The following is a 46,914-nucleotide window of genomic DNA, read 5'->3' on the forward strand; positions in this document are numbered from 1 at the left end:
TCGGCCTTCACCGTGACCGTGCCGATCGCATGGCCTTCGTTCAGATAGGAGAAGCGCGCGGTGCCGCCCAAGCCATCGCCCGCTGCCGCGCCCGGCCCGTCGCTGCCGTTATTGCCGCCCGCCCCGCCAAGGCCCTCCGCCGAGATCAGAAGCGAAGGCGCGGTCAGCATGCCGCCTGCCAGCGTGACATCCGCGACGCCGCCTGTTCCACTGCCGCCGGAACCGGCGCGATAATTGCCGGGACCGTCGGAGCCCGTCTCCGCTCCATCGCCGCCCTGGCCCGATGCGCGGACGACGGCCGCGCCGCTGATCGTGACCTGCCCGCCGCTCCCGGCGGTCATCAGCAGACCCGCAGTACCGCCCGTGCCGGTTCCGCCATCCGCGCCGTCGGCCTGAAAGACCGGATAGCCCAGACCGCCCGTGCCGCTGGCATCGATGCCGAGCGTCGCCAGTTCCAGCGTGCCGCCCCGCGATTCGAGCAGTGCATTGCCGCCCAGGCCGGCACCGGCAATGGCTGCCGCCGACGACGGACCGTTCGCGCCGTCCGCTTCGCCGCCGGTGCCGTGAGCGCCCAGCGTCAGCGTGCCGATGGCCGCCGCGCCGCCGGAGATCAGGAAGCCGGCCGAGCCGCCCTGCCCGCTGCCCGCAAGGAACGCCGTAGTGCCCCCGCCTTCGCAGCTAAGGCAGTTCTCGCCCGCCGCACCGCCGAAGCCGCTCGCCTGCGCATCCAGGAGATCGGCGGTCAGGCTGCCGCCCGATATGTTGATATTGACCGTTCCGCCCGTGCCGTTGCCGGCATCGCCGCCATTGAAAGACATGCCGTCGCTGGAGGGCGCCGAGGCACCCTCCGCCGACAGGAACAGACTGCCGAAGCTGAGGTCGCCGGTGCCGGCAAGACCGAGGCGGCTTTCCACGAGGATGCCGCCGCCCAGCCCATCGCCCCCGCGACCGGCAACGCCGTCGGACGCCGCGCCGCCGCCCACGCCTTGGGCTTGCAGCGTCAGTTCGCCAGGCACCGAGAAATCGGCATCGCTGGCATGGAGCAGGATGGAACCGCCCGTTCCGTTCGATCCGTCGGCGCCCGCCGCGCCCCAGCCATCGGCCGAGACGCGGCAAAAATAGCTGGCGCAGTCGCTGAGCGAAAAACTGCCGCGCTGCCCGCCGGAAGCACTGGCGAACAGGGTCACGCCGCCGCCGGTGCCGCTCCCCGCCACGCCCGGCGCATCGCCTGCAAAGCCTCCGGCGCTGGCATAAAGCCCCGCCGCACCGAAGCTGCCGCCCGCCGCGCCGATGCTGATGGTCCCGCCAAAGGCGTCGGCCGTTCGGGGCGTCAGGAAGGTCGATCCCGGAAAAGCGGGGAAGCTGGACGCATTGGCGGTGGCGAACAGATCCTCCGCAATCGCGAAGCTGCCCCCGTCATGCGCGGAGATGTTGATCCGCCCGGCCCGCAGCGTGCCGCCAGACGCACCCCCGCCAAAGGCCCGCGCATCCGCATAGAGCGAAACGGATGTCAGGATATTGAGGTTGCCCGTGCCGCCGACGTCGATGTCGATCCCTGTGGCGCCAGGGATGGCCGCGCCATAGCTGCCGCCCTCCGTCGCATAGCCCGGCGCGGTGCTGGTGTCGGCGTTCAGGCTGGTCCATTCATGCGTGCCGCTGGAAATGGCGACACGGATGTCGCCGCCGGTCGCGTTGCCCGCCGCGCCCGTGCTGGCGATGCCGCCGGTCGCCTGCGCCTTGGCGCTGACGGTCCCGAGATCGAGGCCGCCTGTTATGAAGCTGCCGGACGTGCCGTTGAGCGCAACGCTGCCGCCAATGGCGCTGCCGCCAACGACCGGCGGCACCGAAACCTGGAAAGCCGTGCCCGCAGAGGCGTCAAGCGCCGTGCTGCCGAAGCGCAGGCTCCCTCCCTCGGCGCCGGAGGGACCGGCGGCGGTCAGCGCGGAGAGGGTGATCGCCCCACCCGTGGCATTGCCGGACCTGTCGCTGCCATAGCCCGCATAGCCCACGGCATTGGCGATCAGGCTGGCCGCCGCGATCGATCCGCCCGTGGCGATCAGGTCGATCGTCCCGCCAATCGCGTCCCCGCCGATCAGCGGCGGCGCGCTGACGCCCGCCTCGCCATCGCCGCTGGCGTTCAGCGTCAGGCTGCCGGTGACGTCGATCTGTCCGTTGGTCAGGGCCGCGCCGCTGCCGCCGAAGGCGAGCAGGTCGATGCGACCGCCCGTAGCGCCGCTTCCGGCGGTGAGGATCATGTCCCTGTCCGCGGCGATCGCGCCGGACTGATCGGCCCGCAGGGTGATGCCGCGTTCGGCGGACAGCGCGACATTTCCCAGGAAATGCGTTGTCGCGGCGGGACGTATGACGATGTCGCCGGTCGCCGTGCCGGTCAGGTCGTTCCGCCAGTCGCCCGATCCGATGCTGAAACCCGCCTCCACCGTCGCCGTGGCGTTGCGCGTGGTGATGAGGTTCCCGTCTACGTCATGGGCGATGTCGGAACCCGCCGAGAGCACAAGGGCGCTCCCGTCCGGGGTGACCGCCGTCGCTGGCGTGTAGCCGACATTGCCCGACAGCAGCATGGTGAGTGCGTTGTTCTTCGGCACCGCGACCATGAAGATGCGCTGCGGGTCGGTGCTGCCCGCCGATTCAGGGCCGTTCGTCGTGCCGCTGTGCACCACGCCATTGGCGTCCGTGGTGCCGGCCGTGATGGCGATGTCGAACAGGCCGTTGTTGATCCGGATGTCGGCCGCTTCGGCCCCGACATAGGCCGTCGATCCGCTGACCGTGACCGTGCCGCCCTGCACCACGCGCGGCGCGACCAGAGCGACATAGCTGCCGGCCGAAAGCGCGTTGATCTGCGCGCCCGGAAGCAGTTCGACGGACGATGTGCTGCCCGCCGGGCCTGCGAAGCGGATATTGTTCCTGTCGAGGCCGTTGCTGATGTCGATGGCGTTGGTGGTCAGCACCAGCGATCCGACGTTGAAGACGCTGTTCGCGCCCGCGATGATGCCGCCGGGCGAATAGAACCACACCGCTCCGCCGGTGCTTGGCGGGCTGCCGCTGACCTGGCTCTGCACCGTGCCGTTGAACGCGATCGCACGCGATACGGGCAGTCCGTTGCCGTCCAGCGGAAGGATGCGATTCAGCACCGTGAAGTCGCTGAACGAGCTGAACGTGACCGTGTTGCCCTGGGGCAGGAAGTCGATCGTGCCGGCACTGGCCGGTCCGCGATCGTCGGGCGTCCAGTCGATCACCGCCTGGGTCGAGTTCAGCGAGACGCTGTCCGTGCTCGGCGGGATATAGGCGTCGCCCGAAACTATGGATGGCGTGCCCTGAAAAGCCTTCTGGCCAATGGCGGCGCCGGCCCCGAGCCCGACCGCCAGCGCCACGGCGCTTGTGCGGCCCAGCAGGGTCCAGAGCGAGAATGTGCCATGCTTCGTGGTCATCAACGCCTCCACGGCAAGATTTGCGTGGTCAGGGAAAGGAGCAGCCGCGTGTCGCCCTTTTCGGTCTGGAAACCGGCCTTGCGCAGGGGGGTCGCCAGTGTCAGGTCGAGCCGGGCATGATTGTCCCACGTGGTGCGTAGGCCGCCGCCCGCCGAATAGAGCTTCTGCGGGTCGAGCCCGGCGAAATTGGCGCTGTGATGCCACATCCAGGCCGCGTCGAAGAAGATGAAGGGCTGGAACGCGATGGCGCCCGGCGCCCGCGGCGTGATCCGTCCGTAACGCAGCTCCGCCCCTATGCCGACGCCGCTGTCGCCGGTGATGATGCCGGGATCGTAGCCGCGTCCGACAGTGTAGTTGCCCGCGCTCATCTGCTCGTAGGAAAGGAGCACGTCCGGGCTATATTGCGCCCTTGGCGACAGGGTGAAGCTCAGTTTCGGGGTCGGCCGATATTCCGCCTGCACACTCGCCCGCAGCACGAATGCGGAAGGATCGCCGTCCAACTGGCTGATCGGCGTCCTTGGGAAAGCGCAGTTGACGAGAGCCGCGCCGCACGCATCGCTCGCGCCCAGCCCTTTCAGGCCCTGGCGCGCCTCCATCATGCCGCCCAGCCGCCATTTCGGCTCTATTCCCGAATAGCCGAGGGTGCTGACGATGCTGTCGGGATCGATCAGCTCGCCTTCCAGCCGCAGGAACAGCACGCGCAGCCGGTCGCGCGACAGCGGCACCTTGGGCGTGGCGGTGCCGAAGCGCAGGTCCTGGTTGACGATGTCCAGCCCGCCCGTCGCCAGCAGCGTATGCACCTGCCGCCGCGCCAGCGGATAGGCGAGCGCCGCCGTCGCGATCATCGTTTCGGACGATAGCGGTATGCCGTCGATCCCCGGCTTGCTCCAGGCATAGGTGAGGTCGCCCGACAGGCGCAGCCCGTCGTTGCCCAGCGCCATGCTGTGGCCGACCTGAAGCACCGTCTGCTCGCTCGGCTGGGCGGTGTTGAAGATGCTGAACAGCGTGCTGTCGCCCAGGCCGGTCATGTCGTTGAACCGCACGCGCGCCAGCCCGCCGAAGCGGCCGACCGCGTTGCTGCCGTAATTCTGGATGTTGACGTCCAGTTCGACGCGCTGGCGCACCACCTGCACCTCGCCCACCACTTCGCCGGGCGCCGTTCCCGCCGGGCGCAGCGCCAGCCGCACGTCATAGCCCGGCAGGTCGCGCGCCAGCAGCAGATGCCGTTCCGCATCGCGCACGTTGAACACCGGCTGGCCCTTCAGCGCCTCCATATGCGCGGCGATCAGCCTTTCGCCATTGCCGGCGTCGCCCCGCACCTCGATCGCCACCAGCCGCGCCATGAAGATGTCGAAGCGGACCGTGCCGCCCTTCTCGATACGCTGGGGCGGAACCTGCACCGCCGCCAGATAGCCCATTTGCCGCAGCATGGTCGCGGCCCGGTCGCGCACTTCGCAAAGGGTGGCGATGGGCACCTCGCGCCCCGCATATTCGCGCCAGCTATCCTCCAGCGCCGCCGGATCGACGACACGCAGCCCTTCGAAACGCACATCGGTAAAATCGACCGCCACGCCGGCGTAGCGCGGATCGGCGAGCGGACAGGGTGCGCGCTCGACGCCGCCCACGACCGTCAGGCGGCTGCCCTGCGCGGACGCCTCCCCTGTCAGTTGCCCGCGCGTCAATTCCTCGCGCGTCGGTGCGCGCGGCGCGACCTGCGCCGTCGCCGCCACGGGCAGCAGCATCGCCAGCGCCATGGCCGCCGAACCTCCCAAAGCGGAAGCCCGCATGTGCCCCTTCTTCCCCATAGACGTCCCCAAAGCGTCAAAGGCAGCCCTTTCCCTCATGGCTGCCCCACCCCTGTTTTCAGGCGCAGGCTTTTTGCCCGTCACCCCTTTCCCGCGACCAGCGCGTTTCCCAGGCAGGCGAAACCTGCCGACCCGGAAAACGCTGCGAAGCTAATCTGGAGCAGCCGAACCGATGCCACCGGACCGGACTGCGCTCCAGCCGCCGGTTAACAGCGGCCGCGCCCCGCGACAATCAATTCCGCGCAGCGCCGTCCGACAGCGCCGCCGTCTCCACCAGCAGGTCGAGCTGCGCCGTGCATTGATGCGCGATCAGGCCCGATGCCATGCCGTCCAGCCCCGAAGATGCAGGATCGAGCAGTGCGAAGCGGACATCGGCGGCGCGGGAACCGTCGATCAGGCGATAGGCCGCGCCGTCCCGCACCGGCGCGGCGACCGGCCAGGGGGCGACCGATTCGCCCGCCCCGAAACTCGCCGTCGCCTGCACGCCCTCGCCGCTGATGCGCACGGTCGCGGGCCTTGCCGCATCCACGCGCCACAGGCGCACGGCGGCGGGATCGGCGATGCAGAGCGTTCCGGACTGCGCGATGTCCACCATCCAGAGATTGGGCCGACGGGGCGGCGTGGCCGGCGCTTCACCGAGGCCGCCGCGCACCGCCCCGGTTCGCGCCCGCCGCACCCGCTTCGTATCCAGCAGGGCGGAGAGCATCACGCCATTGGCCGGCGCTGCGCTGGCGGCGGCGGCCGCATGGAAGCTTCCCGGCCCGCGCAGCGTCCGCGTGCCCCTTGCGTCCAGCAGCGTCACCACATCGCCCGCCTTCAGCACCAGCGACCCGCCATCGGCCAGCTTGCTTCCCGGCCTGTAGGTCGCGGCCGATGGACCGGTAGCGCGGACCACCATGGTCTCCGCCGCGGCCTGCGCACCCAGCCCGGCGGCGACACATCCGGCCAATGCGCATTGTACGGCAAGCTTACCCCAGACCATAGCTTCCTCCTTCCCCGACATATTCATAACGATATAGCAGATTGGCGATGGCCGCATCATCCGGATGATGGTTAACCATCGCCTTGAGACGTTCTCGCGCGGCGCTTTGCGCTACGGCATCCTCGCCGTCCAACGCCGCCAGTATCTCGGCCAACGCCGCCCGGTCCTCCACCGGAAATTCAGGCGCGGGCTCGAACAGGTCGACGGGGGTCGAGCGTCCGCGCAGCCGCACCCGTCCCATCGGCCGCCACCAGTCCAGCCCCGACAGCAGCATCGCGTCCCGGCTTACCAGCACAGTGGTTTCCAGCGCCTTGTTCGCCGCTTCCAGCCGGGACGCCGTGTTCATGCTGTCGCCCAGCGCAGTATATTGGATGCGCCCCTCACCCCCGAAATTGCCGACGATCGCTTCGCCATGGTGCAGCCCGACGCGGGTTCGCCCGATCGGCGGCACGCCCGGCGGCAGATCGCGGCGAAAAGCCTCCCCCGCCTGCCACATCGCATAGGCGGCGAGCGCGGCGTTGCGCCCGTCGTCGGGCCGCGCGATGGGCGCGCCCCAAAAGGCCACCACCGCGTCGCCGACGAATTTGTCTATGGTCCCGCCATGGGCCAGCACCACGTCGCTCAGCATGTCGAGATAGCGGTTCAGCAATTGGGCGACCATTTCCGGCGCGATGGCGTGGCTAAGCTTGGTGAAGCCCTCCAGATCGGTGAACAGGGTGAAAATCTGCCGCTTTTCACCATGCAGCGCCAGCTTCTCCGGCTCCGCCAATATCTGCGCGGCGATGTCGCGGGGCAGATATTTGCCGAGCGCAGCCTGGGCGAAGCGCCGCTGTTGCGAGGTGACGGCCCGCGCCGCCACTCCGATGGCGGTGAAGGCCAGCACCCATCCCAGCACCCAGCCGACGGCCGGCAGTCCCTTGGTGTCCCACCCCCGCGCCTGCAACCAGAGCGGCACACCCGCAATCGCTCCCGCCTGCACCCCCAGCGCGGGAACCAGCGCGAACCAGCGCAATTCCGCCAGGCTGGTGAGCCCCGCCGCACAGATCACCAGCAGCGCGGCCGCCCAGCGCCACCCCTCCGGCACCGCGACCAAGCGCGCGCCATCCAGCAATTGCGCCAACATCGTCGCATGCACTTCCAGCCCGATCATGGTCGACCGGGCTTGCCGCCCCGACAATGGCGTCTCGAACTGGTCGATGTCGACGATGTCGCCGCCGATCAGCACATGCCGTCCACGCACCATGGCGGCGAGCGCCGGGGCCATGGCGGGATCGGCCAGGGTGTCGATCTGGAGGCTGGGGATCACCGGCTCCTCCGATCCGTCCGCCTGCCTGACCGGCAAACGGAATCGGATCGCGCCGCGATAGTCGCGAAAGGATGGCGAGGGCTGCATCGCCAGCGTCAGCAGGGGCGGTTGGCCCGGCGTGGGAACGGGCCAGCTTCGCGCCACATTGTCGGCATCGGTCTCCAGCCGGATGCTGGCCGGGCGGACTTTCGCCGTCCGCGCCGCCCGCACGAAGCGATCCAGAAATTGCTGTTGCTCGAAGATGATCTGTTCCTGATTGTCGCCCAGATTGGCGTAGCCCAGCCAGACAGGCGTGTGCATAGACCGCAGGACGGAAAGCAGTTCGCCATCCTCGTCCTGCGGCTGGTCGAACAGGATGTCGATGCCGATCGATTTGGCCCCCATGGCATCCATGTTGCGGAGCGCCCGCGCCAGCAGACCCCGGTCCAGCGGCGACCGCTTGCGCGTGGCGATCAGCGTCTGGTCGTCATAGACCACCATCAGGATGCGCTGGTCCTGCGCGACCCGCGGTGCGAAGGTGGCGGCTCGCCAGTCGTAAAGGCCCCTTTCCGCGTCGGCGGTCGGTATTTCCCGCGCCGCGCCGCTGCCGAGCGGCCTGTTCCAGTCCCAACCGGCCAGGAACAGCGCCAGCAGCAGCAGCGCGCCGGTCGCCACCAACCGCCAGCGGCCCGTGTCCCGCACCAGTCGCGCACCGCGGCGCAGCAGGCCCCGCGTCGGCATGGCGATCAGCGGCGCGCGATCAGCGGACGCGCGCCGTCACCGATGATGGCAAAGCCGGACCAGTAGAAAGGATGCGACGTCTCCGGATCGTCCATCAGCCTGATCTGCGCCGCCCGCAGCGCGTCGGCCACAGGCTGGTCCGCCCCGGCCGCGAACAGGCCGCCCATCAGCCTTTCGGTCGCGCGATAATCCTCTGGCGCCGGCCAGTGGCTGGCGATGACGGCGCGGCTCCCCGCGCCGATGAAGGCGCGCACCAGCCCGTCCAGCGCCCCGCCGCCGCCGGAAAGTCCGGCCGCCCGCGTCGTTTCCACCCCCGCCGCGCCCGCCGTGTCGCAAGCGGACAGGACGACCAGATCGGCATTCAGCCGCAGGTCGAAAATTTCGCTGAACTGCAACAGCCCGTCCGATTTGCCGTCCGGCGCGAAACTGGTGAGCAGGGCGGGCCGGGCCGGGCATCCCGGATGGGGCGGCGTCACCAGCCCATGGGTCGCGAAGTGCAGGATGCGAAAGCGGTCGAGATCGTCGCGCGCCATCACCGCTTCGTCAGTGAAGGCCGCGCCGGTGATCAGTTCGCTGCCCTGCCCGCCAATGGCCTGCGCCGCTTCCCGCAGCTCGGTGGCCGGAATCGGCCGGTTCCACTGCTGTGGCGACCAACCGCAATCGTCGCCCGTCCCGTTGGACAGGCTCCCGCGGCTGGAGGCGGCCAGCACCGGCCCTGCCAGCGGCGCATTGTCGCCAAAGCCGATATAGTTCCGCGCCGCGCCGGAGGGCGCAGCCGCCCGCGCATCGCGAAAGGCGCGGGCCGACAGGGCCGTGCTCACCGCATGGTCGCGCCCCAGCCAGTCGACGCCGCGAAAGTCGAACTCGTCGCCCCCCTGGGCCACCCGCGCTTCATAGGCATCGACCCCCGCCTGCCCCGCGACCAGCAGATTGACCGGCAGTTGCAGCATCGCTCCGTCCGGTTCGAAGATCAGGTGCCGCGCCGCCGCCAGCCGCTGCTCCACCGGCCCGAACAGGTCGAGATAGAGGCTGCGCGCCACCGGCAGGTCCAGCGCATAGGTGGTCTGTGCGCCGTTCACGTCGATGGAGATCGTCTCGCGCAGCGCCGCCACCTTGCGAGCCACGTCCGTCGCGCTTGCCGTGAGCCGGTATCCGGTTGCCCCCGCGCCGTCGATCCACAGTGCGTAGAGCGCGTCGCCCAGTTGCGCCAGCTTGTAATAGCCCTCCCCAGGCTTCAGCGTCGCCTGCATTTCGGCCAGCGTCAGCCCCTGCGGGCTGAGGGCGCGATATTGGGGATAAGCCGCCAGCGCGGACAGCGTATTGGCCTGATCGGCCGCGAGTTGGTCGATGTCGGCCTGCGCCCGCGCCATGTCGGGCAGCAGCGCCTCCTGCCGCTCCGCCGCCTGCCGCAATTGCGCAAGCGCGATCCGTCCGCGCTCTATGTCGCGCGAGAGGGAGACCGACTGCCGGAACAGCCGCGCCGCCTCTCCATCCCCGGCGGACAGCTCGCGGCTCAATTGCTCCAGCGTATCGGCAGCGCCGGGCCGCAGCAGCATCTGCGACGCCGCGAACAGATCGGCGGTCAGTTCCGGTCGCGTGGGAATTTCCCGCGTCAACAGGTTGAAATAAGGCTGCAGCTGGTTCGCCATGCCGGTCAGCGTGGCGCGATTCTCCATGGTGGAGGCGACGATGCCGCGATAGATTGTCAGCGCATCCTCATTGCGGCCACGCCGGATGAGGAACGCCCCCAGCCGCGCCCTTGCGCCGTTCAGCGCCACCGTTTCGGGATATTGCGCGCCCAGCAGGGTCAGCGCCTGATTCAGCTGACGCTCAGCCTGCCCATAATCCCCCTGCGCTTCGTAGGTCAGTGCGATCTCGCCCAGAAGCTGGGCGCGCAGGCGCGTGATCGACGTGACCCGCCCGTCGCGGATCGCAACCGCGCGCTCCATCGCCTTCGACAGCACGTCCCGAGCCGGTCCCGGCTGGCCCGACAGGCGCAGGATCGTGCCGCGCAACTGCTGCGCCTGCGCGTCGATGATCGCCGCCCGCTCGACCGGGGTCAGCCTATTGTCCTGCCGCACGCCCAGCGCGCGGGCCTGCGTCGCCCCGCTGCTCATTTCGGCGGCTACCTCGGCCGGCACGGAAACCCCGCCGTCTCCGTCTGCCGCCACGGTCGCAACGCTGCCAGCCAGGGGACGGTCCAGTATCGCCAACGCGCCGGCCGTATCCTGCCGGTTAATATGGTGCATGGCCTCGAAATTGCGGCGCAGGCGGACTTGCACCGCATCGGCGGTCGTGATCCCGCGGGCTTCCGCGAAGGCCGCGTCGGCCTGATCGAACAGCCCCAGATTGGACAATTGCAGGCCGCGATTGACCAGATATTCATGCGCCCGGTTCGCCCGCTCCGCCGGCGTCAGCTTCGCCGCATCGGGATCGCGCGCCAGCCGGTCGGTCAGGCTGTCGAAAAACTCCGCCGCTTCGGCATAATTGCCCGAGGCATTGCGCCGGTAGCCCTCGGCCAGCACGGTCTGCGGGTCCAGCGTCGCGGCCTGCAAGCGGGCGTAACCCGCATCGTTCGTTCCCACCGTCGCAATGTCGACCTTGCCGGGCACGATCCGCCCTGCCATGACGGAGCGCAGCCCCAGGTCCAGGGCGCTTGCATAGGCCGCATAACCCTGGGCGACATAGACTGTCTTGCCGCGCTCGACAGTCAATATGCGATAGGTGCCGACCGCGCCCGTGCAGTTGCGCATGAGCGCCCCCCCCATGCCGGGCAGGCTGACGCCGCCGGGCGCATTGCACTCGACCGCCATCTTGCGCGACGACGCCAGCCGGTCCAGCAAGCTTGCGTCCCCATCGCCCGCACCCCGCCGCAGCGCATATATCTGTCCCACCGGGCGCGCAGCATCCCGGCACACCAGCGTCCATACGCGATCGAACATGGTTCGCGCCGCGGGATCGCCGGTGGCGCTCTGCGCCTGGCACAGCGCGCCGCCCTCGCTGCCGATGCGGAAGCTGTCCCTCAACAGCGGACGGTCGCCCGCTGCCTGGGCATGTGCCGCCACAGACAGACTCAAGGCGGCCCACATGGCAGGCCCGCGAACCAACTTCCCCAAAGCGCTCAAAGGCTTGTCCCCCAAACCCCGCCGGATATGTCCATGCAAGGCCCCCCTTAGCATGATCGGGCCGTCATAACGCCGCCCGATGGTGCGCCGCAAGGCGAAAGGCACCGGGCAAGGCCCTGTTCGCCGCCTCGTTCGAAGGAGTGTGGCAGGGATGTGACAGTTGAGCAAGAATCAATCTTTCCAGCGCAATTTTCATTGCATCATGGGAAAGGCCTGATCTAGATTGTCTCAACCCAATATTCATGGATGATCGAAGTTGAACGGCCGGCGTCCACAATAACCATAATTGCATGTTCACTACAGGGAGGATGATATGACAAGATTTCCCCGCCATGAATCCGTATTGCGTTTGTCCGCATCATGCCTTGTTCTGGCACTGTCAGGCCTTTCTACTGCTGCGCTTGCGCAAGCGACCGACAGTTCGTCCGACTGGTCAGGCAATGAGATCATCGTCACTGCGACCAAACGCAATGAATCGATCCAGAATGTTCCCTTTTCCATCAACGCGCAGACCGCCGAAGCCATGCAGCGCATGGGCGCTACCTCGATCGAGGATGTGTCGCGGAGCGTCGCGGGGTTGACCGTCCAGAATCTCGGGCCCGGCCAGAGCCAGGTGTCGGTGCGCGGCGTATCGGCGGGCCAGGTGGTCCGCGACCAGCCGGGCGTCAAGGAACAGGTCGGCGTCTATCTGGACGAATCCGTGATCTCCATGTCGCTGTTCACGCCTGATTTCGACCTGTTCGACCTCGATCGCGTGGAAACGCTGCGCGGACCGCAGGGCACGCTGTTCGGATCGGGCTCGGAGGGCGGCACCGTCCGCTACATCACCAAGCAGCCGAAACTCGGCCAGACCGAAGGGACGGTGGAGGGCGGCGTCAATGTCCTGAAGGGCGGCGATGTCGGCTATTCGGGCAAGGGCGCGATCAATCTGCCCCTGGGGGAGACGGCGGCGATCCGCGCGGTTGGCTATGCGGAACATTATGCGGGCTTCATCGACGCCATCGGCCCGGCCGCGGGCAAGAACGTCAATGACGGGCGCCGTTATGGCGGGCGCCTCAGCCTGCTCTGGGAACCCGCGCCGGGCATCAAGCTGACGCCGCGCATCATATATCAGGACATCAAGACCAGCGGCTTCAACCGGGAGGACAGCTATCATCTCTATTATAACGAGCTGATCAGTCCGCTCGACATCCTGCCCGAGCGCACCCAATATCTGAAGCTGCGCGAGGAGTTCCGCGACAAGACCACGCTGGCGGACCTGACGGCGAACATCGATATGGGATCGGACATCGCGCTGACCTCTATCACCACCTATATCCATCGCGACATCCTCGTCAGCCGCGATGCGTCGGCGCTGACCGGATCGGTGTCCATCACGCCCTTCGTTGACAGATTCGGCGCCGATCCCGCCATCGCCAATCTGCCCTCAAACCTGCGCGACACGACCAAGCTTGAACAATGGACGCAGGAACTGCGCCTCGCCTCGACCGGGGCGGGCCCGTTCCAATGGGTGATTGGCGGGTTTTACAGCCATGTAGACCGCGACTATGCCCAGCGGCTCCCGACCCCCGGCTACGACGCGTTCATCGACGCGGCGCTCGGTGCAGGGACTTCGGCAGGGGCAGCCAATGGCTTCCCGCTCAACTCGCCCTATAATGCCGATATACCCTACATCATCAAACAATATGCTGCCTTCGGCGAGGCGAGCTACAAGCTGGGCCAGTTCAAGCTGACCGCGGGCGGGCGCTATTATGACTTTAGCGAAAAGCGCGATTTCAAGACCGGCGGCGTCTTCCCCAATGGCGATAACCGCGTGGGCGACAAGACCGGTTCCACCGGCTTCTCCCCCCGCTTCATCGCCAGTTATGAGGCCAATCGCGACCTGACCTTCAACGTCCAGGCGTCCAAGGGCTTTCGCCTCGGCGGCGTCAACGATCCGCTGAACCTGCCACTTTGCGATGGCGGCGCGACCGGGCCGGATGCGGCCACCTATGGCAACCGGCCGACCTTCGACGACGAAACACTGTGGAACTATGAAGCCGGGGTGAAGGCGTCGGGCGGCGGCGTCACCTTCAACGCGGCGGTGTTCTACAACGACATCAAGAACCTTCAGGTCACGGCGGATGCGGGAAGCTGCTCCTCGCGCATCCTCTTCAACGTGCCGAAGGCGCATACGGCAGGCCTGGAAGCGGAACTGAGCGCCCGCGTCTCCCCCAATCTCGACCTGTCGCTGAGCGGCAGCTACATCGACTCGGAAATCGACAGCAACGTCACCGACGCGGGCGGCGCGATCATCGCCGGCATCCGCAAGGGCAACCGCCTGCCCACCGTGCCGAAGTTCCAGATGGCGGCGGCGGCAACCTATACGGCGGAAGTCGCGCCGGAAACCGACTGGTCCTTCACCGCCAGCTTCCAGCATGTGGGCGACCGCTATACCCAGCTTGCCGATCAGGAACCGGGCGCGGGCAGCTTCCCCAATTCCATCTATTATGATCCGGCCACGGGCGCCTATGGCACCGGCGCCTTCGACTTCGGCTCCTACAGGCTCGGCGCCTATAATCTGGTCAACCTGTCGACCGGCATTAGCTGGAACAGCGGCCTGTCGGTCACGCTCTACGTCAACAATCTGTTCGACGAGAATGCGCTTTACTCGCTGGACCGCGAGCGCGGCGGCCGGGGACGGCTGGGCTATAATATCGGCACCCCGCGCAAGATCGGCGTGACTGTCCGCAAGGACTTCTAGAACCGCCTCCGCCCGGGACGCCGGAAGCAAAGCCGCTTCCGGCGTCCTTTTTTGGGCGATACAGCCGGCCGATCCGCCGCTATGGTCGCCGGGTGATCGAGACCGGGACTGTCGTTGCGCAGGGAATGCGCTTTATCGAGGGCGGCGCCTTCGCCATGGGCTCGGACCGTTTCTATCCGGAGGAAGCGCCGGTCCGGCAGGTCCGCGTGGACGGCTTCTGGATCGACGAGACGCCCGTCACCAACCGGCAGTTCGCGCAGTTTGTGGAAGCCACCGGCTATCGCACCGTTGCGGAGACCGCGCCGGACCCCAAGGATTATCCCGGCATGACGCCTGAAATGGCGCGCGCCGGATCGCTGCTGTTCCAGCGCACGGCGACGCCGGTGGACCTTGGCGACTTCAGCCAATGGTGGCAGTTCAGCTTCGGCACCGACTGGCGTCACCCCCATGGCCCTGACAGCAATCTGGACGAGCTTTGGGATCATCCGGTCGTTCACATCGTCTTCCAGGATGCGGAGGCCTATGCCCGCTGGGCCGGCAAGGCGCTGCCGACCGAGGCGGAATGGGAATTCGCGGCGCGCGGCGGACTGGACGGCGCGGACTATGGCTGGGGCGACGAGCTTGCACCGGGCGGAGCGATGCTGGCCAATTACTGGCAGGGCATGTTCCCCTACAGCAATCTGCTGGAGGACGGCTATGAACGGACCTCCCCGGTCCGGACCTATGCGCCCAATGGCTATGGGCTCTACGACATGATCGGCAATGTCTGGGAATGGACCGCCGACTGGTATGCCCCACCCAGGGTCGAGCGCAAGGCGAAGGGAAGTTGTTGCGTTCCGGCGAACCCGCGCGGCGGCACGAAGCGGGAAAGCCTGGACCCCGCCAATCCGCATGTGCCGATCCCGCGAAAAGTGCTGAAGGGCGGTTCCCATCTCTGCGCGCCCAGCTATTGCCAGCGCTATCGCCCCGCCGCCCGACACCCTCAGGCGGTGGACAGTTCCACCAGCCATATCGGCTTTCGCTGCATCGTCCGCGAGCCGCGGCCCTGATTATCCAAGAACGGAAAAGACGTCATGCTCAACATGCCCTGGGACCAGCCCGCCACCATGATCGACCTGGACGGCAAGGCGCCGATCATCGGCACGATCCGCGATTGCGCCCAGCATTTCGCGATCTTCAAACCCCATGCGAAGGAACAGGCGCGCATCCTGCTGACCCAGCCCGTCCATCGCGAAGGCCGCAAGACGCGGACCTGGGTGCTGGAACCCTGGGAGATCGAAAAGCTGGTCGAGCGGATGAAGGCGGAGGTGCATTGAATTTGCGCCGGATTTGATAAGGACCATGCTCCTGCGCAGGCAGGAGCATCCAGCGTTTCCGGGATTTCAGACCGCGCCGCCCAATGCCTTGACCAACGCAACGCTCGCCCGCATCCGCTGCGTCTCCACCGACAGCAGCGCGCGTTGCGCCTCCAGCGCGTCCGTCTGCGCCGTCACCACCTCCAGATAGTCCGACGCCCCATCCCGATAGCGGGTCAGCGCCAGTTCACTCGTCCGCCCTGCCGCCGCGGCCGCGCTGCGCTGGTTCACCGCCTGATCGGCCAGATGCCGGTTCGCGGCGATCGCATCCTCTACCTGCCGGAACGCCCCCAGCACCGTCTCCCGATAGCCCGCGCTCACCTCTTCATATTCCGCGCGGGACATCTTCACCTCAGCCCTCCGCCGACCGCCGTCGAACAGCGCCAGCACCGCCGAAGCCGGTCCCAACCCCCAGAAACTGCTGGGCTTGCTGAACAACTCGCCATGCGTCGTTTGATACCCGCCGGACAGCCCCAGGGTCAGCGTCGGGAAAAAGGCCGCCCTCGCCACGCCGATCCGCGCATTGGCCGCAAACATCCGCCGCTCCGCCGCCGCAATATCCGGCCGCCGCTGCAACAGCTCCGAAGGCGCGCCCGCCGGCAATGAAGGCGCGCCGAGAGGCTGCACCCGGACCGGGACGGAGAAGTCGGACGCCACCGCCCCGACCAGCGCAGCGATCTCATGCTCGGTCGCCGCTCGCTCGTTGGCGACGGCGGAAATCTGCGCCTGCGCATTATCCAGCACGGTCTTGGCGCGATTGACGTCGATCCCGGAGGCGATGCCGCCATCATGCCGCGTGGCCGTCAGTCGATAGGCCCTGCCGAATGCCTCCACCGTCTGGCGCAGCAATTCCGCCTCTGCGTCCAGCCCGCGCAACCGCGCATAGGCGTCCGCCACCGCCGCCTGAAGGCTGAGCCGCGCGGAGGCCAGATCGGCCTCGCTGGCCTGCGCATCCGCCCGCGCCGCCCTCACGCCGTTGCGGATGCGGCCCCAGAGGTCGAGTTCATAGTCCAGCGTGGCCCCCACGGAAAAATCATCATAGGTCGGCGCCGTTCCATTGCCGCCGAAACGCCTTCCGGACAGCCTCTGACGGCTGGCATCGCCCCCTGCATTCACCTGCGGGAACAGGTCCGCCCTCTCGATCCGCGCCACCGCCCGCGCCTGGTCATAGCGCGCAAGGGCGGCCGCCAGCGTCGGACTGGCCTGCTCCGCCCGCGCCTCCAGATCGTTCAGCACGGGATCGCCAAAGGCCTCCCACCATTTGCCGCGCGACGCCTGGTCCATCGGCGTCGCCGCCGTCCAACCCTCAGCCTCCTTGAACGCCTGCGGCACTGCGGTGGCAGGCGGCCGGTAGGCTGGCGCCATCGAGCATCCCGCCAGCCCTGCCAGCAACAGGGCCGCCGCCCGGCGATCAACCCCCATGGGCAGCACCCTTGGCGGCGGCCTGGACATGCACCTTGTCGCCGCTGCGGATCGCATCGGGCGGCGTGTCGATGACCCGGTCGGTCGGCAGGACGCCACCCGACAGCAGCACGACATTGCCTTCGTCCCGCGCGATCGTGACGGGCTTGACGGTCACGCGGTCGTCCCGGCCCACCACCGCCACGGTCGGCCCGTCATTGCCGTAGAGGATCGCACTGCCCGGCAGGGTCGCGCCATTGCCCGATCCCGCCGGCACCTTGAAGCGGACCTGCGCATAGGCGCCCGGCTTCAGCGCCCCGTCGCGATTGTCCGCCTGCAATTGCACCAGCACCGCGCCCGACTGGGCATCGACGGCGCCCGAACTGCTGGTCAGGGTCGCGTCGAAGCTGCGCCCGGGATATTCCGGCAGGGTCAGCGTCGCCGCCATTCCCGGCCTGATGGCCGCCGAATAGCCTTGCGGCACCCGCACATAGATACGCATGCGATGCGTGTCGGACACGGTGAACAAGGGCTGGGCCGCCGCATTGCCCGCCACCACCAGCGCGCCGATCTGCGCCGACCGGCTCGTCACGACACCGCTGAACGGCGCGGACAGACGGGTGAAGCCCTGCAAGGCCTGCAAGCGCTTCACATTGGCGAGCGCCGCATTGGACAGGGTCCTGCGCGCGGCAAGATCGCCGGCCTTCTCATCCGCCTCCTGCCGAGAGACGGCGTCCTGCGCGAGCATGGAGGCCCAGCGCTTCGACGTGGTGGCGGCCAGCCGTTCATTGGCGAGCGCGGTCTGATAATCGGCCTGCGCCTGTGCGAGCTGCTGGTCCACCTCCGGCGCGTCCAATATGGCGAGCGGCTGCCCGGCCCCGACATGATCGCCTATATCGGCCAGCCACCGCCGCACATAGCCATTGGTCCGGGCAAAGATCGCCGCGCTGTTATAGGCCTGGACATTGCCCGGCAGCACCAATGCGTCGCCTTCGCCACCGGCGGACGGCGTCACCACCGAGACGGTGGGAATGGATGCGTCGGCAGCGACCTGCCTCAGTTCATTGGTCGCGCTGATCCGCGACGCCATGCCGATGCCGACGATGGCGACCGCGACGACCGCCGCGCCGATCCCTATCCGCTTCAACGTGCGGCTATCGGGTCCTTGCGCCTCGGGATTTTCGATGGGGTTGTGCTCAGACATGGCTCGGCTGCATTTCCAGGGAAGGCGCCTTTTGCCCATGCTTGCGATGGACGAAGGCGAATATGGTGGGAACGAAGAACAGGGTGGCGACCGTCGCGCAGATCAGGCCGCCGATGACCGCCCGGCCCAGCGGCGCATTCTGCTCGCCGCCGTCGCCCAGCCCCAGCGCCATCGGCCCCATGCCGATGATCATCGCAAGGGCGGTCATCAGCACCGGGCGGAACCGGACCATCCCCGCCTCCAGCGCGGCCTTGCCGGCGTCGCCCAGTTCGGCAAGCTTCTCCCGCGCGAAGCTGACGACCAGGATGGAGTTGGCGGTCGCCACGCCCATGCACATGATCGCGCCCGTCAGCGCGGGCACGGACAGCGTCGTACCGGTGGTGAACAGCATCCAAACGATTCCCGCCAGCGCCGCCGGCAGGGCCGTGATGATCACGAAGGGATCGACCCAGCTCTGGAAGTTGACGACGATCAGCAGGTAGATCAGCACGATGGCCCCGGCCAGCCCCCATCCCAGCCCGGAAAAGGCCGTGTTCATCGTCGCATATTGGCCGCGGATGGTGACGGTCGTCCCCTTGGGCAGTTCCTTCTCCAGCGACTGGATCGCCCGCTGCACATCCCGGGCGACCGCACCCAGGTCACGCCCCTGCGTCGTCGCGAAGATGTCCAGCACGGGCGCAATGTCATAGTGACTGACGATGGGCACGGTGTTGGACCGCTTGATCGTGGCCAGCCCGCCCAGCGGCTGAACCGAGGCGCTTGCCGCGCTGCCCGACACCGGCACATTGCTAAGGTCGCTCATGGAGCCCACCAGATATTCCGGCGCCTGCGCCACGACCGGATATTGCACGCCGTTTTCCGGGTTCACGAAGAAGACGGGCGCGGTCTGCGACGTGCCTGCAAGCTGGCTTGCCAGGCTGGTCGTCACGTCCCGCTCCGACAGGCCATATTGCCCGACGCGCGAGCGGTCGACCTCGACATCGAGCTGCGGCGAGCGCGCCGGCTGCTGGATGCGGGCGTCGGCCAGTCCCGAAATGGTGGCCATCTTCGCCAGCAGCTTCTGCGCATAGGCGCGATTGCCGGCGGCGTTCTTGCCCGCGATCTGCACGTCGATGGGCGCGGGCGCGCCGAAGTTCAGGATCTGGCTGGTGATGTCGGCCGGCAGGAAGGCGAAGCCGGTGCCGGGGAAGCGGCGCGGCAGCTCCCGCCGCAGGGTGGCGACGATCTCGTCCGTCGGCCGATGATCTTTGGTCAGCGCGATCAGCATGTCGCCATCCTGCGGGCCGATGGTGCCGCTATTATTGTAGATGGCGTTGATGCCGCTGACCGGCAGGCCGATATTGTCCGTGATGGAGGCGAGTTCCTCCGCCGGGATCAGTGAGCGGACTACCCGCGCGATGCGGTCGAAGCGGGCGGCGCTGTCTTCGATCCGGGCGCCCACCGGCACGCGCACATGCATCGCGATCTGCCCTGAATCGACCGAGGGGAAGAAGTTGCTGCCCAGCATCGGCAACAGCCCGAAGGACAGCAGAACGACGGCCATGAAGCCGAGCAGGAAGGGCTTGCGCGCATTCAGCGCCCGGTGCAGCAGCCCGACATAGCCGCGCCTTATCCTTTCGAAGCGCCGTTCGAACCCACGCTGGAAGCGTACCAGCGGATTGCGCGAGGCAGGCGCCCCGGCCACATGCGCGTCGCCCTGTTCGACATGGGGCCGCAGCAGATACATGGCCATGGTCGGCACCAGCGTCCGCGACAGGATGAAGGATGCGATCATCGCGAACACGACGGAAAGCGCCATCGGCACGAACAGGAATCCGGCGACCCCCGGCAGGAAGAACATCGGCACGAACACGATGCAGATGCACAGCAGCGACACGAAGGCGGGCGTCACGATCTGCGCCGCGCCGTCCAGTATCGCCTCGATCACGCCCTTGCCCTGCTCCAGATGCCAGTTGATATTCTCTATGGTCACGGTGGCGTCGTCGACCAATATGCCGACCGCCAGCGCCAGCCCGCCCAGCGTCATGACGTTCAGCGTCTGGCCGAAGGCTGCAAGCGCCGCAACCGCCGCCAGGATCGCAAGCGGGATCGACAGCGCGATGATCACCGTCGAGCGCCAGGAGCCCAGGAACAGCAGGATCATCAGGGACGTCAGCGCCGCCGCGATGGCGCCTTCGTGAATGACGCCTTCCACCGCCGCCTTCACGAACAGCGACTGGTCCCCGATGGGCAATATCTTCAGGCTGTCCGGCAGGCCCGCCGCGATCTGGGGCAGCTTTTCCTTGACGCCGTCCACGATCGCCAGGGTGGAGGTGGCGCCGTTCTTGAGGATGGTCAGCAGCACGGACCGGCTGCCCTCGACATGCACGATATTCTGCTGCGGCCCGCTGCCGTCGCGGACATGCGCGACATCGCGCATCGTGATGGTCGCGCCGTTGACCACCTTGACGGGCAGGTCGTTCAGCGCCTCTATGGAGGACGGCGCATTGTTCAGCTTCACGCTATACTGGGTTTCCCCGATCTTGACGAAACCGGCCGGATTGATCTGGTTCTGCGCGGCGATCGCCGCACCCACATCCTGCGCCGACAGCCCCTTGGACTGAAGCGCCAGCGGATTGAGGTCGATCTGCACCTGCCGCTGCTTGCCGCCCGAGGGGAAAGGCATGGCAAGGCCGGGGACCGTGATCAGCGGCGGGCGGACCTGGTTCATCCCCATGTCGAACAGCTGCTGTTCCGACAGCCCCTTGCCCGACAGGGCGAGCTGGAGGATCGGCACGGTCGACGCGCTGTAATTCAGGACAAGCGGCGGCGTGATCCCCGGCGGCATCTGGCGCAACACGGTCTGCGACACCGACGTCACCTGCGCGGTCGCGGTGCGGATGTCGGCGCCCGGCTGGAAATAGATTTTGATGATGCCGATGCCCTGAAGCGACTGGCTCTCGATATGTTCGATGTCGTTGACCGTGGTGGTCAGCACGCGCTCATAGGGATTGACGATGCGGTTGGCCATGTCCTCCGGCGACAGGCCCGCATATTGCCAGGCGACCGCCACCACGGGAATGCGGATATTGGGAAAGATGTCGACCGGCGTTCGCGCCGCCGCCAGCACCCCCGCGATCGCGATCAGGATCGCCATCACGATGAAGGTGAGCGGACGATGCAGGGCAACCTTGACGATACCGATCATTCACGACTCCACGGATGCGCCGCCGGATGATCCCCGCCGCACATGACGATACAACCTCTCCAGATATTTTCGCCGCCTGATACCAGAGACGAAGCGCGCCAGGAAATGCGCATATCGTTTGCTGCATTTCCGACCGTCGCCAGAAAGGCGGCCAGCGCGGAAATGCTCCAGGACGCGTGGGGGCTTCGTTCGGGGCGAGGCGAATTTCCACACATCCTAGAATGCGACGGCATCCCCGGCCATGGCGGAGTGCTGCGGCAATGAGGGGGCATAGCCCGCGCATCTCCGCCGGCCAGCCGGGAGACGCCGCCACATTCGAAGCCGCCCATGCGCCCTTGGACATTCTGCGTCTAATATATAATATGGCATGATCGATATGTTGAGCGACATGATCCATGGACCTTCGCCATCTCCGCTATTTTCTGTGCGTCGCTGAGGAGATGCATTTCGGCCGCGCCGCCCTGCGCCTCGGCATATCGCAGCCGCCGCTCAGCCAGCAGATCCGTGCTCTGGAGGAGGAACTGGGCGTCCGCCTGTTCGACCGCACCAGCCGCAGGGTGCGATTGACGGAGGCCGGCCGGCTGTTCGAGCCTGAAGCGCGCCGAACCCTTGCCCAGGCGGACCGCGCCGCACAGATCGCGCGCATGGCCCAAAGGGCGGAGATCGGGCGGCTGGGGCTGGGCTTCACCACTTCCGGCCCCTTCGTGCCTCCGGTGGCGCGGGCACTCTACCGCTTCCGCCAGACCTATCCCGATGTCGAACTGATCCTGCGCGAACAAGGGCGCGACGAGCAGGTGGAGAGCGTGGCGAGCCGTCAGCTCGACCTTGGCATCGTGCGTAATTTCGAGGCGCCGGCGCTGCCCGGAGGCATGCTGTCCCGATGCCTGCTCAAGGAAGAGATGGTGCTGGCCCTGCGCGCCGATCATCCGCTGGCGCTGCGCCCTGCCCCGCCGCGCATCGCAGACCTTTCCGACGAGCCGCTGGTGCTCTACGGCGCGCCCAATGGGACGGGGTTCACGGAGCATTTCCAGGCCCTGTGCGCGGAAGCAGGGTTCGTCCCGAAAATCTCGCATGAAGCCCGCAGCCTCGCGACCCTGCTGGGCCTTGTCGCGGCCGGCTTCGGCCCTACGGTGATTGCCGGGTCGATGGCGCGGCTGCATGTCGACAATGTGATCAACCGCCCGTTCGACGTGCCGGTCATGAGCGCGCTCTGGCTGATCCATCATGAGGATCTGTCACCGACCGGCCGGGCCTTTCTGAAGACCCTGCTGGAAGAACGTCATTTGTAGGAGTTAATTGAGGAAACATCTTCTGCTCAAGCCTCCTCTTCCCATTCCCCGTTCCAGCCTCTATGCATGGCCGCCGAAGGGTGGTTTCGACCGACCTTCATGATCGCGCCGGTGCCCTCCCAAGGGGCTTAATAGGGAATGCGGTGATGAATCCGCGGCTGTCCCTGCAACTGTAAGCGGCGAGCGAGACGCATAGCGATCCCCCGGAAGCGCCGGAGGATCAGCCACTGGGCCGGACGCTAAATCATGCGAGGCCTGGGAAGGCCATGCGCCAAGCTATGACCCGCGAGCCAGGAAACCTGCCTGCGTCTGGTCGCTCTTGCCTTGGTCCAGGGGATGGCCACGGCACGGTCCTCCGTCTGAGCGACGCTTACGCAGCGGGAGCTGCTGTCCGCATGCCGGGCGCAAGAGCGTTCGTCCGGCATGAAGGCGGCTCCCGTCCGGTTTCGCAGACGCCGACGGGGTACCGACCCTATGAGCATATCGACCCATGAGCCGGAATCGCCCGGGGCGCCGGCCAGCCGTCTTCGCCGCCGCGCGACCGGCATGTTCGCCGGGCTCATCGCCGCCAATCTGACGGCGTGGATCGCGGCCTTCACGATCTTCGCGGGCGATCCGGTCATGCTGGGCACGGCGTTGCTGGCCTGGAGCCTGGGCCTCCGCCATGCCGTGGACGCCGATCATATCGCCGCCATCGACAATGTGACCCGCAAGCTGATGCAGGACGGCCAGCGGCCCCTGACCGTCGGCTTCTGGTTCGCCATCGGCCATAGCGGCATCGTCCTGATCGCCGCCGTCGCCATCGCTGTCGCCGCCAATGCGCTGAGCCGGGTGGAAGCGGCGGGAGCCATCGGCGGCACCATCGCGACAATGGTGTCGGCGACCTTCCTCTTCGCCATCGCGGCGATGAACCTGATCATCCTCCGATCAGTTCTCAGGACGTTCAACCATGTTCGAAAGGGTGGAGCCTATGTCGATGAAGATATGGACATATTGCTCGGCAACCGGGGTTTGCTCGCACGCCTCTTCCGCCCGCTTTTCCGGCTGGTGACGCGAAGCTGGCACATGGCTCCGCTCGGCTTCCTCTTCGGCCTGGGCTTCGATACCGCAACCGAAGTCGCCATTCTGGGCCTGTCCGCCGGTCAGGCCGCCAGCGGCCTTTCGGTTGCGACCGTCCTCATCTTTCCCCTGCTCTTCGCGGCGGGCATGGCGCTGATCGACACGGCGGACGGTGCCCTGATGATGGGCGCCTACCAGTGGGCGTTCGTGAAGCCGATCCGCAAGCTCTACTACAATATCACCATCACGCTGGTGTCGGCGCTGGTCGCGCTGCTCATCGGCGGGATCGAGGCAGCGGCCCTGCTGGGCGACAAGCTCGGCCTCAGCGGCGGCGTATGGACCCTTGCCGCCGACCTTGGCGAGCATTTCAACAGCCTCGGCTTCATCATCATCGGCCTGTTCGCCGCCTGCTGGCTGCTGAGCTGGGCCATCTATCGCTGGAAAGGCTTCGACGAGATCGAAGTCGCTCCCATCCCCAGCCACCAACCGCAAGGAAATCCCGCATGAAAAAGGTTCCCGCCACCGTCATCACCGGCTTTCTCGGCGCCGGCAAGACCACGCTGATCCGTCACCTCATCGAACATGCGGGCGGCCGCCACCTCGCCCTCATCATCAACGAATTCGGGGACGTGGGCGTCGACGGCGCGCTGGTGCGGGGCTGCGGCGACGAAGCCTGCCCGGACGAGGACATCATCGAACTGGCCAATGGCTGCATCTGCTGCACCGTGGCCGACGATTTCCTGCCGACCATGCAAAAGCTGCTCGACCGGCCCACCCCGCCCGATCACATCATCATCGAGACCAGCGGCCTTGCCCTGCCCAAGCCGCTGGTGAAGGCCTTCCAATGGCCCGACATCCGCACGCGCGCCACGGTCGACGGAGTGATCGCCCTGATCGACGCCGAAGCGCTGGCGGAGGGTCGCTTCGCCCATGACGAGGCGGCGCTCGCCGCCGCCCGCGCGGCCGACCCGACGCTGGATCATGACAGCCCCATCGAGGAACTGTTCGAGGACCAGCTTGCCTGCGCCGACCTTGTCCTGCTCAACAAGACCGATCTGGTCGCCATGGACCGGCTGGCCGTGCTGGAGCAGGAACTGGCCCAGGAAATCCGCCCCGGCGTCCGCATCCTCCGCACGGCGAGGGGAGAGATCGATCCGGCCATATTGCTCGGCCTTGGCGCCGGGGCGGAGGACGGGATCGATGCCCGTCCCTCGCACCATGACGATGGGGAGGATCACGACCATGACGATTTCGAGAGCTTCATCGTCGATCTGGGCGAACTTTCCGGTCCGGAGCCGCTGTTGGCGGCGCTGGCGGAGAGCATCGCCGTGCATGACATCCTGCGGGTGAAGGGCTTCCTCGCCATAGAAGGGCGCCCCGCCCGCCTCGTGCTGCAAGCCGTCGGCCCCCGCATCCAGCATCATTATGACCGGCACTGGCAGGCCGACGAACCGCGCCGCTCCCGCCTGGTGGTGATCGGCCAGAGCGGCATGGACCGCGCCGCCATAGAGGCCGCGCTCGGCGCGCAGATGGCCGCTGCCTGATGCATCTGCTGACCGCCACGCCCGGCACCGTCTCCAACGGCGACGAAGCCATCGACCTCGGCCAGTCGCCGGGCGACATCGTGCTGCTGACCGTGGCGGACAGCGAACTTGCCTGTTTCGCGAGCGCAGCCCATGTTCTGGGGCAGGAACTGGGCAGGGCGGCGCCCGAAATCCGGCTGGCCAATCTCCTCCAGCTCAAGCACCCCTATTCCGTCGATCTGTATGTCGAAAAGGTCGTCGCCCACGCCAAATTCGTCTGCGTCATCCTGCTGGGCGGCAAGAGCTATTGGCCCTATGGCATTGATGAGATTGCAAATATCGCCCGGAAAAAGGGCATAGCCTTTGCGGCGATCGCCGATGGGCGAGAGGATGACCCCGCGTTGCGCGCCGCATCGACCGTCGCGGCGGAGAGCTGCGATCTCCTGCGCGACTATCTGCGGCAGGGCGGCATTGCCAACGCCATCGCCTTCCTGCGCAACGCCGCCCGCCTTGCCGGCTTCGATGCGGGCGTTCCCGATGCGCCCGTTCCGGTGGCCGACGCGGGCCTCTATTTGCCCGGCGTGGATCGACCCACGCTGGATCAGGTCAGGAGCGGATGGAAGGCAGGGCAGCCGACGGCCCTCTTCCTCTTCTACCGCGCGCTGCTGATCGCGGGCACGCTGGACGCCGTGGACCGCATGGTCGCGGGATTGGAGACGGCGGGCCTCAACGTCCTTCCCGTCCATGCGCGCGCCTTGCGCGAACCTTTCGCCCGGGACTTCCTGCAAGGGCTGATGGCGGAGGCGCCGCCGGACGTCATCCTCAACGCCACCGCCTTTGCCGCCAGCGCGCCGGGCGAGCCGCGCACGCCCTCTATCCTCGAACAGGCGGATTGCGCGATCCTCCAGACGATCTTCGCCAGCGCCGAACAGAGCGCCTGGGAGTCGAGTGCCCGCGGGCTTGGCCCCCGCGACCTCGCCATGCATGTCGCGCTGCCGGAGGTGGACGGCCGCCTCTTCACCCGCGCGGTCGCCTTCAAGGCTGCGGCACGGTTCGATGCCCGCACGGAATGCAGCATCGTCGTGCCCCAGATACTGGAAGATCGTGTCAGCTTCGTATCCCAACTTACTGCAAATTGGGCTAAACTCCGTAGAACGCGAGTGGAGGAACGTCGCGTCGCGCTCATCCTCGCCAACTATCCCAACAGGGATGGCCGCATCGGCAATGGCGTCGGCCTCGATACGCCCGCCAGTGCCGCCGCCATTCTGAAGGCCCTGGCGGAAGCAGGCTACGGAACGGATGATGCGCCCACCGACGGCGCCGCGCTGATGCAGCGCATGACAGGTGGCATCACCAATGCCGCGCCGGACCGTCCGGGTGAAATCACCCTCTCGCTCCAGGCCTATGACGCAGCCTTCGCCACGCTGCCCCAAGGGGTCCGCGAAGCGGTCCAACGCCGTTGGGGCGCGCCCGAAACCGATCCTTTTTTCCGCGATGGCGCCTTCCATCTGCCGGTGCACCGCTTCGGCCGGATCGCGGTCGCCGTGCAGCCGTCGCGCGGTTATCATGTCGATCCCAAGAGCAGCTATCACGACCCGGCGCTGCCCCCGCCCCATGCCTATCTCGCCTTCCATATCTGGCTGGCCGGCGATTTCGGCGCCCATGCCGTCGTCCATGTCGGCAAGCACGGCAATCTCGAATGGCTGCCGGGCAAGGCGATCGCGCTGTCCGAAAACTGCTTTCCGGAAATCTGCGCCGGGCCGATCCCCCAAATCTATCCGTTCATCGTCAACGATCCCGGCGAAGGCACCCAGGCCAAGCGTCGCATCGGCGCCTGCATCGTCGACCATCTGACGCCGCCATTGACCCGCGCCGAGAGCTATGGCCCGCTCAAGGAACTGGAGGCTCTGGTCGACGAATATTATCTCGCCGCCGGCATGGACCCACGCCGGCTGGAAACGCTGCGCAAGGACATTCTGGCCCTCGCCGCCTCGCAAGGGCTGGACAAGGATTCAGGCGCGCAGGGAAGCGGAGACGAGGCTTTAGCAGCGATCGACAACTATCTGTGCGAACTCAAGGAAATGCAGATACGCGACGGGCTGCACGTCTTCACGCAAAGCCCGGAGGGTTCCCTTCGCCGCGACCTGCTCATTTCCCTTGCCCGCTGCCCAAGGGGTATGGACGATGCCGGCCAGCAGTCCCTGCTCCGTGCGCTGGCGGATGATCTGGGGCTGGATTTCGACCCGCTCGACTGCACGATGGGCGCGCCCTGGGCCGGACCCCGGCCGGAAGCGCTGCAAAGCCTGACAGGAGTACCTTGGCGCAGCACGGGCGACACGGTGGAACGGCTGGAACTTCACGCCATCCGCCTGCTCGATGAGTTGGAACATCGTCATTCCCGCGCGTGCGGGGATGACGGCAGTTGCCGGAAAGGCGCTCCCGGTCCACGGAGCGCTGCGGTTCTCAAGGCTATCGAAACCGATCTCGCCCCGCGCGTCGATGGCTGCGGAGAGGCCGAAAAAGCCGCACTCCTCAAAGCCCTCAACGGCGATTTCGTCGCCCCGGGCCCTTCCGGAGCGCCCACCAGGGGTCGCCCCGACGTCCTCCCCACCGGGCGCAATTTCTATTCGGTCGACACCAGGGCCGTGCCCACGGTGGCGGCATGGAATCTCGGGCAGCGCTCCGCCGATCTCATCGTGCAGGACTATCTCCAGCGCGAGGGCGACTATCCCCGCGCCATCGCCCTTTCCGCCTGGGGCACCGCCAATATGCGGACCGGCGGCGACGACATAGCGCAGGCGCTGGCCCTGATGGGCGTCCGGCCTCGCTGGGACTGGGCTTCGGGCCGGGTCATCGGTTTCGAGGTCATGAAGATCGCGGAACTGAACCGCCCCCGCGTCGACGTCACCTTCCGCGTGTCCGGCTTCTTCCGCGACGCCTTCCCGGAACAGATCGACCTGATCGACAGCGCCGCCCGCGCCGTCATGGCGCTGGACGAGCCGGACGAGGACAATCCAGCCGCCGCCCACCACCGCATCGAAACCGCCGCGCTGATCGCGCAGGGCACGCCGGAAAAGGCCGCGCGGCGCCGCGCGGGAAGCCGCGTTTTCGGTTCGAAACCGGGCGCCTATGGCGCCGGCCTCCAGGCGATGATCGACGAGAAGATCTGGCACGACCGGTCGGACCTTGCCAATGTCTATCTCGACTGGGGCAGCTATGCCTATGGCGGCGGGGTGGAAGGCGACAGCGAACGCGGCCTCTTCGCGCAGCGCCTGACCGAAGCCGACGCGCTGATCCAGAATCAGGACAATCGCGAGCACGACCTGCTCGACAGCGACGATTACTACCAGTTCGAGGGCGGCATCGCCGCCGCGGTCGAGCATCTCTCCGGCAGGAGGCCGCTCAGCTATCATAACGACCACAGCCGTCCCGAACGTCCCGTCATCCGCACGCTGGAGGACGAGATCGGCCGCATCGTCCGCGCCCGCGTCGCCAACCCCAAATGGATCGCGGGCATGATGCGCCACGGCTACAAGGGCGCGTTCGAGATCGCGGCCTCCGTCGACTATCTCTTCGCCTTCGCCGCGACCACCCATGCGGTGAAGGACCATCATTTCGACGCGGTCCACGCCGCCTTCATCGAGGATGAGGCGGTTCGCGCCTTCATGGCGGAAGCCAATCCGGCCGCCCTGCGGGAGACCGCCGCCCGCCTCCACGAAGCGCTGGACCGCGCCCTTTGGAAACCCCGGTCGAACAGCGCCGCCATGCTTCTCTCCCAACTCAAGGATGCCCCGCAATGATCGAACGCACGCCCGAACAGCATGCCGAAAAGATGAAGAAGAAACAGGCCGCCCATGACAGGATCATGGCGACCAAGACGCAGGAAAAGGGCCTGCTGATCGTCCACACCGGCAAGGGCAAGGGCAAGACGACCGCCGCGCTCGGCATGGTGGTCCGCGCCATCGGCCATGGCAGGAAGGTGGGCGTCGTGCAGTTCGTGAAGGGCGCGATGACCACCGGAGAAAAACGGGTGTTCGATGCATTCCCCGACAATGTCGAATTCAAGCCGATGGGCGAAGGCTTCACCTGGAACACGCAGGACCGGACGCGGGACATTGCCCTTGCACGCGAAGCATGGGATGAGGTGAAACGCATGATCGCCGATCCGGCCTATGACATGGTCCTTGCCGATGAACTCAACATCGTCCTGCGCTACGACTATCTTCCGGTCGAAGAGGTGCTGGAGGCCGTGACCGCCAGGGGCGAAATGAAGCATGTCATCGTCACAGGCCGCAACGCGCCCGAGGCGCTGATAGAGGCGGCCGATCTCGTCACTGAAATGACCCTCGTCAAACATCCCTTCCGCAGCGGCGTGAAGGCCCAGCCGGGAATCGAATTCTGACACACACCGCCTTCGACATCGCCGCCTTCGAGGAACTGGTGCACCTGCGCCGCGACGTGCGCCATTTCCTCACCGATCCGCTGGACGAGAGCGAGGTCGAACGGCTCCTTGCCCTCGCCCATAGCGCGCCCTCTGTCGGGCTTTCGCAGCCCTGGCGTTTCGTCCGGATCGAAACGCCCGCCTTGCGCGAGGATCTTGCCGCCCATGTCGACGCGCAGGTGATCGAGGCGGGCAGTATCTATCGGGGGGAGGAAGACAGGCTGTACCGAAGCCTGAAATTGCACGGCCTGCGCGAAGCGCCGGTGCTTTTCGCGGTCTATTGCGACGAAGGCACGGAAACCGGCCACAGGCTGGGCGCGATCACCATGCCGGAGGCGCGCCGCTATAGCTGCGTGATGGCGATCCACACCCTCTGGCTGGCTGCCCGCACGCGCGGCATCGGCATGGGCTGGGTTTCGATCCTCGACCGCCCGACCGTAGACGCCCTGCTCGCCATTCCGGAAAACTGGCGCTGCCTCGGCCTGCTGTGCCTGGGCTATCCGGTGAGCGAGGAGGCGACGCCGGAACTGGAGAGGCGCGGCTGGGAACATCGCACAGACTGGCATTCCACCATTGTCACGCGCTGACGATTCCCGTCCGAAGGCCTCTTCCCTTTCCTTTCCGCCCGGCCTATGAGCGTTTTTGGAGCGGGTTCCGCCCGCTCCATCGATCGCGTCGGTGCCCCGAAGGGGCTTAAATGGGAACGCGGTGCGGGAGGAGACTCCCTAATCCGTGGCTGTCCCTGCAACTGTGAGCGGCGAGCAAGGCAAGGACGTGCGGTTCCCCCCGGGGAACGGCCAGCCACTGGAGCGATCCGGGAAGGCCCGTGCCGAAGCGACGACCCGCAAGCCAGGAGACCTGCCGAACGCAAAGGTCGCTCTAGCCATGGTCCAGGGGATGGTCACGGCTCGGTTCTCCGCACGGGCGACGAAATGCGGTTGGGGGTGAACCCTCCGGCCGTCGTTGCGACGTGGGAGGTAAGGTCCGTTGCCAGACGCGCAAAGCGCATCGTCCGCCGCCATTCGCGGCTGGTGCCCGACGGCATGGCGCCCGATGATGGCGGGCGACGGGCTGCTGGTGCGGGTCCGTCCACCGCTGGGCCGTCTGACCGTCCCCCAGGCCATCGGCCTTGCCGAAGCCGCACGTCTTCACGGCAATGGCCTTGTCGACCTCACCAACCGGGCCGCGCTCCAGCTTCGCGGCGTGACGGAACAAGGCCATGGCCCGCTGCTCCGGCACCTTGTCGCCCTGGGCCTTGCAGATCACGATCCGGCCCGCGAAGCGCGCCGCAATTTCCTGCTCGCTCCCGATTCATCGCCCGGGGATGACACGGAAAGCGTCGCGCTCAGCCTGATCGCCCACATCGATGAGCTGCCCCAGCTTCCTTCCAAGATCGGGATCGCCATAGATGCCGGGCCAGCCCCCTGTCTTGCCGCCGTCCCCGCCGATTTCCGGTTCGAGCGCAGCGAGGCGGGCAGGCTGCTGCTGCGGGTGGAGGGGCGTCCGCTGGGATCGCACACCAGCGTCGAAACGGCGGCGCGCGACCTGATTGCGCTTGCCCGCTGGTTCCTTGCCACGGGCGGGGGCGCATCGGGCCGCGCGGCCCGGCACGAAGCCCCGCTGCCGACCGCTGCCGACATCGCGCCCGCGCCGTCCCGCCCGCTGTCCCAATTGCTGGCGGAGGCATCGGGGCCTTTCCACGGCATTCCCTTCGGTCAGCTTGACGCCGACAGCCTTATCGCGCTGGCCGGGGAACCGCATGTCACGGCCCTGCGCCTCACCCCATGGCGCGGTTTGATCCTGGAGGGCGGCGCAGACAGGGCGGAGCACGCCTCCCCTGACGGCCTGCTCCGCGTCGACGCCTGCCCCGGCGCGCCCGCATGCCCGCAGGCAAGCGTCGAGACCCGCGGCCTCGCCACCCGGCTCGCGCCCCTTGTCGAAGGGTCGCTGCATGTGTCCGGCTGCGCCAAGGGCTGCGCCCGCCAAAGGCCCGCAGGGCTGGTCCTCACCGGCCGGCAGGGCCGCTTCGACCTGTCCCGCAACGCCCGCGCCGGATCGCCGCCGGAAACGACCGGCCTGACCGCCCGACAAATCCTCGCCCTTTTCGGAAGGCCCTGATGCCCCACAGCTACGAAACCGACGGAGCCGCCATCTACCGGCAGTCCTTCCGCACCATTCGCGCCGAAGCCGACCTTGCCCGCTTCTCGCCCGAGGAGGAACGCATCGCCGTCCGCATGATCCATGCGGCGGGTCTGGTCGGACTTGCTTCCCACATCCGCTTTTCGCCGTCCTTCGCCCGGGACGCCATCGCCGCGCTTCAGGCGGGCGCGCCGATCCTATGCGACGCGCGCATGGTGTCGGAGGGCATAACCTTGAAGCGCCTGCCCGCCGCCAATCCGATCCTCTGCACCCTGAACGATCCGCAGGTGCCTGCCCTGGCGGCGCAAATGTCCAACACCCGCTCGGCCGCGGCGCTCGAACTCTGGCGCCCGCATCTGGAGGGCGCGCTGGTCGCGATCGGCAATGCCCCGACGGCGCTTTTCCATCTGCTCAACATGCTGGAGGACCCCGACTGCCCCCGCCCGGCCGCGATCATCGGCTGCCCCGTCGGCTTCGTCGGCGCGGCGGAATCGAAGGAAGCGCTCTGGCGCAGCCGGCCCGTCCCCTGCTGTATCGTGGAGGGTCGCCCCGGCGGCAGCGCCATCACGGTCGCGGCGGTGAATGCGATAGCGAGCCCGGCGGAATGAGCGGCGGGACCATCCATGGCGTCGGCCTGGGACCGGGGGCGCAGGACCTGATGAGCGTCCGCGCCGACCGGCTGATCCGCAATGCCCGGCACATCGCCTATTTCCGCAAGAGGGGAAGGTCGGGCCATGCCCGCAGCATCGTGGAGGGCATGTTGCGCGCCGATGCCGTCGAATATCCGATGGAATATCCGGTCACGACGGAAATCCCGCTGTCCGACCCACGCTACAATGATCTGCTCTCGACCTTCTATGCCGATTGCACGGCGCATCTGGACGGGCTTTCGGCACGCGGCGAGGATGTGGTCGTCCTTTGCGAAGGCGATCCCTTCTTCTACGGCAGCTTCATGCACCTGCACAGCCGCCTTGCGGCGCCGGTGAAGATCGTCCCCGGCATCACCGGCATGTCCGGCGCCTGGACCGCCAGCGGCACGCCGATCAGTTGGGGCGACGATGTCCTGACGGTGTTGATGGCCACCCTGTCCGAAAAGGAACTGACCCGCCGCATCCGCGACAGCCATGCTCTGGTCGTCATGAAGATCGGCCGCAACCTTCCCAGGCTTCGCCGCGCCGTCGAAGCTGCGGGCAAGCAGGACAGCGCCTGGCTGGTCGAATATGCGACCATGGCGGATCAGCGCATCACCCCGCTGGCGGAAGCGACCGACGTCACCGCCTATTTTTCGATCCTGCTGGTCCACGGACAGGGTCGCCGTCCATGACCGGATGGGTCGTGGCAGCCGGTCTTGGTCCGGGAGCGGACGCGCTCATCACGCCGGAGGTGTCGGATGCGCTGGCGCAGGCGAGCGACGTCATCGGATACATCCCCTATGTCGCCCGGGTGGCCCAAAGACCGGGCCTGACGCTCCACGCCTCGGACAATCGGGTCGAACTCGACCGCGCCGCCCATGCCCTGGCCCTCGCCGCGCAGGGCAAGCGGGTGGCGGTGGTTTCCTCGGGCGATCCGGGGGTCTTCGCCATGGCATCCGCCCTGTTCGAAGCCGTGGAGGCAGGGCCGGAGGACTGGCGCGACCTCGACATCCGCGTCCTGCCTGGAATCACCGCCATGCTCGCCGCCGCCGCAAGGGCGGGCGCGCCGCTCGGCCATGATTTCTGCGCCATCAACCTGTCCGACAATCTCAAGCCCTGGCCGCTGATCGAGCGCCGCCTGCGCCTCGCCGCACAGGCCGATTTCGCCATGGCCTTCTACAATCCCCGTTCCCGTTCCCGGCCGGAGGGTTTCGGGCGGGCGCTGGCGATCCTGCGCGAAGAATGCGGCGAGGACCGGTTCATCCTGTTCGCCCGGGCCGTCTCCACGCCGGAGGAAACGCTGAGCGTGGTGCCGTTGAGCCGGGCCACTGCGGACATGGCCGACATGCGCACCATGGTCATCGTCGGTTCCAGCCGCACCCGGCTGATCGAACGCTCCGGCCCGCCGATCCTCTATACGCCGCGCTCCGCCGCATGACCCAGCCATTGCAGCACCCCGGCGACCTCATGCGTCACCTGCGCCGCTGGACAGGCCGGACGCTCGATCATCACGACCGGCAGTCCCAGCATCCGCGCGGCGACCAGCTTCGCCCGCGCGCCGCCGCCGCCCGCATTTTTCGACACCACGCAGTCGATGCCATGGGCGCGCATCAACTGCATGTCGCCCTCCACCGTGAAGGGACCGCGGTCGATCACCAGCGCATGATCGGGCAGCCCCGGCACAACGGCGGGCATATCGACGAAGCGCAACAGATAATGATGCTGAGGCTGCACGGCGAAGGCGTCCACATGCATGCGCCCCAGGGCCAGCATCACATTCCGCCTGGCTCCCTCCAGCGCCGCCACCGCCCCGGCCATGTCCGGCACATGGGTCCAGCGGTCTCCCTCCGCTGCGGTCCAGGGCGGCCGGGTCAGCATGATGTGCTCCACCCCCGCCTCCCGCGCCGCGCCAAGGGCATTCCCGCTCATTACAGCGGCGAAGGGATGAGTGGCGTCCACCAGATGGGTGACGCCTTCCTCCCGCAAATAGTGCGCGAGGCCGGCCATGCCCCCGAAGCCGCCGACGCGCACCGGCACCGGCTGCGCCCGTGGTTTGTCCGTCCGCCCCGCATAGCTCAACACCGCGCGAACGCCCCGCTCGGCAAGAGCAGCCGCAAGCGCGCTCGCTTCCGTGGTGCCGCCCAGAATGAGGATGTTGGACATGGCCGATACTCCTGACGGTCCGTGGCTGACGATCGTCGGCATCGGGGAAGACGGCCCGAATGGCCTGTCGTCCGCCGCCCGCGAAGCGCTGGAGAAAGCCGCGCTCGTCGCCGGAGCGCCGCGCCATCTTGCGCTGCTGCCAGCCCTTAGGGCCGAAAGCCTGCCCTGGCCAGTCCCGTTCGCGGCGGGCGTTCCGATGCTGCTCGCCCGCCGTGGAGACCCAACCGTCCTGCTTGCCTCCGGCGATCCCTTCTGGTTCGGCGCGGGGAGCAGCATCACGCGGCATTTGCGGCCGGATGAATGGACGGCGCACCCTGCCCCCTCCACATTCTCCCTTGCCGCCGCGCGGCTGGGCTGGGCGCTTCAGGACGTGGAATGCCATGGCCTCCACGCCGCGCCGCTGACGCGGTTGCGCCCCGGTCTCGTGCCCGGCCGCCGCGCCATATTGCTGCTGCGCGACGGGCAGGCGGCGGGCGAGCTTGCCGCCTGGCTGACGGAACAGGGCTTCGGCCGTTCGACCCTGCATGTGCTGGAAGCGTTGGGCGGCCCCCGCGAACATATCCGCCAGTGCACGGCCGAGGCGCCGGACCTTGCCGATATCGCGCATCCCGTTGCGGTCGGCCTGTCCGTGGCGGGCGAAGGCAGGACGCTCCCCCGCTCCAGCGGCATCCCCGACGACTGGTTCGACCATGACGGCCAGATCACCAAGCGCCCGGCCCGCGCCCTGACCCTGTCCGCCCTGGCGCCCCGCCCCGGCGAGACATTATGGGACATAGGCGCAGGTTCCGGCTCCATCGCCATAGAATGGCTGCTCGCCCATTCCTCCACCCAGGCCGCCGCTTTCGAGGCCGATCCGGACCGCGCCGCCCGGGCGCGCGCCAATGCCCTTCATCTGGGCGTCGACCGCCTGACCGTCATGGAGGGCAGAGCGCCCGACATCCTGACCGGCCGGACCCGCCCTGAGGCCGTCTTCATCGGCGGAGGGCTGAGCCAGTCCCTGCTCGCGACATTGTTCGCCCTGCCCGGCGGTCCCACGCGCCTTGTCGCCAATGCCGTCACGCTGGAATCCGAAGCGCTGCTTGCCAAATGGCATGCCGACAAGGGCGGCGACCTGCTTCGCATCGAGCTTGCGCAGGCGATGCCCCTGGGCAGCCGTCGCAGCTGGCGTTCCGCCTATCCGCTGGTGCAGTGGAGCGTGACGCTATGATCGTCGCCGGCTTCGGCTTCCGCCACAGCGCGTCGCTCGCTTCGCTGGAATCGGCGCTGGAGCAGGCGACGGGCGCCATGATCGCCGTCGACGCGCTGGCAACCCTCGATGGCAAGGCCGGGCAGCTTGCGCCATTGGCGCACAAGCTCGCCCTGCCCCTGATGGCCGTCGGCGTGGAAAGGCTGGCGGAACAGCCCGTGGCCACCCGATCTCCCGCCAGCATGGCCGCCCATGGCACCGGCAGCGTCGCCGAAGCCACGGCCCTCGCCGCCTCAGGGCTAAAGGGCCGCCTGCTTTCCCCCCGCGCCTTCTCTTCCGACCGCCTCGCAAGTTGCGCCCTAGCCGAAAGCCCTGCCTCTTGACCGTTCATTTCATCGGCGCCGGTCCCGGCGCGCCCGACCTCATCACCCTGCGCGGGCGCGACCTGATCGCGCGTTCTCCGGTCTGTCTCTATGCCGGATCGCTGGTGCCCGCCGCCCTGCTCGATCATTGTCCGGCAGGCGCGCGGATCGTCAACACGGCGCCGCTGACCCTGGACGAGATCGTCGCCATCATCGTCGATGCCCATCAAGCGGGGCATGACGTCGCGCGCCTTCATTCCGGCGACCTGTCCGTCTGGTCGGCCATGGGCGAGCAGCTTCGGCGGCTGAAAGCGATCGGCATTCCTTTCAGCATCACGCCCGGCGTCCCCTCCTTCGCCGCCGCCGCTGCCGCCATCGGCGCCGAACTGACGCTGCCCGAACTCGGCCAGTCGGTGATCCTCACCCGGACGCCGGGACGCGCCAGCGCCATGCCGTCCGGTGAAAGCCTCTCCGCATTCGGCGCGACCGGCGCGACGCTCGCCATCCATCTGTCGATCCATAATCTGGCGCAGGTGGTGCGCGACCTGATCCCGCATCATGGCGCCCATTGCCCCGCGGCCGTGGTGTGGCGCGCAAGCTGGCCGGATCAGCGGATCGTGCGGGCGACGCTGGGCACCATCGGGGAAGCTGCTGCGGACGGGCCCGAACGGACCGCCATCATTCTTGTCGGCCCGGTGCTGGGCAGTGAGGATTTCGCGGAAAGCAGCCTCTACGCGCCCGGCTATGACCGCCGTTTCCGACCGGCCAGCGCCGACTCCGCCTTCATCGACAAGCCATGACGCCGGGCCTTCTGATCGCGGCGCCCCGTTCAGGATCGGGCAAGACGACCCTCACGCTGGGCCTGCTGCGGGCCTTTTCCCGGATGGGCATCAGGGTACAGCCGTTCAAGTCCGGCCCCGACTATATCGACCCTGCCTTCCAGCAGGCGGCCAGCCGCCGCCCGTCCTTCAATCTCGACAGTTGGGCGATGTCCGCACCGCAGATGGCGACCGTTGCAGGCCGGGCCGACGCAGAGCTGATCGTCGCGGAAGGCGTGATGGGCCTGTTCGACGGCGCCCCCGCCATCGGGGAAGCCGGGACCGGCGCGAGCGCGGACATCGCGGCGCTGTTCAGCTGGCCTGTCCTTCTCGTCATGGACGTGTCGGGCCAGAGCCAGTCCGCCGCCGCCATCGCCAGCGGTTTCCGTGGCCTTCGTTCCGATATCTCCATGGCCGGCGTCGTCCTCAACCATGTCGCCAGCCAGCGCCACGAACGGCTGATCCGCGCGGCGATGGAGGGGGCGGGCATCCCCGTCCTGGGCGCCATTCCGCGCTCCGCCGCGCTCCACCTGCCGGAGCGTCATCTGGGTCTGGTCCAGGCGGCCGAACAGGCCGATCTCGACCGGATCATCGACCGGATGGCGGACATCGTGGCGACCCATGTGGACCTCAACGCCGTCCGTCGCGCGGCCCGGTCCGCCCCGGCGCAGGATCGCGCTTCAATGCCGACCCTGCCGCCACCCGGCCAGCGCATCGCCATCGCCCGGGACGAAGCCTTCTCCTTCACCTATGCACATCTCCTGTCCGGCTGGCGGGATGCAGGCGCCGAAATCCTGCCCTTCTCCCCCCTGGCCGACGAAGCGCCGGCGGCCGATGCCGATGCGGCCTGGCTCCCCGGCGGCTATCCCGAACTCCATGCGGGCCGGATCGCGCAGGCGGCCCATTTCCTTTCCGGCCTGCGCCGCCACGCACTGGACCGCCCGATCCATGGCGAATGCGGCGGCTATATGGTGCTGGGACAGGCGCTGATCGATGCCGACGGGCAGGCACATGCCATGGCCGGCCTGCTCGGCCTTGTCACCAGCTTCGCGGAACGGCGCCTTCATCTTGGCTACCGACAGGCGCGCTTGCTGGCGCCGATGGGCGGCATGCCTCCGGGAGCGATGCTGAACGGCCATGAATTCCATTATTCCACCATCGTCGAGCAACCGGACAGCCCGCTCGCTCATGTGACCGACGCGGAAGGTCAGGCCGTTCCGTCGACGGGATCGCATCGCGGCCGTGTCACCGGCAGTTTCTTCCACCTCATCGCTCCCGCTTCGAAAGCCTCCTCATGATCAGCATCGACCTTATCGGCATCGGCACGGGCAATCCCGATCACCTCACCCGCGCCGCGGTGAAGGCGATGAACGACGCCGACCTCATCCTGCTGCCCCGCAAGGGCGACGCCAAGTCCGACCTCATCGACCTGCGCCGCGCCATTTGCGCCGAACTGCTGACGCAGGCAGTGAAAATCGTGGAATTCGACATGCCCCGGCGAGCGGACCGGACCGATTATGTCGGCGCCGTCCTCGACTGGCACGATGCCATCGCCGCGCTCTGGATGGAGCAGGTCGCCCGGCACCTTCCCGAAGGCGGCAGGCTCGCCCTGCTGGTCTGGGGCGATCCGTCGCTTTATGACAGCAGCCTGCGTATCGCCGGGCGCCTGCCGGGCGCGAAGGTCTGCGTGATCCCCGGCATCACCAGCGTACAGGCGCTGACCGCCGCCCACGGCATCTGCCTCAACGACCTTGCCGATCCCGTGCTGATCACCACCGGCCGGCGCCTCAGCGAACGCGGCTGGCCGGACTGCGCCGACAGCCTGATCGTCATGCTGGATGGCCATTGCGCCTTCCAGACCCTGCCGCCAGAGGGTCTCGACATCTGGTGGGGCGCCTATCTGGGATTGCCCCAGGAAAGGCTCGCCCAGGGTCCGCTGGCCATGAGAGGGGCCGAAATCGCCTCATGCCGCGCCGCGCTCCGCCAGGAACACGGCTGGATCATGGACATCTATCTTTTACGAAGGCGCACGACGGTCCGACGACCCTGAAGCCGTCAGGCGACGTTCGGCATCAGTTCGATGATCGGCCTGCTAGCGGCCTGTCGCATGCCGCTCGATGCCGTTTCGGCGCGGCGGCGGAACTCGGCAGCCATTGCCTGATGCATCATGCGCGCCGAAGCATCCGCGGTGGTCGCTGCCAGTTGATCATGCATTCTTGCCCGGTCTAGACATTCTTCTGGCGTAAGAGCATTCGTCATGAATCGAACTCCTGCCTGTCGCAGGGCCCATCCTCTCCACCGCCTTCAGAGCGACAGATCCGACTTCGCCCACGAAAAACCGGCGGACAACTTAACCTTTCCCATCATCGATTGAAAACGGAATCTTGCCGCAGCCCTTTTCCCGTCCGCCGCGCGCACCGGTTCAGCGCAGCCAGGCCGCATTGGGCTGCGCGCTATGGCTTTTCAATTCCTTGCGCGTTTCGGAATCAACCTCCTTCAACAGCACTTCATAACCCCAGAGATTCGCCAGATTTTGCAAGACCATAGCGGCATCGCGGGCCTCCAGTTGGACGCCGTCCAGCACCGAATGCTCGACGATCAGCTTGCGGTCGCCGGCCAGGTCGACATCGACCACCTGTATGTCGGGTTCCTGCCGCCCGATTTCATATTCCCGCGCCAAGGAGCGCCGAATCCGGCGATAGCCGCGCTCATCATGAATGGCGTCGACCCGCAGTTCCGATTCGCCCTGCTTGTCGAGGATCTTGAACAGCCGCCATTGCCGGATCAGATGTGGGCTCAGAAATTGCGAAACGAAGCTTTCGTCCCGATAATTGGCCCATATGTCCTTCAGCACCTCCATCGGGTCGCCCGATCCGGCAATATCCCCGAACCATTCGCGATCCTCCTCCGTCGGCGCACGGCAGACCCTTTCGATGTCCGACATGATGCCGAAGCCCAGGGCATAGGGGTTGAAACCGCCAAATTGTCCTGAATCATAGGTGGGTTGATAGACGACATTGGTATGGGATGAGAGGAATTCCATGAAGGCGCCGTCGGTCAGCCATCCCCGTTCGTGCAGCGTCGTCATGATGCGGTAATGGGTGTAGGTCGCAGCGCCTTCGTTCATCGCCTTGGTCTGGCGCTGCGGGTAGAAATATTGCGCGATCAACCGCACGATCCGCAAAATCTCCCGTTGCCAGCTTTCCAGCCGGGGACCGGACTTTTCCAGGAAATAGAGGATATTTTCCTGCGGCAGTCCCAGCGCCGCCCGTCTGGCGTCGCTGGGGATCGCATCCGCCTTCGCTCCAGTGGGCACGGTCCGCCACAGATCGTCATAGATGCGGTCGCGATAGGCCTGCCGTTCCGCCTCCCGCGCCGCCTCCGCCTTCAAGTCCCTTGGGCGGACGCGCGGATAGCGATGCACGCCCTGGTTCATCAGCGCATGGGCGGCGTCCAGCACCCGCTCGACCGGCAATTGGCCGTAGCGTTCCTCGCATTTCGCGATGTAGCGCTTGGCGAATTCCAGATAATCCAGAATTCCCTCGGCATCGGTCCATTGCTTGAAGACATAATTATTCTTGAAGAAATGATTATGCCCGAAGGCCGCATGGGCGATGACCAGCGTCTGCATCGTCGCGCTGTTTTCCTGCATCAGATAGTTGATGCAGGGATCGCTGTTGATGACCAGCTCATAGGCCAGGCCGCGCAGCCCCTTGCGGTACATCATCTCATTGGTCACGAACTGCTTGCCGAAGGACCAGTGCTTGTAGAAGAGCGGCATGCCGATGGAGGAATAGGCGTCCAGCATCTGCTCCGCGCTGATGACCTCTATCTGGTTGGGATAGATGTCGAGCTTCATTTCCTGGAGCGCGATGGGCTCGATCGTTTCGTAAATGCGGTTGATGAGCGCGAAGTCCCAATCGCTTCCCGTGAACAGCGGGGCGGACGCCAGTTCGACCGTCATGCCGGTTCCACCATCATGAACTCCGCTCCGCCACGCCCTTGCGCTGGAACAACTCCCGGAAAACCGGATAGATTTCCCGCCGATGATGCACTTTGCGCATCACGAAATTGCGGTTTGCCTCGCTGACCGGGGCATAGGCCTGCCACAGTCCGGTCGTCGTGCCGATGGTCTCTATGTCGGCGAATTCCTCTCGCCCGACTTCCAGATAGGCGAAATATTGGCTGAAGGGCAGGATTTCCTGCTGCATCAGGCTGACTACCCGACCATTGTCGGACTGCATGGTGTCGCCGTCCGACGCCTGCGCCACATAGATGTTCCAGTCATCCGGACGGAAGCGTTCCTGCACCACCTCGATCAGTTTCTCCAGCGCGCTCGACACCAAAGTTCCGCCCGTCACCGCGCTGTAGAAGAAGGTCTGCTCATCCACCTCCGCCGCCCGGTCGGTATGGTGGATGAACACCACCTCCACATGCTCGTAGCAGCGCGACAGGAACAGGTGCAGCAGCGCGAAGAAACGCTTCGCCAGATCCTTCATATGCTCCGTCATGGAGCCGGAGACGTCCATCAGGCAGAACATCACTGCCTGGGCCACGGGCTTGGGCACCGTCTCAAACCGGCGATAGCGCAGGTCCACAGGGTCGATATAGGCGATCAGGTTGCGGCGGCGGATGACGGTCGAGCGTTCCTCGCGCAATGCCTCCAGTCGTACGGCATCGTCGGGCAGGGCCGGATCGCGCGCCTCGATCAGCGCGATCTCCTCCTCGATCCGGGCAAGATCGGCGCCCTTGGGACGGCGCAGCGCCAACCGACGCGACATCGCCTTCTGCATGGTGCGCGGCACGGACAGGTTGGACGGGTTGCCGACCGTCGAATAGCCTGCCCGCCTTATGCCGTCGACCGCCCCGCCGATCAGCCGCCTTTTGGCGAGGTCCGGCAGCTCCAGATCGTCGAGGAACAGATCCAGAAACTCTTCCCGGCTGAGCGCAAACTGGAAATCGTCATTCCCCTCGCCCTGCCCGGCCTTCGACCCCGCGCCCGCGCCGCCATCGGGCCGCTTGATCCGGTCGCCTTCCATATAATCGTGATTGCCGGGGAAGACCCGTTCGCGGCTGCCCCCCTGCGCGGCGCGGTGCAGCGTCGGTTCGTGGATGACGTCGCGCTGGATCGAAATCTGGCCTTCCTTGTCCAGATCCTTGATGCTGCGGTCCTTCAGGCTGTCGCGCACCGCCTGTTGCACATATGCCCTTGCCCTCCGCAGGAAGCGCTGCCTGTTGACCAGGCTCTTGCCTCCTGGATTCAACCGTCTGTCGACTATGTGCATGGCGGGCTTGGCGCCTCCATCATCCGGCCTGCTTGACGCGTATATACCATTCGACAAGCCGCCGAACCTGCCGCTCAGTATAGCCTCTTTCGATCATCCGCGCGACGAATTCGTCATGCTTGGTCGCGGTTTCGCCGTCCTTCTTCGATCCGAAGCTGATGACCGGCAGCAGGTCCTCGACCTGGCTGAACATCCGCTTCTCGATCACCTCGCGGATTTTCTCGTAACTGGTCCATGACGGGTTGCGCCCGTCATTGCTGGCCCGCATGCGCAGCGCGAACTTCACCACCTCGTTGCGGAAATCCTTGGGATTAGCGATTCCGGCGGGCTTTTCGGTCTTGGACAGTTCCTGGTTGATGACCTCCCGGTCCAGCAATTGACCCGTGTCCGGGTCCTTGAAGTCCAGATCCTCGATCCACGCATCGGCATAGGCGACATAACGGTCGAACAGGTTCTGCCCATAATCATGGTAGGATTCGAGATAAGCCTTCTGGATTTCATTGCCGATGAACTCGGCATAGCGCGGCGCCAGCTCGCCCTTGATGAACTCCAGATAGCGGGATTCGATCTCGGCGGGGAACTGCTCCTGCCGGACCATGCCCTCCAGCACATACATGAGGTGCACGGGATCGGCCGCAATCTCATTGGTGTCATGGTTGAAGGTGGCCGACAGCGCCTTGAAGGCGAAGCGGGTCGAAATGCCCGACATGCCCTCGTCCACGCCAGCAGCGTCGCGATATTCCTGAAGACTCTTGGCCCTCGGATCGATTTCCCGCAGCATCTCGCCGTCATAGACGCGCATCTTGGAATAGAGATTGCTGTTCTCATGCTCCCGCAGCCGCGTCAGCACGGAGAAACGCGCCAGCATGTCCAAAGTCCCCGGCGCGCAGGGCGCCTTGTTCAGGTCCGATTCCCGCAGCAACTTCTCATAGACATGCCGTTCTTCGGTGGCCTGCAAACTATAGGGAACCTTGATGACGTAGATACGGTCGATAAAGGCTTCGTTATTCTTGTTGTTCTTGAAATTCGCCCATTCCGATTCATTGCTATGGGCCATGATGATGCCGGTATAGGGAATGGCGCCGATATTCTCCGTGCCGATATAATTGCCCTCCTGCGTCGCGGTCAGCAACGGGTGGAGCATCTTGATCGGCGCCTTGAACATCTCGACGAATTCCAGCATGCCCTGGTTCGCCCGGTTGAGCCCGCCCGAATAGCTGTAGGCGTCCGGATCGTTCTGCGAGAGCATCTCCAGCTTGCGGATGTCGACCTTGCCGACCAGCGAACTGATGTCCTGGTTGTTCTCGTCGCCCGGCTCGGTCTTGGCGATGGCGACCTGCCGCATGCGGGACGGCATCATCCGCACGACCCTGAACTGGGATATGTCGCCGCCATATTCATCCAGCCGCTTGCGGCACCAGGGGCTGATCATGCCGGTCAGCCGCCGCCGGGGAATGGCGTAATTCTCCTCGATATAGTCGCCATGGGTTTCGGCGTCGAACAAGGCGAGCGGGCTTTCGAAGATCGGGCTGATCTCATCCCCCGCCTTCAGCACATAGATGGGATGCACCTCCATCAGCGCCTTCAGCCGTTCGGCCAGGGACGACTTGCCGCCGCCCACCGGACCCAGCAGGTAGAGGATCTGCTTGCGCTCCTCCAATCCCTGGCTGGCGTGGCGCAGGAAACTGACGATATGCTCGATTGTCCCTTCCATGCCGTAGAAATTGGTGAAGCTCTTGTAGCGGCGGATGGTCCGGTTCATGAAGATCCGGCCCAGCCGCTGATCGCGCGAGGTGTCGATGATCTCCGGCTCACCGATTGCAGCCAGCAGCCGCTCCGGCGCGGACGCATGCATCAATGGATCGTTGCGACATCCCAGCAGATAATCTTCGATAGACATTTCGGCCTGACGCCGATCATCGAACTTCCGCGTGAAGCTGGAAAACAGCTCATTCTTTGTCACTGGCGACTCCCGCTAAAGTAGCCATGGAATGTATATAGACCCTTATGGTCTGTAAAAACAGTGCAATAGAACCTGTTCAGAGTAAAAAATTCAAATCTGTCCAATCGTCGATCTGCATGTTTCTGCAAAAAGAACGCACGATGCTTATCCGGCCACGCAGAAGCATTTCCGGCAATCGCACGACCATCTTCATGCGACCGGCAAGATCATTACCGCGCCGCCGTCATGCAGCATCTTCCAATCGGCGCGACGTTCCCCCGCCGCGATATGATGCATAGTGTCACCTGAGCCCCCGGGAGGGAAGAGGGTAAAGGAGATAATCTCACCAGGGGTGCATTGGTTCCCAGGCATGGAACGATGCGATCGCGCCGATCGAAGGCTGCATTGCGTGTGCTGAACTTGTTTCAGCATCCTTCCCGCCTGCGGAAATGCCGTTACGCCCGCATGTCTATCGTGGCGATCAGCCCGCCATCCGGCGCATTGGCCAGGCGCACGGACGCCTCGAAACTCAGCGCCAGCGATCGCGCGATGGTGAGGCCGATGCCGGTCCCGGGCCGCCCGCCGGGCTGCCCCGCCACACCGCGGGTGAAGGGTTCGAACATCTGGTCCAACTGATCGGGCGCGATGCCCGGCCCATGGTCGCGCACCTCGATCAGCACGCGCGCGCCCTGCCGCATGCAACTGACGTCGGCGCTGCCGCCATATTTCACGGCATTGTTCACCAGATTGCTGATGCAGCGGGTCAGCGCGTTGGGCTTCACCCGGACCGTGCCGCCGCAGCCTGACAGGAAACGCACGGGCAATCCCAGGTCCTGCGCGTCTTCGGCCATGCTGGTCAGCAGCGAATCGATGTCGATCACCGACCAGTCCTCCTGCGCCTCCGTGCTCGCCGCCAGGTCCAGCCCTTCGCGGACCAGCGTCATCATCGCCTGGTGATCCTGCAAGAGGCGGGCCCGCAACTCCTCGTTCTCCACCAGTTCCAGCCGCAAGCGCAGGCGGGTGAGCGGCGTCTGAAGATCATGGCTGATCGCCGCCAGCAACTGCGTCCGCTCGGCAAAGCCCGCACGGACCCGGCGCTGCATCAGGTTGAAGGTCGACAGGGCGGCCCGCACTTCTTCCGGCCCCCGCTCCGGGATTTCCTCCGGATCGACCGATACCGAAAAGGCTTCGGCCGCCCGCTCCAGCCGGCGCAGCGGCTTGGCGACGAAGCGCGCGACGACGATCGCCAGCCCCGCCGAGGACAGCAGGATCAGCAGCAGGTAGATCGGCTTGGCGAGATTGCTGGGCGGCTTGACGACCCGCGGCAAATAGAGGGCGAGCGACCGCCGTTCGCCCGTGCCGTCGGTGAAGCGCACGACCCAGCAATCGGGCCGTGGCGCGTCGATCAGACCCGCCGCCCGATTGTTCGGATCGACCTTGCCGGCCGGAAAGCACAGCCCGACCGGCACCTGCCCCGCTTCGGGGTTGGAGTGCGGCCCGAAACGCACCGCCAGCGCGTCCGCCAGCGTCGGGTCCGGGTCCGCCAGCGCCACGCCCTCCGGCGCGGTCCTCGCCCCCATGATCTGCTGGTCCTTCAGCATCGCCTCTATCTTGACCGGATCGTGACTCAGCCGCTGCGCGATGTCGACGGCGCTGGCCACGACGCGCTGGAGGCGCCAGCGCTCGAAATCGAGATGCCGGGCCTGCTCCGCGACCAGCAGCGCCAGCACGGCGGCGATCGTCATGCCGACGGTCAGCAGCAGGAATATCTGTCCCACCAGCGACCGGAAGAAATTGCGCGCCCGCGCCACGACGGGGATCATCATGCGCCGATCATCCGCCCGTCATTCATAGGTCACCGTGCTCGCCAGCACATAGCCTTCGCCCCGCACCGTCAGGATCAGGCCGTCGCCGCCCGGGCTGTCGGCCAGTTTCTGCCGCAACCGGCTGACCTGCAGGTCTATGGACCGGTCGAACGCCGCCGTGGCCCGGCGTTCGGGCACCAGCGCCTCGCGCGCGAGCACCACATTGGGTTCCTCGATAAAGCGCGACAGCAGCCGGAATTCGGCGGAGGAGAGCATGATCAGCCGCTCGTCGCTGGCGATCAGCCGCCGCTGGAACAGGTCGAGCCGCCACGATCCGAAGCGGGCGATCCGCGCCGTCTTCTGCCGCGCCGGCTCCTCGCTGCGCGACCGCCGCAGCAGGTTGCGCACCCGCACCAGCAGCTCGCGCGGCTCGAACGGCTTGGTCAGATAATCGTCCGCGCCCAGTTCCAATCCCAGCACCCGGTCTATGGCGCTGCCCCGCGCCGTCACCATGATGATCTGAACCCCATTGCCCTGCCCCCGCAATTCCCGGCACAGCGACAGGCCGTCGCCGTCTGGCAGGTTGAGGTCGAGCACGATGAGGTCGACCGCCCCCGCCGCCATGAGGCCCCGCAACTCGGCAAGGCTGCCGGCCGCCTCCACCTCATAATGGTCCTGCGCAAGCTGTCCGACGATCAGCCCCCTTATGTCCTCATCATCATCGACGACGATCACGCGGAACGGGCGGGATGGCGGCATATCGGGCATCGTCTCCTTCTAACCGCATTCGCGCGGCAAGTCTGCGCTCGCGGCGGCGGCCGTTACATATCGATACAATCCGCTACACAATGATCCAACCGGATGAAAAGTCGCTCTACCATGCGACATGATGAAGAGGGATGAGGAGCAGGTCGGCGCCCCTTTTGAAGGAGCCGACCTTCGCCCGGCGCGCCCCTCCCTCCCCCTGCGCCGGGCGAAGTCCCCATCTTCATTCTG

Annotated in this window: 32 protein-coding genes and 2 riboswitches; of the genes, 18 read left to right on the top strand and 14 right to left on the bottom strand. The window is 66.6% G+C overall.

From position 1 onward, the window contains the following. The 5 genes from K7W03_RS13590 to K7W03_RS13610 form a co-directional block, all read right to left on the bottom strand. The coding region (locus tag K7W03_RS13590) for a beta strand repeat-containing protein (RefSeq protein ID WP_413469335.1) at positions 1 to 3,446 on the bottom strand (3,446 nt) is incomplete at its 3' end. Next, on the bottom strand, positions 3,446 to 5,233 hold the full coding sequence (locus K7W03_RS13595) for a ShlB/FhaC/HecB family hemolysin secretion/activation protein (protein WP_226870142.1): 1,788 nt from the start codon (positions 5,231 to 5,233) through the stop codon (positions 3,446 to 3,448). The genes K7W03_RS13590 and K7W03_RS13595, both read right to left, overlap by 1 nt. A gap of 250 nt (positions 5,234 to 5,483) precedes the next feature. Next, a complete protein-coding gene (locus K7W03_RS13600) occupies positions 5,484 to 6,233 on the bottom strand; it encodes a hypothetical protein (protein ID WP_103001749.1) in 750 nt (249 codons plus the stop codon). Continuing rightward, positions 6,220 to 8,259 (bottom strand): adenylate/guanylate cyclase domain-containing protein, encoded by a 2,040-nt coding sequence (locus K7W03_RS13605; protein ID WP_103001748.1) that lies wholly within the window; start codon positions 8,257 to 8,259, stop codon positions 6,220 to 6,222. Before K7W03_RS13605 ends, K7W03_RS13600 begins: the two co-directional genes overlap by 14 nt. Before the next feature lie 5 nt (positions 8,260 to 8,264). Continuing rightward, a complete protein-coding gene (locus K7W03_RS13610) occupies positions 8,265 to 11,336 on the bottom strand; it encodes a CHAT domain-containing protein (protein WP_103001753.1) in 3,072 nt (1,023 codons plus the stop codon). A gap of 361 nt (positions 11,337 to 11,697) precedes the next feature. On the opposite strand from K7W03_RS13610, the gene K7W03_RS13615 reads away from it, so the two are divergent. The 3 genes from K7W03_RS13615 to K7W03_RS13625 all read left to right on the top strand — a co-directional run bounded on the left by K7W03_RS13615 (position 11,698) and on the right by K7W03_RS13625 (position 15,443). Next, positions 11,698 to 14,127 carry a TonB-dependent receptor gene (locus K7W03_RS13615; protein ID WP_103001747.1) on the top strand — a complete coding sequence of 810 codons (2,430 nt, stop codon included), beginning with the start codon at positions 11,698 to 11,700 and terminating at the stop codon, positions 14,125 to 14,127. A gap of 125 nt (positions 14,128 to 14,252) precedes the next feature. Then, on the top strand, positions 14,253 to 15,176 hold the full coding sequence (locus tag K7W03_RS13620) for a formylglycine-generating enzyme family protein (RefSeq protein WP_103001746.1): 924 nt from the start codon (positions 14,253 to 14,255) through the stop codon (positions 15,174 to 15,176). Positions 15,177 to 15,200: 24 nt separating this feature from the next. Beyond that, positions 15,201 to 15,443 (top strand): hypothetical protein, encoded by a 243-nt coding sequence (locus K7W03_RS13625; RefSeq protein WP_025546665.1) that lies wholly within the window; start codon positions 15,201 to 15,203, stop codon positions 15,441 to 15,443. Positions 15,444 to 15,509: 66 nt separating this feature from the next. Here the strand turns inward: K7W03_RS13625 and K7W03_RS13630 are convergent, their stop codons facing one another. Genes K7W03_RS13630 through K7W03_RS13640 form a run of 3 tightly spaced genes read right to left on the bottom strand, consistent with a single transcriptional unit; the run spans position 15,510 to position 21,274 of the window. After that, positions 15,510 to 16,904, bottom strand: a complete 1,395-nt coding sequence (locus K7W03_RS13630; RefSeq protein WP_222886536.1) for an efflux transporter outer membrane subunit — start codon at positions 16,902 to 16,904, stop codon at positions 15,510 to 15,512. Then, positions 16,894 to 18,087, bottom strand: a complete 1,194-nt coding sequence (locus K7W03_RS13635; RefSeq protein WP_222886537.1) for an efflux RND transporter periplasmic adaptor subunit — start codon at positions 18,085 to 18,087, stop codon at positions 16,894 to 16,896. Before K7W03_RS13635 ends, K7W03_RS13630 begins: the two co-directional genes overlap by 11 nt. Further along, positions 18,080 to 21,274 carry an efflux RND transporter permease subunit gene (locus K7W03_RS13640; protein ID WP_222886538.1) on the bottom strand — a complete coding sequence of 1,065 codons (3,195 nt, stop codon included), beginning with the start codon at positions 21,272 to 21,274 and terminating at the stop codon, positions 18,080 to 18,082. The genes K7W03_RS13635 and K7W03_RS13640 overlap by 8 nt, the downstream gene beginning before the upstream one ends. Positions 21,275 to 21,669: 395 nt before the next feature. Between K7W03_RS13640 and K7W03_RS13645 the strand changes: the two genes are divergently transcribed. The 10 genes from K7W03_RS13645 to cobJ all read left to right on the top strand — a co-directional run bounded on the left by K7W03_RS13645 (position 21,670) and on the right by cobJ (position 33,795). Further along, positions 21,670 to 22,563 (top strand): LysR substrate-binding domain-containing protein, encoded by an 894-nt coding sequence (locus tag K7W03_RS13645; RefSeq protein WP_103001742.1) that lies wholly within the window; start codon positions 21,670 to 21,672, stop codon positions 22,561 to 22,563. A 92-nt stretch (positions 22,564 to 22,655) separates the two neighbouring features. Beyond that, positions 22,656 to 22,885: riboswitch (cobalamin riboswitch) on the top strand. A gap of 152 nt (positions 22,886 to 23,037) precedes the next feature. Next, positions 23,038 to 24,129 (top strand): HoxN/HupN/NixA family nickel/cobalt transporter, encoded by a 1,092-nt coding sequence (locus K7W03_RS13650; RefSeq protein ID WP_061933855.1) that lies wholly within the window; start codon positions 23,038 to 23,040, stop codon positions 24,127 to 24,129. Further along, on the top strand, positions 24,126 to 25,166 hold the full coding sequence (cobW, locus tag K7W03_RS13655; RefSeq protein ID WP_222886539.1) for a cobalamin biosynthesis protein CobW: 1,041 nt from the start codon (positions 24,126 to 24,128) through the stop codon (positions 25,164 to 25,166). The genes K7W03_RS13650 and cobW overlap by 4 nt, the downstream gene beginning before the upstream one ends. Continuing rightward, positions 25,166 to 28,945, top strand: a complete 3,780-nt coding sequence (gene cobN, locus K7W03_RS13660) for a cobaltochelatase subunit CobN (RefSeq protein WP_222886540.1) — start codon at positions 25,166 to 25,168, stop codon at positions 28,943 to 28,945. The genes cobW and cobN overlap by 1 nt, the downstream gene beginning before the upstream one ends. Continuing rightward, the gene (cobO, locus tag K7W03_RS13665; protein WP_025546651.1) at positions 28,942 to 29,547 is read left to right on the top strand and encodes a cob(I)yrinic acid a,c-diamide adenosyltransferase; all 606 of its coding nucleotides are present in this window, start codon (positions 28,942 to 28,944) and stop codon (positions 29,545 to 29,547) included. The genes cobN and cobO overlap by 4 nt, the downstream gene beginning before the upstream one ends. Before the next feature lie 17 nt (positions 29,548 to 29,564). Next, positions 29,565 to 30,173, top strand: coding sequence for a 5,6-dimethylbenzimidazole synthase (gene bluB / locus K7W03_RS13670; protein ID WP_076605713.1), 609 nt, complete (start codon positions 29,565 to 29,567; stop codon positions 30,171 to 30,173). Positions 30,174 to 30,245: 72 nt separating this feature from the next. Continuing rightward, a riboswitch (cobalamin riboswitch) is annotated at positions 30,246 to 30,467 on the top strand. Between the two features lie 172 nt (positions 30,468 to 30,639). Then, positions 30,640 to 31,704: a cobalamin biosynthesis protein CobG gene (locus K7W03_RS13675; RefSeq protein ID WP_222886548.1), complete on the top strand. Its 1,065-nt coding sequence runs from the start codon at positions 30,640 to 30,642 to the stop codon at positions 31,702 to 31,704. Continuing rightward, positions 31,704 to 32,333 (top strand): precorrin-8X methylmutase, encoded by a 630-nt coding sequence (locus K7W03_RS13680; protein WP_044660799.1) that lies wholly within the window; start codon positions 31,704 to 31,706, stop codon positions 32,331 to 32,333. The genes K7W03_RS13675 and K7W03_RS13680 overlap by 1 nt, the downstream gene beginning before the upstream one ends. Further along, entirely contained in the window at positions 32,330 to 33,049 is a 720-nt protein-coding gene (gene cobI, locus K7W03_RS13685) for a precorrin-2 C(20)-methyltransferase (protein ID WP_222886541.1), read from the top strand. The genes K7W03_RS13680 and cobI overlap by 4 nt, the downstream gene beginning before the upstream one ends. Then, entirely contained in the window at positions 33,046 to 33,795 is a 750-nt protein-coding gene (gene cobJ, locus K7W03_RS13690) for a precorrin-3B C(17)-methyltransferase (protein ID WP_025546642.1), read from the top strand. The genes cobI and cobJ overlap by 4 nt, the downstream gene beginning before the upstream one ends. On the opposite strand, the gene K7W03_RS13695 is transcribed toward cobJ, so the two are convergent. Continuing rightward, positions 33,771 to 34,520, bottom strand: coding sequence for a cobalt-precorrin-6A reductase (locus K7W03_RS13695; RefSeq protein ID WP_065846948.1), 750 nt, complete (start codon positions 34,518 to 34,520; stop codon positions 33,771 to 33,773). The two genes, cobJ and K7W03_RS13695, sit on opposite strands and share 25 nt — an antisense overlap. Between K7W03_RS13695 and cbiE the strand changes: the two genes are divergently transcribed. From cbiE to cobF, 5 genes are read left to right on the top strand one after another with little or no spacing between them, the layout of a single operon-like run. Continuing rightward, positions 34,519 to 35,727, top strand: coding sequence for a precorrin-6y C5,15-methyltransferase (decarboxylating) subunit CbiE (gene cbiE / locus K7W03_RS13700; protein ID WP_222886542.1), 1,209 nt, complete (start codon positions 34,519 to 34,521; stop codon positions 35,725 to 35,727). The two genes, K7W03_RS13695 and cbiE, sit on opposite strands and share 2 nt — an antisense overlap. After that, positions 35,724 to 36,089: a cobalamin biosynthesis protein gene (locus K7W03_RS13705; RefSeq protein ID WP_222886543.1), complete on the top strand. Its 366-nt coding sequence runs from the start codon at positions 35,724 to 35,726 to the stop codon at positions 36,087 to 36,089. The genes cbiE and K7W03_RS13705 overlap by 4 nt, the downstream gene beginning before the upstream one ends. Continuing rightward, positions 36,086 to 36,868 carry a precorrin-4 C(11)-methyltransferase gene (cobM, locus tag K7W03_RS13710; RefSeq protein WP_025546638.1) on the top strand — a complete coding sequence of 261 codons (783 nt, stop codon included), beginning with the start codon at positions 36,086 to 36,088 and terminating at the stop codon, positions 36,866 to 36,868. Before K7W03_RS13705 ends, cobM begins: the two co-directional genes overlap by 4 nt. Further along, entirely contained in the window at positions 36,865 to 38,184 is a 1,320-nt protein-coding gene (locus tag K7W03_RS13715; protein ID WP_222886544.1) for a cobyrinate a,c-diamide synthase, read from the top strand. Before cobM ends, K7W03_RS13715 begins: the two co-directional genes overlap by 4 nt. Beyond that, a complete protein-coding gene (cobF, locus tag K7W03_RS13720; RefSeq protein WP_222886545.1) occupies positions 38,181 to 38,936 on the top strand; it encodes a precorrin-6A synthase (deacetylating) in 756 nt (251 codons plus the stop codon). The genes K7W03_RS13715 and cobF overlap by 4 nt, the downstream gene beginning before the upstream one ends. A 372-nt stretch (positions 38,937 to 39,308) precedes the next feature. Here the strand turns inward: cobF and K7W03_RS13730 are convergent, their stop codons facing one another. The 5 genes from K7W03_RS13730 to K7W03_RS13750 form a co-directional block, all read right to left on the bottom strand. Further along, positions 39,309 to 40,850 (bottom strand): SpoVR family protein, encoded by a 1,542-nt coding sequence (locus K7W03_RS13730; RefSeq protein WP_222886546.1) that lies wholly within the window; start codon positions 40,848 to 40,850, stop codon positions 39,309 to 39,311. Between the two features lie 13 nt (positions 40,851 to 40,863). Beyond that, complete coding sequence (locus tag K7W03_RS13735) at positions 40,864 to 42,171, bottom strand: YeaH/YhbH family protein (RefSeq protein ID WP_222886547.1); 1,308 nt, start codon at positions 42,169 to 42,171, stop codon at positions 40,864 to 40,866. A 19-nt stretch (positions 42,172 to 42,190) separates the two neighbouring features. Then, complete coding sequence (locus tag K7W03_RS13740; RefSeq protein WP_025546627.1) at positions 42,191 to 44,134, bottom strand: PrkA family serine protein kinase; 1,944 nt, start codon at positions 44,132 to 44,134, stop codon at positions 42,191 to 42,193. Between the two features lie 434 nt (positions 44,135 to 44,568). Then, positions 44,569 to 45,939 (bottom strand): ATP-binding protein, encoded by a 1,371-nt coding sequence (locus K7W03_RS13745; RefSeq protein ID WP_044660810.1) that lies wholly within the window; start codon positions 45,937 to 45,939, stop codon positions 44,569 to 44,571. An 18-nt stretch (positions 45,940 to 45,957) separates the two neighbouring features. After that, a complete protein-coding gene (locus K7W03_RS13750) occupies positions 45,958 to 46,686 on the bottom strand; it encodes a response regulator (RefSeq protein WP_065846960.1) in 729 nt (242 codons plus the stop codon). Between the last annotated feature and the right edge of the window lie 228 nt (positions 46,687 to 46,914).

The organism is Sphingobium sp. PNB (assembly GCF_019873065.1).
Taxonomy (GTDB): Bacteria; Pseudomonadota; Alphaproteobacteria; order Sphingomonadales; family Sphingomonadaceae; genus Sphingobium; species Sphingobium fuliginis.

Bases quoted from the DNA above. Each gene is read 5' to 3' on its own strand.
- K7W03_RS13595 (WP_226870142.1), bottom strand. From the start codon at position 5,233: ATGCGGGCTTCCGCTTTGGGAGGTTCGGCGGCCATGGCGCTGGCGATG.
- K7W03_RS13600 (WP_103001749.1), bottom strand. From the start codon at position 6,233: ATGGTCTGGGGTAAGCTTGCCGTACAATGCGCATTGGCCGGATGTGTC.
- K7W03_RS13605 (WP_103001748.1), bottom strand. From the start codon at position 8,259: ATGCCGACGCGGGGCCTGCTGCGCCGCGGTGCGCGACTGGTGCGGGAC.
- K7W03_RS13615 (WP_103001747.1), top strand. From the start codon at position 11,698: ATGACAAGATTTCCCCGCCATGAATCCGTATTGCGTTTGTCCGCATCA.
- K7W03_RS13620 (WP_103001746.1), top strand. From the start codon at position 14,253: ATGCGCTTTATCGAGGGCGGCGCCTTCGCCATGGGCTCGGACCGTTTC.
- K7W03_RS13625 (WP_025546665.1), top strand. From the start codon at position 15,201: ATGCTCAACATGCCCTGGGACCAGCCCGCCACCATGATCGACCTGGAC.
- K7W03_RS13630 (WP_222886536.1), bottom strand. From the start codon at position 16,904: ATGGGGGTTGATCGCCGGGCGGCGGCCCTGTTGCTGGCAGGGCTGGCG.
- K7W03_RS13635 (WP_222886537.1), bottom strand. From the start codon at position 18,087: ATGTCTGAGCACAACCCCATCGAAAATCCCGAGGCGCAAGGACCCGAT.
- K7W03_RS13640 (WP_222886538.1), bottom strand. From the start codon at position 21,274: ATGATCGGTATCGTCAAGGTTGCCCTGCATCGTCCGCTCACCTTCATC.
- K7W03_RS13645 (WP_103001742.1), top strand. From the start codon at position 21,670: ATGGACCTTCGCCATCTCCGCTATTTTCTGTGCGTCGCTGAGGAGATG.
- K7W03_RS13650 (WP_061933855.1), top strand. From the start codon at position 23,038: ATGAGCATATCGACCCATGAGCCGGAATCGCCCGGGGCGCCGGCCAGC.
- cobW (WP_222886539.1), top strand. From the start codon at position 24,126: ATGAAAAAGGTTCCCGCCACCGTCATCACCGGCTTTCTCGGCGCCGGC.
- cobN (WP_222886540.1), top strand. From the start codon at position 25,166: ATGCATCTGCTGACCGCCACGCCCGGCACCGTCTCCAACGGCGACGAA.
- cobO (WP_025546651.1), top strand. From the start codon at position 28,942: ATGATCGAACGCACGCCCGAACAGCATGCCGAAAAGATGAAGAAGAAA.
- K7W03_RS13675 (WP_222886548.1), top strand. From the start codon at position 30,640: ATGATGGCGGGCGACGGGCTGCTGGTGCGGGTCCGTCCACCGCTGGGC.
- K7W03_RS13680 (WP_044660799.1), top strand. From the start codon at position 31,704: ATGCCCCACAGCTACGAAACCGACGGAGCCGCCATCTACCGGCAGTCC.
- cobI (WP_222886541.1), top strand. From the start codon at position 32,330: ATGAGCGGCGGGACCATCCATGGCGTCGGCCTGGGACCGGGGGCGCAG.
- cobJ (WP_025546642.1), top strand. From the start codon at position 33,046: ATGACCGGATGGGTCGTGGCAGCCGGTCTTGGTCCGGGAGCGGACGCG.
- cbiE (WP_222886542.1), top strand. From the start codon at position 34,519: ATGGCCGATACTCCTGACGGTCCGTGGCTGACGATCGTCGGCATCGGG.
- K7W03_RS13695 (WP_065846948.1), bottom strand. From the start codon at position 34,520: ATGTCCAACATCCTCATTCTGGGCGGCACCACGGAAGCGAGCGCGCTT.
- K7W03_RS13705 (WP_222886543.1), top strand. From the start codon at position 35,724: ATGATCGTCGCCGGCTTCGGCTTCCGCCACAGCGCGTCGCTCGCTTCG.
- K7W03_RS13715 (WP_222886544.1), top strand. From the start codon at position 36,865: ATGACGCCGGGCCTTCTGATCGCGGCGCCCCGTTCAGGATCGGGCAAG.
- cobF (WP_222886545.1), top strand. From the start codon at position 38,181: ATGATCAGCATCGACCTTATCGGCATCGGCACGGGCAATCCCGATCAC.
- K7W03_RS13730 (WP_222886546.1), bottom strand. From the start codon at position 40,850: ATGACGGTCGAACTGGCGTCCGCCCCGCTGTTCACGGGAAGCGATTGG.
- K7W03_RS13735 (WP_222886547.1), bottom strand. From the start codon at position 42,171: ATGCACATAGTCGACAGACGGTTGAATCCAGGAGGCAAGAGCCTGGTC.
- K7W03_RS13745 (WP_044660810.1), bottom strand. From the start codon at position 45,939: ATGATGATCCCCGTCGTGGCGCGGGCGCGCAATTTCTTCCGGTCGCTG.
- K7W03_RS13750 (WP_065846960.1), bottom strand. From the start codon at position 46,686: ATGCCCGATATGCCGCCATCCCGCCCGTTCCGCGTGATCGTCGTCGAT.